Origin of the sequence: Paenibacillus sp. JGP012 (assembly GCF_014203995.1) — a bacterium.
Lineage (GTDB): Bacteria > Bacillota > Bacilli > Paenibacillales > Paenibacillaceae > Paenibacillus > Paenibacillus silvae.
Genome location: NZ_JACHKG010000005.1, coordinates 1 through 57671, shown reverse-complemented (window position 1 = coordinate 57671; position 57671 = coordinate 1). Strand labels below are relative to the sequence as shown.

Annotated in this window: 47 protein-coding genes, 1 tRNA gene, 1 rRNA gene and 2 other annotated features (1 of these 51 running past the window's edge); of the genes, 47 read left to right on the top strand and 2 right to left on the bottom strand. The window is 48.5% G+C overall.

All coding sequences use genetic code 11. The features are described 5' to 3' along the window. Positions 1-3874, top strand: partial view of a S8 family serine peptidase gene (locus HNR77_RS30235; RefSeq protein WP_260410423.1) — the 3' portion only. Its footprint begins 182 nt before the window's first position; only the last 3874 of its 4056 coding nucleotides appear in the window; the start codon falls outside the window, past its left edge; its stop codon occupies positions 3872-3874. A gap of 184 nt (positions 3875-4058) precedes the next feature. On the opposite strand, the gene HNR77_RS08455 is transcribed toward HNR77_RS30235, so the two are convergent. Both HNR77_RS08455 and HNR77_RS08450 read right to left on the bottom strand, forming a co-directional pair. After that, a complete protein-coding gene (locus HNR77_RS08455) occupies positions 4059-5318 on the bottom strand; it encodes a CynX/NimT family MFS transporter (RefSeq protein WP_184182507.1) in 1260 nt (419 codons plus the stop codon). A 1052-nt stretch (positions 5319-6370) separates the two neighbouring features. Further along, positions 6371-6444: transfer RNA gene (locus tag HNR77_RS08450), tRNA-Arg, on the bottom strand. 230 nt (positions 6445-6674) lie between these two features. Between HNR77_RS08450 and HNR77_RS08445 the strand changes: the two genes are divergently transcribed. From HNR77_RS08445 to HNR77_RS08220, 46 genes are all read left to right on the top strand, one after another. Beyond that, on the top strand, positions 6675-7625 hold the full coding sequence (locus HNR77_RS08445; protein ID WP_184183113.1) for a hypothetical protein: 951 nt from the start codon (positions 6675-6677) through the stop codon (positions 7623-7625). Between the two features lie 135 nt (positions 7626-7760). Next, positions 7761-9101 (top strand): trigger factor, encoded by a 1341-nt coding sequence (gene tig, locus HNR77_RS08440; RefSeq protein WP_184182505.1) that lies wholly within the window; start codon positions 7761-7763, stop codon positions 9099-9101. Positions 9102-9486: 385 nt separating this feature from the next. Continuing rightward, positions 9487-10077 carry an ATP-dependent Clp endopeptidase proteolytic subunit ClpP gene (gene clpP, locus HNR77_RS08435; protein ID WP_090919143.1) on the top strand — a complete coding sequence of 197 codons (591 nt, stop codon included), beginning with the start codon at positions 9487-9489 and terminating at the stop codon, positions 10075-10077. A gap of 12 nt (positions 10078-10089) precedes the next feature. Beyond that, the gene (clpX, locus tag HNR77_RS08430; RefSeq protein WP_184182503.1) at positions 10090-11343 is read left to right on the top strand and encodes an ATP-dependent protease ATP-binding subunit ClpX; all 1254 of its coding nucleotides are present in this window, start codon (positions 10090-10092) and stop codon (positions 11341-11343) included. A gap of 120 nt (positions 11344-11463) precedes the next feature. Continuing rightward, positions 11464-12561, top strand: coding sequence for a flavodoxin-dependent (E)-4-hydroxy-3-methylbut-2-enyl-diphosphate synthase (gene ispG / locus HNR77_RS08425; RefSeq protein WP_184182501.1), 1098 nt, complete (start codon positions 11464-11466; stop codon positions 12559-12561). 177 nt (positions 12562-12738) lie between these two features. After that, positions 12739-14496 carry an ATP-dependent protease LonB gene (gene lonB / locus HNR77_RS08420; RefSeq protein WP_184182499.1) on the top strand — a complete coding sequence of 586 codons (1758 nt, stop codon included), beginning with the start codon at positions 12739-12741 and terminating at the stop codon, positions 14494-14496. Between the two features lie 86 nt (positions 14497-14582). Continuing rightward, entirely contained in the window at positions 14583-16922 is a 2340-nt protein-coding gene (gene lon, locus HNR77_RS08415) for an endopeptidase La (RefSeq protein WP_184182497.1), read from the top strand. 273 nt (positions 16923-17195) lie between these two features. Further along, complete coding sequence (gene yihA, locus HNR77_RS08410) at positions 17196-17861, top strand: ribosome biogenesis GTP-binding protein YihA/YsxC (RefSeq protein ID WP_184182495.1); 666 nt, start codon at positions 17196-17198, stop codon at positions 17859-17861. Between the two features lie 356 nt (positions 17862-18217). Beyond that, entirely contained in the window at positions 18218-19603 is a 1386-nt protein-coding gene (gene hemA, locus HNR77_RS08405; RefSeq protein WP_184182493.1) for a glutamyl-tRNA reductase, read from the top strand. Between the two features lie 14 nt (positions 19604-19617). Then, complete coding sequence (gene ccsA / locus HNR77_RS08400) at positions 19618-20445, top strand: cytochrome c biogenesis protein CcsA (RefSeq protein WP_397366477.1); 828 nt, start codon at positions 19618-19620, stop codon at positions 20443-20445. A gap of 5 nt (positions 20446-20450) precedes the next feature. Next, positions 20451-21101, top strand: coding sequence for a precorrin-2 dehydrogenase/sirohydrochlorin ferrochelatase family protein (locus tag HNR77_RS08395; protein ID WP_184182491.1), 651 nt, complete (start codon positions 20451-20453; stop codon positions 21099-21101). A 2-nt stretch (positions 21102-21103) separates the two neighbouring features. Continuing rightward, positions 21104-22060: a hydroxymethylbilane synthase gene (gene hemC, locus HNR77_RS08390; protein ID WP_184182489.1), complete on the top strand. Its 957-nt coding sequence runs from the start codon at positions 21104-21106 to the stop codon at positions 22058-22060. A 4-nt stretch (positions 22061-22064) separates the two neighbouring features. After that, positions 22065-23636 (top strand): uroporphyrinogen-III C-methyltransferase, encoded by a 1572-nt coding sequence (gene cobA / locus HNR77_RS08385; RefSeq protein WP_184182487.1) that lies wholly within the window; start codon positions 22065-22067, stop codon positions 23634-23636. Positions 23637-23785: 149 nt separating this feature from the next. Continuing rightward, positions 23786-24787 carry a porphobilinogen synthase gene (gene hemB / locus HNR77_RS08380; protein ID WP_184182485.1) on the top strand — a complete coding sequence of 334 codons (1002 nt, stop codon included), beginning with the start codon at positions 23786-23788 and terminating at the stop codon, positions 24785-24787. 33 nt (positions 24788-24820) lie between these two features. Then, entirely contained in the window at positions 24821-26125 is a 1305-nt protein-coding gene (gene hemL / locus HNR77_RS08375; protein WP_145405273.1) for a glutamate-1-semialdehyde 2,1-aminomutase, read from the top strand. Then, positions 26122-27042, top strand: coding sequence for an RluA family pseudouridine synthase (locus HNR77_RS08370; protein ID WP_184182483.1), 921 nt, complete (start codon positions 26122-26124; stop codon positions 27040-27042). Before hemL ends, HNR77_RS08370 begins: the two co-directional genes overlap by 4 nt. Positions 27043-27243: 201 nt before the next feature. Further along, entirely contained in the window at positions 27244-28788 is a 1545-nt protein-coding gene (locus HNR77_RS08365; protein WP_184182481.1) for a LysM peptidoglycan-binding domain-containing protein, read from the top strand. A 165-nt stretch (positions 28789-28953) separates the two neighbouring features. After that, positions 28954-29237: a binding site (T-box leader), on the top strand. 81 nt (positions 29238-29318) lie between these two features. Further along, positions 29319-31982, top strand: coding sequence for a valine--tRNA ligase (locus tag HNR77_RS08360; protein WP_184182479.1), 2664 nt, complete (start codon positions 29319-29321; stop codon positions 31980-31982). Between the two features lie 88 nt (positions 31983-32070). Further along, positions 32071-33447 (top strand): bifunctional folylpolyglutamate synthase/dihydrofolate synthase, encoded by a 1377-nt coding sequence (locus HNR77_RS08355; protein WP_184182477.1) that lies wholly within the window; start codon positions 32071-32073, stop codon positions 33445-33447. Positions 33448-33503: 56 nt separating this feature from the next. Next, complete coding sequence (gene murC / locus HNR77_RS08350) at positions 33504-34823, top strand: UDP-N-acetylmuramate--L-alanine ligase (RefSeq protein ID WP_260410448.1); 1320 nt, start codon at positions 33504-33506, stop codon at positions 34821-34823. 174 nt (positions 34824-34997) lie between these two features. Continuing rightward, positions 34998-36197, top strand: a complete 1200-nt coding sequence (locus HNR77_RS30620) for an SPOR domain-containing protein (protein ID WP_184182473.1) — start codon at positions 34998-35000, stop codon at positions 36195-36197. 147 nt (positions 36198-36344) lie between these two features. Then, positions 36345-36587, top strand: coding sequence for a DUF4321 domain-containing protein (locus HNR77_RS08340; RefSeq protein WP_110898900.1), 243 nt, complete (start codon positions 36345-36347; stop codon positions 36585-36587). A gap of 93 nt (positions 36588-36680) precedes the next feature. Beyond that, a complete protein-coding gene (locus HNR77_RS08335) occupies positions 36681-37292 on the top strand; it encodes a Maf family protein (protein ID WP_260410422.1) in 612 nt (203 codons plus the stop codon). 32 nt (positions 37293-37324) lie between these two features. Next, complete coding sequence (gene radC / locus HNR77_RS08330) at positions 37325-38014, top strand: RadC family protein (protein WP_111268762.1); 690 nt, start codon at positions 37325-37327, stop codon at positions 38012-38014. A 189-nt stretch (positions 38015-38203) separates the two neighbouring features. Beyond that, positions 38204-39238, top strand: coding sequence for a rod shape-determining protein (locus HNR77_RS08325; protein WP_111268761.1), 1035 nt, complete (start codon positions 38204-38206; stop codon positions 39236-39238). Further along, positions 39239-39406, top strand: a complete 168-nt coding sequence (locus HNR77_RS08320; RefSeq protein WP_184182469.1) for a hypothetical protein — start codon at positions 39239-39241, stop codon at positions 39404-39406. 13 nt (positions 39407-39419) lie between these two features. Continuing rightward, the gene (gene mreC / locus HNR77_RS08315) at positions 39420-40292 is read left to right on the top strand and encodes a rod shape-determining protein MreC (RefSeq protein WP_184182467.1); all 873 of its coding nucleotides are present in this window, start codon (positions 39420-39422) and stop codon (positions 40290-40292) included. Further along, complete coding sequence (locus tag HNR77_RS08310) at positions 40292-40825, top strand: rod shape-determining protein MreD (protein WP_111268759.1); 534 nt, start codon at positions 40292-40294, stop codon at positions 40823-40825. The genes mreC and HNR77_RS08310 overlap by 1 nt, the downstream gene beginning before the upstream one ends. 74 nt (positions 40826-40899) lie before the next feature. Continuing rightward, positions 40900-41562 carry a septum site-determining protein MinC gene (gene minC, locus HNR77_RS08305; RefSeq protein WP_111268758.1) on the top strand — a complete coding sequence of 221 codons (663 nt, stop codon included), beginning with the start codon at positions 40900-40902 and terminating at the stop codon, positions 41560-41562. Positions 41563-41565: 3 nt separating this feature from the next. After that, positions 41566-42360 carry a septum site-determining protein MinD gene (minD, locus tag HNR77_RS08300; RefSeq protein ID WP_184182465.1) on the top strand — a complete coding sequence of 265 codons (795 nt, stop codon included), beginning with the start codon at positions 41566-41568 and terminating at the stop codon, positions 42358-42360. A gap of 241 nt (positions 42361-42601) precedes the next feature. Next, on the top strand, positions 42602-43453 hold the full coding sequence (locus HNR77_RS08295) for a M23 family metallopeptidase (RefSeq protein WP_184182463.1): 852 nt from the start codon (positions 42602-42604) through the stop codon (positions 43451-43453). Further along, on the top strand, positions 43446-44306 hold the full coding sequence (locus tag HNR77_RS08290; RefSeq protein ID WP_184182461.1) for a M50 family metallopeptidase: 861 nt from the start codon (positions 43446-43448) through the stop codon (positions 44304-44306). The genes HNR77_RS08295 and HNR77_RS08290 overlap by 8 nt, the downstream gene beginning before the upstream one ends. 108 nt (positions 44307-44414) lie before the next feature. Beyond that, positions 44415-45665, top strand: a complete 1251-nt coding sequence (locus HNR77_RS08285) for an Rne/Rng family ribonuclease (protein ID WP_184182460.1) — start codon at positions 44415-44417, stop codon at positions 45663-45665. Between the two features lie 56 nt (positions 45666-45721). After that, positions 45722-45805: a sequence feature (ribosomal protein L21 leader region), on the top strand. A gap of 14 nt (positions 45806-45819) precedes the next feature. Then, entirely contained in the window at positions 45820-46131 is a 312-nt protein-coding gene (gene rplU, locus HNR77_RS08280) for a 50S ribosomal protein L21 (RefSeq protein WP_090919085.1), read from the top strand. A 13-nt stretch (positions 46132-46144) separates the two neighbouring features. After that, positions 46145-46474 (top strand): ribosomal-processing cysteine protease Prp, encoded by a 330-nt coding sequence (locus HNR77_RS08275; RefSeq protein ID WP_145405252.1) that lies wholly within the window; start codon positions 46145-46147, stop codon positions 46472-46474. 23 nt (positions 46475-46497) lie between these two features. After that, positions 46498-46809: a 50S ribosomal protein L27 gene (gene rpmA / locus HNR77_RS08270; protein ID WP_110898889.1), complete on the top strand. Its 312-nt coding sequence runs from the start codon at positions 46498-46500 to the stop codon at positions 46807-46809. 150 nt (positions 46810-46959) lie between these two features. After that, positions 46960-47697 (top strand): Spo0B domain-containing protein, encoded by a 738-nt coding sequence (locus HNR77_RS08265; RefSeq protein WP_111268753.1) that lies wholly within the window; start codon positions 46960-46962, stop codon positions 47695-47697. Between the two features lie 16 nt (positions 47698-47713). Next, a complete protein-coding gene (obgE, locus tag HNR77_RS08260; protein WP_184182458.1) occupies positions 47714-49024 on the top strand; it encodes a GTPase ObgE in 1311 nt (436 codons plus the stop codon). 195 nt (positions 49025-49219) lie between these two features. Then, positions 49220-49657, top strand: coding sequence for an ACT domain-containing protein (locus HNR77_RS08255; protein WP_110898886.1), 438 nt, complete (start codon positions 49220-49222; stop codon positions 49655-49657). A gap of 95 nt (positions 49658-49752) precedes the next feature. After that, positions 49753-51039, top strand: a complete 1287-nt coding sequence (locus tag HNR77_RS08250) for a homoserine dehydrogenase (protein ID WP_184182456.1) — start codon at positions 49753-49755, stop codon at positions 51037-51039. 119 nt (positions 51040-51158) lie between these two features. Next, a complete protein-coding gene (gene thrC / locus HNR77_RS08245; RefSeq protein ID WP_184182454.1) occupies positions 51159-52229 on the top strand; it encodes a threonine synthase in 1071 nt (356 codons plus the stop codon). Next, positions 52226-53194 (top strand): homoserine kinase, encoded by a 969-nt coding sequence (gene thrB, locus HNR77_RS08240; RefSeq protein WP_184182452.1) that lies wholly within the window; start codon positions 52226-52228, stop codon positions 53192-53194. The genes thrC and thrB overlap by 4 nt, the downstream gene beginning before the upstream one ends. Further along, on the top strand, positions 53191-54066 hold the full coding sequence (gene pheA / locus HNR77_RS08235; protein ID WP_184182450.1) for a prephenate dehydratase: 876 nt from the start codon (positions 53191-53193) through the stop codon (positions 54064-54066). The genes thrB and pheA overlap by 4 nt, the downstream gene beginning before the upstream one ends. Positions 54067-54212: 146 nt before the next feature. Next, entirely contained in the window at positions 54213-55094 is an 882-nt protein-coding gene (ilvE, locus tag HNR77_RS08230) for a branched-chain-amino-acid transaminase (protein ID WP_184182448.1), read from the top strand. Positions 55095-55293: 199 nt separating this feature from the next. Beyond that, a complete protein-coding gene (locus HNR77_RS08225) occupies positions 55294-56916 on the top strand; it encodes a LysM peptidoglycan-binding domain-containing protein (RefSeq protein ID WP_184182446.1) in 1623 nt (540 codons plus the stop codon). 477 nt (positions 56917-57393) lie between these two features. After that, positions 57394-57671 (top strand): 16S ribosomal RNA (locus HNR77_RS08220); the annotation flags it as partial.

Genomic DNA, 57671 nt, shown 5'->3' with positions numbered 1-57671 from the left:
ATTTTTGGATAAAAGTCTGGAAGGTCTCGGCGGAGAGAATACTCGTGTCATCGTTGAGCTGTCCAATAAACCTGTTGCTGTAGCACAAGGTGAAACAACCCTCTCTGGAAGATCATTTACCTCCTCTATGGAAACAAAGGCTGTGACTCAAGTTGAAGAGCAACAACAGTCATTTGTACATAGCCTCACTCAGAAAAAAATCAAACACGAAGTGCTGGACAATTATGCATATGCCCTTAATGGTGTAGCCCTTGAAGTGAAGGGGAATCAATTGGGACAATTGCTTCAAATACCAGGAGTGGTCAGCGTATATCCTGACCTTGAAGTAACCCTGGCACCAGACACTGGTGAAGTCAACCCGTATATGAAGGATACCGCACCTTTTATCGGAGCGCCTGAAGTATGGGAATTGGGATATAAAGGTAAAGGTGTGAAAGTGGGTGTCATTGATACCGGGATTGACTATACTCACCCGAATCTGCGTGATGCCTATAAAGGCGGATGGGATTTTGTAGATAACGATAATGATCCATATGAAACGACTTATCAGGAGTGGAAAGCATCGGGTCAGCCCGAACTTAATGAAAGAGGAAGCTCTTACTATACATCTCACGGCACACACGTCTCAGGTACAGTGGCTGCACGTGAAGCAGGAGACTACGGTATCGTTGGTATCGCTCCTGAAGCGGATGTCTATGCTTATCGAGTTCTTGGACCATACGGCAATGGGCAGACATCATGGGTACTTGGCGGTATTGACCGTTCGGTATCTGACGGCATGGATGTCATCAACCTGTCGCTTGGGGCCGAGAACAATGATCCAAGCTACGTGACATCGGTTGCATTGAATAACGCTATGTTGTCTGGTGTAACCGCGGTGGTATCCAGCGGTAATAGCGGCCCTAACCGCTATACACTTGGTTCACCGGGTGCATCCGCGATGGCGATTACGGTGGGGAACTCGACAGGTCCCAGCCAGTTGATTACGGCTAATACACATTTCTGGATTGGCGAAGAGGGCGAGGAAGAAACACCTGAGCAGCAACCAGTTCCAGAGAACGAGCAAACACCTGAACTGGGCAGTGCTCCCGAAACACAAACTCCTGAATCGGCACCAGTAAACGCACCGGAAGGTGGAACTGGAGTGACTGCGCCGGAAGGCGATACAGGAGAAACGGCTGCACCTGCACAAAATGGCGGAAATGCTGCCAATGAAGCAGTCTCTGATGAGGCACAGCAAGCTTCCCAGCCTGATCAGACTGAACCTGCACAAACCGCAGACACGGCAGCGACTAATGAAGGAACATCAGAAGTACCTGCTCCTGCGGCAGAAGGAACAGACGGGGTTTTACCATCCGACGCTCAGGATGAAACTGTGACAACACCTGCACCAGCACAGTCGGAGCAAACGCCACGGGCTGTTACCGAATCGGTCTATCGTTTGGAAGTGATGGGCTGGAGTCTCGCGGCTGATCCTGAATCTGTTTTGACCGACAAGTATGCTGTTGAATTTGCAGCTTTGGGTAAACCGGCTGATTTTGAAGGTAAGGATTTCACAGGTAAGGTGGCTTTGATTCAGCGTGGTGAGCTTGCATTTGTAGAGAAAATTGCGAATGCCAAAGCCGCTGGAGCTGTAGGTGTTATCGTATTTAACAATATTCCGGGGCCAATCGGCGTTTATCTTGGTGACAGCTTCGATCTGATCCCGACACTGAGCATGTCCAAGGAAGACGGCGAAGTGATCAAGGCTGAGCTGGATGCAGGCCAACCCGTTGAAGTGAGCTTCAGTGATTTTGAGCGCAGTCAGACACCAGGGGACGAAATGAGTTCTTCCAGTTCCCGCGGGCCTGCCAAAGTAACGCTTGATATCAAACCGGATGTCGTTGCACCGGGCTCCAACATTCTTTCAACAGTTCCTGCCTATGGCAAAGATGAACCAGATGCTGATTATTCGCAAGCGTATGATCGCAAAAGTGGAACAAGTATGGCTGCTCCTCACGTAGCGGGTTTGGCTGCACTGCTGCTTGAAAAGCACCCGGACTGGACGCCTTTTGATGTCAAGGCTGCTCTGATGAATAACGCTAAAATCTTGGATACAGCGAAATATGATGTATTTGATCAAGGTGCAGGCCGCATTCAGGCGGTAAAATCCATTGATCCTGCTGCCTTTGTCAAAGTCATGGATGTAACCCGGTATACCGAGAACGGCTCGGTTGTTGAAAAAGAAAACATCACGGGCAGCATCAACTATGGCAACTTTATGAGCACGGATGAAAAAACAGTGACCAAAACGATCAAGGTTCAGGCTTTGAACGGAAATGGTGGCGAGTATACGGTCAATGTGAATCCGACACGAACGGTGCCAGGGGTGTCTGTTGCCGTAGATAAAACTTCATTCACTTTGAATGGGGAGGAAGAATTGGCAGTAACCGTTACCGTACCTCGCGGGGTTACAGCGGTAACAGAGGCACAGGGGTATATTGAAATTACGAATGGAACAAATACATTTACAGTGCCGTATGTGGCTCACTTTAATGTGACCTCCAGTGGAGTGAAATACATTGAGACAGTCAAAGGAACTGCGAAAAATCCGTTCTACTATCCGTTGAAGGCAGACGGTTCTCTGGATACATTGAACGTTGCAATGGAGTTCCATAATCCAATGACGTTTGCGCTTATCGAAATCTATAACGGCCTTGATCCGGACGGTGGTTATTATCAAGACGGATACATTGGCTCGATTTTCGGCAATTATTATAATTTTAATGCGAATACCCGATACAACCTGGCCTGGGATGGTCAGTATGCTGATTATACGACAGATGAAGTCGCTGAACTGCCGGATGGCTTGTACACGGTCGATATTACAACCATTGGCGCGGACAGCAAAACCTATAAGGAGGATACACCTCCGTTTCTGGTTAAAAAGACAGCACCAGCAGTAACAGCTCCGCAAAATCTGGAGTTTAAAGCTGAAGATGCCGTTGTGATTAACGGTTCGGTAGATGATCTGTATTTCCGTGCAGCTCCTGCACTGGCCAAAGGCTGGAGTATTCAATTTGATCCAACCGCCGCGCTGGAAGCATCCTACGTGGTGAAAAAAGAAGATGGATCAACGTTGAAAGAAGGCACATTTACGGTTCAGACGGATGGCAGCTTCAATTATGCGTTGGAGGGTATTGAGGGTGGTACGTACACTGTAGAAACAACAGTGAAAGATGAACAGGGTCTTGCCGGCACAACGAGCACTACCATCAAGGTGGAGTCTGTACAGACGGAGCCGGAAACACCAGCGACCAAAGCGCCCGGAACGCCATCTTTGTCCCATAATAACGGATTTGTAAATGGTCTGTTAGGGGGCGACTATACCGTGACGATGAACATGTGGTGGGGTGAAAATGCGACCAGCTACAAGCTGTATGAGGATGGCGTGCTGGTGGATTCGCAAAAGCTGACTTATAATGCGCCTTGGGCACAGTTTGCTCATACGAAAATTACAGGCAAAACCAATGGCACCTACACTTATGTTGCCGAGCTTGCTAATGACAAAGGAGTCACACGCAGTCAGACACTGACAGTAAGGGTAACCGATGCACTGCCTGGCAAAGCGACCCTCTCTCATGACAACTGGGATGTGGACGGCAACTACAAAGTGATGATGAACCTTTGGTGGGGAACCAATGCAACCGAGTATCGTCTTTACGAGAATGATGAGCTAATTGATACACAGTCGCTCAAAGCTACAACCCCGCTGCCGCAATTCGCCGTGACTTCGGTGAAAGGCAAGGCATCCGGCACGTATACGTACCGGGCCGAGCTGATTAATGCTGCGGGAGCAACAAGCACCAATACCATTCAGGTAAAGGTGAAGTAAACGCGTAAGAGCATGTTGTCTGGAAAAGTAAAGCTCTCGTCCTCCCGGCATAAAGCCGGTGACAGAGACGAAAGCGAGATATGAGAAACGGCCTCCCCTGTTGAGTGTACAGGGCGAGGCCGTTTCTTGTTGTTTGCTTACAGGGAAGGCTCGAAATCCTGTCCCTGATGGTTTTTTTACCAAACTAAGAAATGGTTCGATCTTTGCTTGCCTGAATCCCGGTCATAAGAAGCACAATCGCAACAATGATTTGAATAAGCAGCGGCAGTGTCCAGCCATGGGTCCAGTCATGCAGCAGGCCAAAGAGCAAGGGTCCGCCCGCCGCAAGCAGATATCCGAAGGATTGAGCCATTCCCGACAAACGTGCAGCCTCCCGCGCATGAGTGGTGCGAAGCACAAAAAACATGGTGACCAGACCAAAGGAAGCTCCTGCACCAACACCGGCTAACGCAACTCCGATAGTAACAAGCACAGGCACACCGGTAAATAACAAGGCATATCCCAAGATAAGTGATGTACATGTGATGGTGGTCAGCAGTCGTTGATCTTTTGTTCTTCCAGCAAGGATTGGCACAACGAAAGTTACGGGAACACTCACCAGCTGCATCAGTGAAAGCATCCAGCCTGCCGAGGAGGCACTGAAGCCTTGGTCCGTTAGAATTTCGGGAAGCCAGGTGATGGTGGTATAGAAGATTAGCGACTGTAACCCCATAAACAGTGTCACAAACCAGGCCAGGGAAGATGTCCGCAGTCGAGTGGGTGTGCCTTCATTCAGGGAGGTCACATATAACATCTGTTGTCGGCCTTTCCATGCTTGGGGCAGCCATAACAAAACGGCCAGTATAGAGAAGATGACCCACATTCCCAATGAGGCCCTCCATCCAAATGAAGCGGCTTCTGCCACGGGTACACTGATGCCTGACGAGATCGAGGAAAACATATTCATGGAAACCGAGTACAGCCCTGTGACCATGCCGACACGTAACGGGAAATCACGTTTAATTAAACTTGGCAAGAGTACGTTGCTGAAGGCAATCCCGCATCCCAGAAGAGCTGTCCCTGCATACAAAGCGACAACAGAGGGAAGAAGGCGTAAAGTTATACCTCCAGTAACAATGATTACTGCAAGCAGGAGAGCGGTCTCCAGCCCAAAACGTCTGGCAAGGCGCGGAGCAAAAGGTGAGACAGCTGCAAAAGCAATCAAAGGCAGTGATGTCAGTAATCCAGCCATCGTATGGCCGATGCCAGTGTCTGAACGAATCAATTCCACCACGGGACCAGTGGCAGTAATGGGGGAACGCATCGTAGCGGCAAGCACGATAATTCCGGCAAGCAGCAACGCATAATTTCTGGATGTGTGCTGTGGTTGTTCAGTCCCGCGTTGGGACTGTTCTTTTTCCGTCAAAGGAAGGGAGTGCTGATGATGTTGGGTATGTGATGACATAATTAATCTCCTGTTTATCGTAGATCTAATTAAACAAGCATAACATTCCATGTCAACATGGGGCAATGTAATGAAAAACTTTACAGCAAACGTGTGTATGGTTATTGCATGCATCGCTTGGTACGCTTAGCCTGGTGTCGTGACAAGGATGGTTAACAATTTCTGGTGGTGTTTATGCTGTTTGTTATGGCACGTACCAAGAACATGTCTATTTTCAAAAAGTATAAGGGTAGGGAGTTGGAGTATGAGAGTAAGTGTAGGGAGCTGGGCTCCTTTAAAATAAAGCGTTGTCTACATGATGACAGGTAAATTGGACAGGGTTACTTGGATACAAGTAAGAGCAAAGGGAAAGGGTTATAGGCGTATGATGATATAGAATATAGAATGAGAAAGATTCATTTGTTAAACCCAACTCCATACGCTCAAACTTGATTCAACCCAACCCAACCCAACCCAACCCAACCCAACCCAACCCAACCCAACCCAACCCCAAACCATCCCAACTCCGTTCAATTCATCCTACCCATTCAACTCTTCAAACGCTAACGATTCTGAGAAACCTTATTTAGCGTATATAGGGGCTTTTCAAACTCTAACGATCCCCACAAACGCTATTTAGTCAAATTGGCACGGAAAAGTGCATTAAACACGCGAATGCGAATAAATAAGGTCTGTGGGAATCGTTACGTTTGTGAAAAGCCCAAAACAAAGCAAATAGCGTCTCCTGGATTCGTTAGAAGTTTTGATGTGCGGGTAAGGAGTGAGAAACTCTGTGGTACGGCCTTTCAATCGCCTCGGGCATCCATTTTGATTAACGTTGCAGTGAATGCTCCTGAAGCAAATGCTCCGACGAGCCCGTGAGGTTCTCATCCCCAGAACGCAAAAAGAAGCTTCCCGAAGGAAGCTTCTTTTTATGACGTCCCAGGAGGGATACTCTCCTTGCAGTCGAGACTGCGAAGTATAAGCTCCCGAAGCAAATGCTCCGACGAACCCATGGGGTTCTCATCCCCAGAACGCAAAAAAAGCTTCCCGAAGGAAGCTTCTTTTTATGACGTCCCAGGAGGGATTCGAACCCCCGACCGACGGCTTAGAAGGCCGTTGCTCTATCCTGCTGAGCTACTGAGACATGAATTTTTTCAAGCAAAAATGATTTTATCATAAATAAAATATAATATCAAATGTTTTATTTTCGATCCAATTTCGTATATGATATTTGGCGGCCGCAACGTTTTTTTCATTCTAATTAAGGTTATGTTAAAATATCAGAAGAATGCGGGAAATAGATCAATATTCGTTAATATATATCTATTCACGGTTGATTCCAAATGCAGATTCAGGAACAGAGGAGGTGCTCCCATCAAGGAATCTACAACCCCGGAAACCTCGCACAATAACAAGATCGTGCTGTTTCCAAAAACGCTGGACTACTATCAGATACAACTGACGGTAATGCTTGAAAATGAACGATATGGTGAAGCGATGGAATTGCTTCGCTTTTTGCTGCAATGCCAGGGACAGGAAGAGCGTCATTACGATGAATGGCGTGCCCTGCTGGAGTGGCTCCAGGCAGCCTTTCCTCAATATGAAGCGATGGAAACGCCAGCGAGTCGCACAGTCGAGCCAGAGCAGGATGACGAGGAAGAGGTCAGCGAGGAAGAGATGGCTCGGCAGCATGCCAAGTTAAAGCTTGCACAGGATGACGGTTACGCCGACAAGCTTCTTCGTACAGTTATGGAAGGGCCGTTGTCTGAACAGACGATGCTGGCGCTGGAGCAGCTGGCCTTTCTGGACGTTTCCAAGGTAGATGAGGAACTTGTTCACTGGCTGCAAACGAAGCCGCTTCATCCACTGTTGCAGTTCAGAGTGCTGCAAACCTTGCGCCGTAGAGGGCTGCAGGAGATCATTCAATTTACCAGGGGCGAAGAACAGGTAGAAATTGATGTGGCAGCCGTACCGCTCAAGCCGGAAGAGTTTCCGCTGCAGATCGTGCAGATTCTGGAACGGGTGGCGGATCAGACGGAGGTTCATGAGCCTACGCTCTTTTATTTTGCCCAGGAACTGTGGATACAATATGTAATGGCAGTCTACGGAACGCGGGATTACCAGTCCATGCTTGAGGATAATGATGCGATGGCAGACATATGGGCCGCTGCACTACATATGACGGTGGCGGACAGTCTCGGCGGTTCGCATGATGAAGAGAATACGCGCTCAATGTACGCTGTAACTGGTGCAATGAGGTTCCGGCTGGAGCAGGCATATCGCTCTATGAAACAGTTTGTTTCTGCCGGTTTGGATAGCAAATAAAGGACGGAAACGTTTACCTTAAACCGTATCAAGGGATTCCCCTTGAAAAAGAATGTAAACTTGTTTATACTAAAATGGTTATTTTGTGCGTGATCGCCTACGTGAACATGTGAATTTTGGAGGGGAAAGTATACAATGAAAGCAACTTGGGAAAAGATAGAGAAGAACCTTGGGGTTCTTGAGGTTGAAGTCGGTGCAGATCGTGTAACTGCAGCACTTGACAAAGCTTTTAATAAAGTAGTTAAACAAGCAAACGTGCCTGGATTCCGTAAAGGTAAAGTGCCACGTTCCATCTTCGAAGCTCGTTTCGGGGTAGAGAGCCTTTATCAAGACGCAATCGACATTTTGCTTCCTGAAGCTTACACAGAAGCGATTGACCAAACGGATATCTTCCCGGTAGATCGTCCTGATGTTGACATCGAGCAATTTGCCAAAGGGCAATCTTTCAAATTTAAAGCTAAAGTAACCGTGAAACCTGAAGTTACTCTGGGTGACTACAAAGGAATCGAAGTTGCTGTAGCTAAATCTGAAGTAACCGATGCAGAAGTAACAGAAGAGCTGGAGCGTCTGCAACAGCGTCATGCCGAACTGGTTGTAGTTGACGAAGGCGCTGCAGCGAACGGCGATGTTGCTGTAATCGACTTCGACGGTTCTGTTGATGGTGTACCTTTCGAAGGTGGTAAAGCAGAGCGTTACTCCCTGGAACTGGGTTCCAACACATTCATTCCTGGCTTTGAAGAGCAAGTCGTGGGTCTGTCCACTGGCGACTTCAAAGACGTGGAAGTAACTTTCCCGGAGAGCTACCATGCAGCTGAACTGGCTGGCAAACAAGCGGTATTCAAAGTGAAAGTTCATGAAATCAAACGCAAACAGCTTCCAGAACTGGATGATGAGTTTGCTAAAGATGTTAGTGAATTTGATACTCTTGAAGAGTACAAAGCTGACCTCAAAACACAACTGGAATCCCGTAAAGCTGATGAGTTCAAAGCTGCACAGGAAAATGCAGTTGTAGAAAAAGTAGCTGAGAATGCTGAAGTGGATATCCCTTCTGCAATGGTTGAGAGCGAAGTACAGAACATGATGCGTGATTTCGACAACCGTCTTCGCAACCAAGGTATGAACCTTGAAATGTTCCTGAGCTTCTCCGGTCAAACTCAAGCTGATCTGAGAGCACAAATGCAAGATGATGCTGCGAAGCGTGTACGCAACAACCTGGTGCTTGAAGCAGTAGGCAAAGCGGAAAACATCGAAGTATCCGACGAAGAAGTGAACCAAGAGCTCGAGAAAATGGCTGAATCCTACAAGCGTCCTGCTGAAGAGATTCGTGGCATCCTCGAAGGCAACGGTTCTCTGGAGAGCCTTCGCGATGAAGTTAAACTGCGCAAAACAATCGACGTTCTCGTAGAGAACAGCAAAGTTGTTGAGCCGGTTGAAGCTCCAGCCGAAGAAGCTGCTGCAGAAGCTGGCGAAAAATAAGACAAGCTGTCTGAGTATGGCGGCTTTATAAATGATAAGGCACGTGAGTTCATTACGTGCCTTATTTTTAAATTAGAGCATCCATTTTATAGCAATATGAGTGATGATTTGGATGTTATTAACTTTTGTTGCACTGTGCCCTTTCCCCATAAATTTTACTCCTTTGCACTTCAGGTGAAATAAAAAAAGGCAAGGCGGCATAGGATGGTTGTAATTTGCACATACATAGAAAACATGGTTAAATATGATCAGGCTAAATCGTAAACAACCGCAAGATGACATGATTCCTGAAAAATGACATTGTCACAGGAACATGTTAAAATGATTTTGGGTTTGCTTTACAGTCAGCCTATGTCTAATTACATGTAGAAAAGAGGTTGGTCTCATGAGTCTGGTGCCAATGGTTGTTGAACAAACCAATCGAGGCGAGCGTTCTTACGATATATATTCACGTTTGCTGAAGGATCGCATTATTTTTCTAACCAGTGCGATTGATGACGATGTAGCCAATCTTGTCATAGCTCAGCTTTTGTTTTTGGCAGCCGATGATCCGGAGAAGGATATCAGCTTGTACATTAATTCACCTGGTGGTTCTGTTACTGCAGGGATGGGTATATACGATACGATGCAATTTATCAAGCCTGATGTATCGACCATTTGCGTAGGCATGGCAGCAAGCATGGGTTCTCTATTGCTGACGGCAGGTGCTCCTGGCAAAAGATACGCGCTTACGAACAGTGAAGTCATGATTCACCAGCCGCTTGGCGGCGTACAGGGACAGGCTGCGGATATTAAAATTCACGCCGAATGGATCATTAAAACTCGTCAGAAACTGAATCAAATATATGTTGATCGTACAGGTCAGCCCCTTGATAAAATTGAGCGGGATACAGACCGTGACTTTTTCATGAGCGCTGAAGAAGCGAAAACGTACGGCATTATTGACCAGGTGCTCAGCAGACCGATCAATTCCTAAAGGGGTGGTTTCATGTTTAAATTTAACGACGAGAAAGGGCAGCTGAAATGCTCTTTTTGCGGTAAATCTCAAGAACAGGTACGTAAACTGGTTGCAGGACCAGGCGTGTACATCTGTGATGAATGTATTGAACTTTGCACCGAGATTGTAGAGGAAGAACTTGGTCATGATGAAGAATTGGACCTGAAAGATATTCCGAAACCAAAAGAAATTCGTGATATTCTGGATCAATATGTTATTGGCCAGGAACAAGCGAAAAAATCCTTGTCTGTTGCAGTGTACAACCACTACAAGCGGATTAATACACAAAGCAAAATTGAGGATGTCGAGCTGTCCAAAAGTAACATTTTGCTGTTAGGGCCTACGGGTTCCGGTAAAACGCTGCTTGCACAAACGATGGCAAAAATTTTGAACGTTCCTTTTGCTATTGCGGACGCAACTTCATTGACAGAAGCGGGGTACGTGGGTGAGGATGTTGAGAACATTCTGCTCAAGCTCATCCAGGCGGCTGACTATGATGTGGAAAAAGCAGAGCGCGGCATTATCTATATTGATGAGATTGATAAAGTGGCACGTAAATCGGAGAATCCGTCCATTACACGTGACGTATCCGGTGAAGGTGTGCAGCAAGCATTGCTGAAAATTCTTGAAGGCACCGTTGCTTCTGTACCGCCGCAGGGCGGCCGTAAGCATCCGCATCAGGAATTCATTCAGATTGATACAACAAACATTCTGTTTATCTGCGGTGGTGCTTTTGACGGCCTCGAGCAGATGATCAAACGCCGGATCGGTAAAAAAGTCATTGGCTTTAATGCCGCTACGGAGCAAAAAGATTTGAAACCGGGTGAATACCTGGGCTTGGTATTGCCGGAAGACTTGCTGAAATTCGGTCTGATCCCTGAATTTGTAGGTCGTCTGCCAGTGATCTCTACTTTGGAGCCGCTGGATGAGGATACGTTGGTGCGGATTTTGTCCGAACCGAAAAATGCCTTGACGAAGCAATATCAAAAACTGCTTGAGCTGGACAATGTAAACCTGGTGTTTGAACCGGGTGCGTTGCTGGCGATCGCCAAAGAAGCGATCAAGCGTAACACGGGTGCACGTGGTTTGCGTGCAATCATTGAAAGCATCATGCTGGATATCATGTATGAAGTGCCTTCACGTGAAGATGTGACCAGCTGTGTCATCACCGAAGAAGTCGTTGAGAAGAAAGTTGTGCCTGAACTTGGCCAATCGAAGGACGATAAGCAGGAGGAAAGTGCCTAAGCGGCACTTCTTCGGCTGAGCTCTGAAATATAGACTTGTCAGTTCTCCACTTGGGCAGAAGGCGTTTATTTAGTCTTTTGTCAGAGTGGAGCTTTGACGTTGTGGGGAGAGAAATCACTCATGTATTTAAGACAGGATACCCGTCCCGTGAAAGTAGGGAATTTGACGATTGGCGGCAGCAACGAGGTTATTATCCAGAGTATGTGTACGACCAAAACAGCAGATGTGGAGGCCACAGTCGCAGAGATTTTGCGCTTGGAGGAAGCGGGATGCCAGGTGGTGCGTGTAACCGTTAATAACGAAGAAGCTGCGGCAGCGATTAAAGAAATCAAAAAGCGGATTCACATTCCGCTGGTTGCTGATATTCATTTTAACTATAAGCTCGCTCTGTTAGCCATCGAGAACGGCATTGATAAAGTACGGATTAATCCGGGTAACATCGGTAAACGTGCCAAGGTTGAAGAGGTTGTGAAGGCTTGTAAAGATAAAGGCATCCCGATTCGCATCGGGGTGAATGCAGGTTCACTGGAGAACCATTTACTCGAAAAATACGGTTATCCTACAGCTGATGCCATGGTTGAAAGTGCTTTGTATCACATCGGTATTCTCGAAGAGCTTGATTTCCATGATATTATCGTATCTCTCAAGGCATCGGATGTCCCAATGGCGATTGAAGCATATACGAAAGCGGCTCAGATTATTCCGTATCCACTGCACCTCGGAATTACCGAGGCAGGTACACTATTCTCGGGTACGATCAAAAGTTCAGCAGGTATGGGGGCCTTACTCTCTATGGGTATCGGTTCTACGATGCGGATCTCGCTGAGCGCTGATCCTGTCGAGGAGATCAAGGTTGCACGCGATTTGCTCAAAACGTTTGGGCTGATTTCCAATGCAGCTACACTGATTTCTTGTCCGACCTGCGGGCGTTTGGATATTGATCTGTTCTCCATTGCTAACGAGGTGGAAGAGTATATTTCCAAGCTGAAGGTGCCGATCAAAGTGTCCGTGCTAGGTTGTGCAGTAAATGGTCCGGGTGAAGCCAAAGAAGCGGATATCGGTATTGCAGGTGCCCGTGGAGAAGGTCTCTTGTTCCGTCATGGTAAAATGATTCGTAAAGTGCCGGAAGAGATTATGGTCGAGGAACTGAAAAAAGAAATCGACAAAATCGTTGAAGCGTATGAAGAGACAGGGGTTATCCCTGGACGTTCGCACTAATTTTCGTTAACATTTATTGAAGGCTCGCCATTCCTGGCGGGCTTTTTACGTATTCTTCGAATAAATTCTCAGTACAAATTCAGCTTCTCCCGTTTACGTCTCGGTGAAAAGGCTATACTACCAAGTATTAGCATGATCACAGATGAGAAGAAGTACAGAACAGGAGGATGTTGAAATATGGGTGAGCTTGGCATGGTATTCATGTTGATACAGTTATTTTTTGGAGTGGTAATCGGGTTATACTTCTGGAATTTGCTTCGCGGCCAGAAAACAAACCGTACGGCCGTTGAGCGTGAATCCCGCAAGGAGCTTGAGAAGCTGCGCAAGCTGCGTTCCATCTCGCTCACCAAGCCGCTCGCGGAGAAGACACGTCCGGCAACCATTAACGATATCGTCGGGCAAAAAGACGGTCTGCGTGCGCTCAAGGCAGCTCTATGCAGTGCCAATCCGCAGCACGTTATTATTTATGGACCGCCGGGAGTTGGCAAAACTGCCGCAGCCAGAGTCGTGCTGGAAGAAGCAAAGAAAAATCCGTCATCTCCTTTCAAGGCAGATGCAAAATTCACGGAACTGGATGCAACAACAGCACGTTTCGATGAGCGCGGAATCGCTGATCCATTGATTGGTTCCGTTCATGATCCCATCTATCAGGGCGCAGGAGCGATGGGTGTTGCCGGTATTCCTCAACCGAAGCCGGGGGCGGTGACCAAAGCACATGGCGGCATGCTTTTTATTGATGAAATTGGAGAATTACATTCCATTCAGATGAATAAGCTGCTCAAAGTGCTGGAGGATCGCAAGGTCTTTTTGGAAAGTGCGTACTATAACTCGGAGGATACGCATACTCCTGCTTATATCCACGATATTTTTCAAAATGGTCTGCCTGCGGATTTTCGCCTTGTCGGTGCAACGACCCGTTCCCCGCACGAGCTCCCGCCTGCCCTGCGTTCGCGGTGTATGGAGGTCTATTTCCGTCCACTGCTGCCGGAGGAGATTGGCAGAATTGCAGAAGATGCTGTGCAGAAAATCGGATTCAGTCCTTGTCCGGAAGCGGTTGATGTGGTCAAGCGTTATGCGACCAACGGTCGCGAGGCGGTCAACATTATACAGCTGGCCGCGGGCCTTGCGCTCACGGAGAAGCGCGAGACACTTCAGGCTTCTGATGTAGAGTGGGTTGCAGGCAGCAGTCAGATTCAGCCAAGGCCGGATCGCAAAGTGCCGTCACAGCCTCAGGTCGGTTTTGTTAACGGGCTTGCTGTGTATGGGCCCAATATGGGCACGATTCTGGAGATCGAGGTATCCGCTGTTCCTGCACCCAAAGAGCAAGGACGTATCAACATTACGGGTGTTGTGGATGAGGAAGAGATTGGAGGCGGTTCTCGTACACTCCGGCGGAAAAGTATGGCGAAAGGCTCGGTTGAGAATGTGTTAACCGTTTTGAAAGCGATGGGGATTCGCACGAGCGATTACGATTTGCATGTGAATTTCCCGGGTGGTACGCCGATTGATGGCCCATCAGCGGGCATTGCCATGGCGACAGCGATTGCTTCGGCCATTCAAGGGCGCCCTGTAGATCATGAGATAGCGATGACGGGTGAGATCAGTATCCACGGGCGCGTGAAGCCGATAGGCGGCGTGCTGGCAAAGGTGGAGGCGGCTTTTCAGGCTGGGGCGAAGACGGTCATTATACCGGCGGAGAACTGGCAGTCCATTTTTGACAATCTGGATGGCTTGCGGGTAATCCCGGTAGATACGGTTCAGGATGTATTTCGTGAAGTGTTTGGCGTGGAGCCGGGAGTGCAGCAAGTGGAGCAGCAGGTGGTGGCAGAGGAGACGACGGCACCGAAAACGGACATTTTTCCTCCGGCATCCGCTTCTTATTTACGGGCAGAGTTACCTCGCCCGGGACGTGTTACAGATTCGGGAAGCTGCTAAGCGCTTCCCTTCATTGGTTTTTTATGTGAACATTTGATAGAATAATGGATGACTACAACCTGAGAGCCATTGGAGGTGCGAAAGCGATGGGACCGAGCAAAGTGAAAGGTCGTCGTTTTCCTTTACTGCCTTTAAGAGGACTTCTCGTCTACCCGAGTATGGTGCTGCATCTCGATGTGGGCCGGGAGAAATCGGTCAAGGCTTTAGAAAAAGCGATGGTAGAAGAACATTTGATTCTCCTATGTTCCCAAGCCGAGGTAAATATTGAGGAACCCACACGAGAGGATATTTTCCGTATTGGAACCGTAGCCAAGGTAAGACAGATGCTGAAGCTGCCCAATGGAACCATTCGAGTACTTGTGGAAGGCTTGGAACGGGCTGAAATTATTGAATATACGGACAATGAGGACTATTACGAGGTGCTGGCGCAAGAGCTGCCTGAGGAAGAGAATAGTCATCCGGAGACGGACGCTCTGATGCGTACCGTTCTGAATCAGTTCGAGAATTATATTAATCTGTCCAAAAAAGTAACTCCCGAGACGCTGGCCGCCGTATCCGACATCGAAGAGCCAGGACGACTCGCTGATGTCATTACCAGCCATTTGTCCTTGAAGATCAAGGACAAACAGGAAATTCTGGAGACTATCGACGTGCGTGAACGTCTGGAGAAACTGCTCGACATCCTGAACAACGAGCGCGAAGTGCTTGAGCTTGAACGCAAGATCAGCCAACGTGTGAAGAAGCAGATGGAGAAAACGCAGAAGGAATATTATTTGCGTGAGCAGATGAAGGCAATCCAGAAGGAGCTTGGTGAAAAAGAAGGCAGAGCGGGCGAAGTTGAGGAACTTCGCAACCAGATGGAAAGTCTTGGCCTGCCGGACAAGGTGAAAGAGAAAGTCGAGAAGGAAATTGATCGACTGGAGAAAATGCCGGCAAGCTCTGCAGAGGGGGGCGTCATCCGCAATTATGTGGATTGGCTGCTTGCTTTGCCTTGGAGTCAGCTGACCGAGGACGATCTGGATATCCAGAAGGCCGAGGACGTGCTTAATGCCGATCACTACGGGCTGGAGAAACCGAAAGAGCGTGTGCTGGAATATCTGGCTGTGCAGAAGCTTGTCAAAAAGCTCAAAGGACCGATCCTCTGTCTGGTAGGACCGCCAGGGGTAGGTAAAACCTCCCTTGCCCGTTCCATTGCGAGATCGCTGGGCCGGGAGTTTGTACGCATCTCTCTGGGCGGCGTTCGGGACGAAGCAGAGATTCGTGGACACCGCCGTACGTATGTAGGAGCGATGCCAGGCCGCATCATTCAGGGCATGAAAACGGCAGGCTCACTCAACCCTGTATTTTTACTGGATGAGATCGACAAGATGGCTTCTGATTTCCGTGGAGACCCTTCGGCTGCATTGCTGGAGGTGCTTGACCCGGAGCAGAACAATACGTTTAGTGATCACTTCGTAGAGCTGCCTTTTGACTTATCCAACGTTATGTTCATCACTACAGCGAACACCGTGCATAACATTCCGCGTCCGCTGCTTGACCGGATGGAAATGCTGAATATTCCGGGGTATACCGAGCTGGAAAAGCTGCAAATTTCCAAAAACTATTTGCTTCCAAAACAGAAAAAGGACCACGGTCTGGAAGAAGATCAGCTGCAAGTGCCAGATGACAGTCTGCTGAAGGTTATTCGTGAGTATACGCGTGAATCGGGTGTGCGGAATCTGGAACAGCAAATGGCATCACTATGCCGGAAAGCGGCTAAGAATGTTGTGTCGGGCACCGAAGGTCAGATTGTCATCTCGCCGGATGATGTTAAAGACTATCTTGGTCCGGGTAAATTCCGTTATGGCATGGCAGAGCTGGAAGATCAGATTGGCACAGTAACAGGGCTGGCGTGGACGGAAGTGGGCGGAGACACGCTCGTTATTGAAGTCACCGTAGTGCCAGGAACAGGCAAGCTGACCCTTACGGGTAAACTGGGAGATGTCATGAAGGAATCAGCTCAGGCTGCATTCAGCTATACACGTTCGAAAGCAGCGCAGCTTGGGATTGCATCTGATTTCCATGAGAAAAACGACATTCACATTCACGTGCCGGAAGGTGCAATTCCGAAAGATGGTCCATCTGCAGGCATAACGATGGCAACAGCGCTGATCTCGGCTCTGACCAACAAACATGTGTCGAAGGATATCGCCATGACAGGTGAAATTACGCTGCGCGGACGGGTACTGCCGATAGGCGGTCTGAAAGAGAAGTCACTGGCGGCCCACCGTGCGGGATACAAAAAAATATTACTGCCTAAGGATAATGAACGGGATCTGCGTGACATTCCGGACAGCATCAAGGAAGATGTGGAATTTGTGCCCGTAGCTCATATGGATCAGGTGTTGCAGCATGCGCTTGTTGAACAGGCAGGCATTCATCTATAATGGGTGTATCGGTTTCGGCAGCATAATATGAATATGGACCGTTCTTTGGAGGCTTCGGTGTTCAATGGAACGGTCTTTTTCTCGCGAAAATCTGATGTTTTTCGGGTAAAAGAGTTATTTTTTTGCGTTCAAACAATGTTTTTTTGGTACATAATTGCGTTTTTTTTGGTACATGATACGTTTTTTTGATATGATAGAAAGAATGATGGCATAATACGAGCAGGAAATGTAGGCATGTTATGCTGCTGGAGTTCAAGAGAGGAAAGATGCAATTTGAAAGTCAATCAGTCTGAGTTTATTATCAGTGCCGTTCGGCCTGAACAATATCCAGATGATGGTCTGCCGGAGATTGCCCTGGCGGGGCGCTCGAATGTGGGTAAATCATCGCTGATCAATCGCATGATCAATCGTAAAAATCTGGCGCGTACAAGCGCCACGCCGGGTAAAACCCAACAACTGAACTATTACAAGATTAACCAGGACCTGTATTTCGTCGATTTCCCGGGATACGGGTATGCGAAGGTATCCAAGGAGCAGCGTTTTGCCTGGGGTAAAATGATGGAGAAGTATTTGCTGCAGCGGGACGAACTGAAGCTGGTCATGCAGATGGTTGACATGAGACATGAGCCGTCCAAGGATGACAAAATGATGAACGAATGGCTTCGTCATCACGGACTGCCGCTTGTTGTTGTGGCAACCAAGATGGACAAGATTCCAAAGACTCGCAGAGCCAAACATATCAAAGTCATCAAGGAAGCGCTCGGTCTGCGCTCAGGTGATCTGTTTGTACCTTTTTCATCCGAGGAAGGTCTGGGCAAGGAAGAGCTGTGGGATATCATTACTCGTCATGCCCAAATAGACAAATATGCACCGGTTGAATCGGATGCTGACCATGAGACTGAAGCAGACGAAGCACCTGAAGATGAAAATCTCCAATAGCTAAAAAAATAAGTTCCCTCATCCTAACAAACACATCATGTTCTCGCATCTTAGAATAGTCATGGAATCATTCCATGACTATTTGCTATAAACAGTCTTGTATTGGCTTTCAAACTACTTCGCAGTAATCAAATACGCATCATTTGTTTGATTTGACGCATAACGGTGAACATTGGTGAGACACTACAATAAATGACAATGCATATGATAATCATCATGGTGATTTCATAAACATTTCATAAAAATGGGCGGGTTGTGGACTTGATGTGTGATATAATTAACTATGTCAATCTTAACTGGATAGACATATACAGTAAGCACTTTGATTGGAAATTTATTAGGCAGGTGAACTTGCAATGCACATCGTTGTTGTTGGTTTGAATTATCGCACGGCGCCTGTAGAGGTCAGAGAACGATTCACATTTGCAGAAAAGGACTTGTCTGAAGCGCTGCAGAAGCTCAAGCTGACCAAGAGTGTATTGGAAGGTGTAATCGTAGCCACTTGTAATCGTACTGAATTGTACGTTGTGGTTGACCGTCTTCACATGTGCGGTTATTTTATTCGAACATTTATGGAGCAATGGTTTAACGTTCCACGCGAAGAATTTACGCAACACTTATATATATATGAAGATGATCAAGCCATGCGCCATCTGTTCCGGGTGATTTGCGGACTGGATTCAATGGTCATTGGAGAGACTCAGATTCTGGGCCAGGTGAAACAGGCTTTTTTCAAAGCGCAGGAGGAAAAGGCAACGGGCACTTGGTTTAACAAGCTGTTTAAACAGGCCGTTACACTGGGCAAGCGGGCTCACTCGGAGACTTCCATCGGGGAAAGTGCCGTTTCGGTCAGCTATGCTGCGGTGGAGCTGGGCAAGCGTATTTTTGGTATGTTCACAGACAAGAAGGTGCTGATTCTGGGTGCCGGGAAGATGAGTGAACTTACCGTAAAACATCTGTACGCCAACGGGGCATCCGAAGTTATTGTAGCCAATCGCACCCTGGCAAGAGCCGAGGAGCTTGCAAGCAAATTCCGCGGAACACCTTGTACCATGGAGCAGGCGCTTGAGAGACTGAGTGAGGTTGACATCGTCATCAGCTCTACTGGAGCAGAGCGTTACATTCTCGATGCAGGTATTGTTCGGGAAAGCATGAAGCGCCGCCAATCACGTCCGCTGTTCCTGATTGACATTGCTGTACCGCGTGACATTGATCCGGCGATTGGCGAAATCTCGAACGTATTCCTCTACGATATTGACGATCTGGAAGGCATTGTAGAGAGTAATCTGGAGATGCGCAAGGTAGAAGCGGCGAAGATTGAGAGAATGATTGAGCTGGAGATGGAGGATTATTATCAATGGCTCAGAACGCTTGGCGTTCGTCCGGTCATTCGGGCTTTACAGGAGAAGGGTGTGTCCATTCATGAAGAGACGATGGATAGCCTGTTCAACAAGCTGCCAGAGCTGGATGAGCATCAGCGTAAAGTGATTCGTCGTTTGACGAAAAGCATTGTGAATCAAATGACTACCGATCCGATTAACCGGATCAAGGAAATGGCAGGTACGAAGCAAGGCGACGAGGCGCTGCGCATGTTTACGCAGATTTTCGCGCTGGAGGATGCAGTTGAGATGGCTGCTGAAAAAGTAAATCAGAGTGACGCAACAGCTCTGCGCAAGCCAGCGGTTCAGTTTAACGAAAACCGGCAAGACCCCGTGCCGGCATATGTCCCGGCAGGCGTATAAGGCAGGTGGGCAGCTTGACCCTTGCTGAGCAAGTCTATGAAGCTTTAATTTATATGTATGCCCTGAGCCTACTGTTCTATTTCTCGGACTGCATTCGACGCAATGCGGGGGCGAAGCGGACAGGCACAGGGTTTCTTGTTGTTGTTTTGGGGCTACAGGTGACTCATGTTATGATGCGGATGTGGATTGAAGGCCACTTCCCTATATATACAACGTTTGACTTTTTGTTTATCTTTTCGTTCAGCATTGTGCTGATGTCGCTGATTATGACCCGGGTCCAGCGGTCAGAGTTTGTTATTCTACTGCTTAACATTGTAGGATTTTCAGTGACCGTGCTCAATCGCTTATGGTTTACAGCGGGTGAAATATCATTGCACAATTGGCAGACTGTTCATGGTTTGTTAATTATGCATATTACGCTGGCCAATCTGGGGTTTGCAGCTTTGACGGTGGCGTCCGTCTTTGCACTGTTATATCTGTTCCTGCATCACAGATTGAAAAACAAAAAGTGGAATGAAACGGTACGACGTTTGCCCAGCCTTGAAGTCATTGGCAAATACATGGATGGTGCAACCTTGATTGGCACGCCGCTTTTGGGTGTATCCATAGTGCTGGCGGTTTTGTCCATCGTGGCAGAACGTCGCTGGCATCTGCTGCTCGACCTGAAAGTCATTGCGACCGGTCTGGCTATCGCTATTTATGTTGGTTATTTTGTAGTGAAGCGGAGAAAGCAGTTTTCCATGATGGTCATGTCCAGATGGACATTAATCGGATATGCATTTGTCATTATCAGCTTTATATCCAACGCGTATTCAGCGTTTCATCGCTGGACGGGAGAGTGAGAGGTATGAAACACTACACGCCGATTTATGTGAATACTTCAGGCAAGCCCGTCCTGGTGATTGGTGGCGGTCGTGTCGCCGAGCGTAAAGTGAAGGGGTTGTTGCAGGGGGAGGCCCGAATTACGGTAGTCAGCCCGCAGCTTACGCCTGCTCTCGAACAACTGCATCAGGAATCCCGATTCGAGTGGATAGCCCGGTCCTACCGCAATGGAGATTTGCGGGGGGCCTTTCTCGTATATGCAGCAACAGATGATTTGCAAGTGAACACTGCTGTAGTAGAGGAGGCTGAAGCCGCCTCCATCCTGGTGAATGATGCCATCTCTTCCGGCAACAGCAGTTTTATTACGCCGAGTGTGGTAAGACGAGGGCGGTTAAGCATTGCGATCTCGACTGCGGGCGCAGGACCTGCGGCGGCGGCCGAGATTCGTGCCTTGCTGGAACAGCAGTTTGGAGATGAATACGAGACGTATCTTGATTTTTTGCACCAGATGAGAATGGAGATTAAATCTCGGGCATTGTCCCCGGTGATAAGAAGCAAGCTGCTGCGTCGTCTGACGGAGATGGATATACTTGATCAGATACGCACAGGTCAGTTTCAATGGTGGACTGCAGAAGAAATCGGGGACTGGATATCCCGTAATCAGGAGGAAATGTAGATATGCGTACAATTAAAGTGGGCAGCAGACAGAGCGCTCTGGCGTTAACCCAGACCGGATACGTTATTCAGGATTTACGAGACATCTGTGAGCGAGAAGGCTTAGCTTTTGATTTTGAGGTACATAAAATTGTGACCAAAGGTGACCTCATATTGGATGTCACATTGTCGAAAGTGGGCGGCAAAGGGCTGTTTGTTAAGGAAATTGAACAGGCGATGCTGGATCGTACGATTGATATGGCTGTGCACAGTATGAAGGATATGCCTTCGGAATTGCCGGAGGGTTTAATCAATGGTGCAGTTCCCCGGCGAGCAGACCCACGGGATGCGCTAGTATCACGCGAAGGACTCACGCTCGATCAGCTGCCAGAGGGAGCACGGGTTGGTACAAGCAGTCTGCGCAGGTCAAGTCAATTGAAGGCTTACCGCCCCGACCTCCAGTTAGAATCGATTCGTGGCAACATTGACTCTCGTTTGCGTAAGCTGGAAACGGAAGGACTGGATGCGATTATTTTGGCGGCGGCCGGCTTGTATCGAATGGGCTGGCAGGATCGGATTACGGAGTATTTGTCCGAGGAGGCCTGTCTTCCGGCTGTAGGCCAAGGCGCACTGGGCATTGAGTGCAGGGAGGATGATGAGGAGCTGCTGCATCTTCTATCCTTGTATAATGACCCGGCAACCGCTTCACCAGTTATGGCAGAACGCCGTTTTCTCAGTGTGTTGAACGGAGGCTGTCAGGTGCCTATCGGCGCACATGCGGTATGGGTGCCAGGTCAAGATGCAGATTCCCTGAACGGTGAAAACAAGTTACAATTAACAGGTATGGTCGGTTCACCAGATGGTGGATTGATTCTCAAGGAAACATTGAGCGGCAAAGATCCGGCCCGTTTGGGAGAAGAAGTGGCCTGGAGATTAATTGATCGCGGAGCGGAACAGATACTGGCTGAAGTTAGGGGATGAAGGCATGGCGGGCAAGGTCTTTTTGGTAGGTGCAGGTCCTGGGGATGCAAGACTGATTACGGTCAAAGGATGGGAGACCATCGGCAAGGCAGATGCGGTCGTATATGATCGTTTGGCAAGTCCACGATTGTTAAAATTGATGAAACCCGGTGCAGTCAAGATTTATGTGGGGAAACGGCCGGATCGACATACGATGAAGCAGGAAGAGATTAACCAGCTGCTTGTGGATCTGGCTCTTGAAGGAAAAGTCGTTGTACGCCTTAAAGGCGGAGACCCGACCATATTTGGAAGAGTAGGTGAGGAAGCGGAGCTGCTGCACAAAAACGGCATTCCGTTTGAGATTGTACCCGGTGTTACGGCAGCGATCAGCGTACCAGCCTACGCAGGTATTCCGGTGACGCATCGTGATTATGCTTCCTCCATCTCGATTATTACCGGGCATGAAAGCCCGGACAAGCTGGATCGCAGCATCCACTGGGATAAAGTGACGAATGCTACGGGCACACTGGTATTTATGATGGGTGTTGCCAAAATTGGCTACATCAGTGAACAGCTTATTCGTCACGGTCGTCCAGCCAGTACCCCTGTTGCGCTTGTTCGCTGGGGAACACGAGCGGAGCAGGATACGATTACGGGAACCCTGGAGGATATTGAAGCTAAAGTGATTGCAGCAAATTTTCAGCCACCAGCCGTGATTGTGGTTGGAGATGTGGTCAATCAGCGAGAGCAGTTGAAATGGGCTGAGGCCATGCCGCTGTTTGGCAAACGGATTCTCGTTACTCGTGCTCGCAGTCAGGCAAGTGAACTGGTGAATCGTATTGAGGAACTTGGCGGTGAACCGTATGAGTTCCCGGTGATCGAGACGGTCATGCCGTCCAGCGAATCCGCCAGACAAAGTGTCAAAGATGCACTGCAAGCGTTAAGTACGTTTGATTGGGTCTTTTTCACAAGTGTAAATGGCGTGGAGTTCTTCTTCCGTCATCTCGAAAACGAAGGCAAGGATATTCGCTCGCTTCATCAGGCGAGAATTGCAGCAGTAGGTCCTTCTACAGCAGAAGCACTGCGCAAGCACGGAATTGCGCCTGAGGTTGTGAAAGGTCCTTTTCAGGCAGAGGGCATGTTGGAGGCATTTGAGAGTGAGCTGAAGGCAGGTCAGAACGTACTCATTCCACATGGAGATCTTGCCCGCTCCTGGCTGCCAGAGCAGTTGAGAGAACGGGGATTGAACGTTACCGAGGCCATCATCTACGATACGATTCTTGCAGGTGAGGATGACGATGAATTGCTAAAGCTGCTTGAAGAGGGCGGTATTCATGCAGTGACCTTTACCAGCTCATCCACTGTGAAGAACTTTTTAAAGATGCTTGAGCGTATGGGCATACAGGACCCACTCCCGCTGCTGAAGGGAATAGAGGTGGCATGCATTGGTCCGGTTACGGCGCAAACCGCTGAGGCTGCCGGGTTAAAGGTCACGTTGATGGCTGAGGAAGCAACGATGACCAGTCTGATTGATGCTTTGTGTGAGTGGAAACGTGAGGATTCGCGGGAGCATGCTAGTGAATCCGTGAGTCAGTAAATCAGATACACCGATAAGAGGTTATGACAGGCTTCGGCTGAACATATGAAGCGTGCTGAATTCGTGAAGAAGCGGCGCGCTTCCCTTTTTGCTGGTAATCGTCCTCAGTCGCTCGACTATAAAATGAAATTTCAGGAGGTAGAGTGTACATGGGTTTTCCAATCGTACGTCATCGCCGGTTACGTCAATCGGCAGGCATTCGTAATATGGTGAGAGAGACACATCTGACGGTGGATGATTTCATTCAACCGATCTACGTGACATATGGTAAAGACGTGAAGTCCGAGATCAAGTCCATGCCAGGCGTATTCCGTTTCTCGCTGGATCGTCTGCAGGAAGAAGTGAAGGAAATTGCTGAACTGGGTATTCCGGCTGTGCTGCTGTTCGGGATTCCGGAAACGAAGGACAGCGTGGGCTCGTCCGGGTTTGCAGAGGATGGCATTGTACAGGAAGCTACGAGATTGATCAAATCCTGGTATCCTGAGCTGCTGGTTATTGCCGATACTTGTCTTTGCGAATTTACAGACCATGGGCACTGCGGAATGGTGCACACAACCGAGGTTGACGGACACATCTGTGGTGATGTGCTGAATGACGAGTCGCTGGAGTTACTTGTGAAAACGGCGGTATCGCAAGCCAAGGCCGGTGCAGATATTATTGCCCCTTCGAACATGATGGATGGTTTTGTACACGCCATTCGTGCAGGGCTTGATGAGCATGGATTCAACCATATTCCAATCATGTCCTATTCCGTCAAATATGCTTCGGCATTTTACGGCCCATTCCGTGAAGCGGCGGATTCCACTCCGCAATTCGGAGATCGGAAGTCATATCAGATGGACCCGGCCAATGCTCGGGAAGCGTTGCGAGAGGCTGAGACGGATGTGCTTGAGGGAGCGGACATGCTGATGGTGAAACCTTCCCTGTCCTATCTGGATATTATGCGTACGATCAAGGATCAGTTTGATCTCCCTCTTGTTGCTTACAACGTAAGCGGTGAATATGCCATGGTGAAGGCTGCCGCAATCCAGGGATGGATTGATGAGAAAAAGGTAGCTATGGAAATTTTGCTGAGTATGAAACGCGCAGGGGCAGATATGATTATTACCTATTACGCCAAAGATGCATCCCGCTGGCTGGCTGAAAAATAAATCGATGTCTACTCTACATTAAGGAGGATGTTCATGACTGCACAACAAAGCAATCGCCGCAATGATGAGCGCTCACGCAGCGCATTTGAAGAAGCCAAGCAGTACATACCCGGAGGGGTCAACAGCCCGGTTCGTGCATTCAAATCGGTAGGACTTACGCCGATCTATGCTGAGCGTGGAGAAGGTTCCAAAATTTATGATATTGATGGCAATGTGTTCATTGACTATGTAGGTTCATGGGGACCGCTGATTATGGGACATGCCCATCCCGAGGTTGTTGAGGCACTGCGCGAGACTGCTCTGAAAGGCACAAGCTTTGGTGCACCAACGCTGCTTGAGACGGAAATGGCCAAGCTTGTGTGTGAGCGTGTACCATCCATTGATATTGTACGCATGGTGAATTCAGGTACAGAAGCAACGATGAGTGCCATTCGACTGGCACGTGGTGTAACCGGACGCAGCAAAATTTTGAAATTTGAAGGCTCCTATCATGGTCATGCTGACAGCTTGTTGATCAAGGCTGGATCGGGTGTGGCAACACTCGGATTGCCGGACAGCCCTGGAGTACCAGAAGGAGTAGCCCTGAATACGATCACGGTTCCTTATAATGATCTGCAATCCGTGCGCCTTGCTTTTGAACGATTCGGAGAAGAGATTGCCGCTGTAATCGTGGAGCCAGTTGCAGGGAATATGGGTGTAGTACCTCCGGCTGCCGGTTTTCTGGAAGGCTTGCGCAGCGTAACTACCGAGTATGGCAGTTTGCTGATCTTTGACGAAGTTATGACCGGATTCCGTGTAGGTTTGAACTGCGCCCAAGGACGATTCGGCGTGACACCGGATCTGACGTGTCTGGGTAAAGTGATTGGCGGCGGGCTTCCGGTAGGTGCTTATGGCGGACGCAGGGATCTGATGGAGCAGATTGCACCGACCGGGCCGATCTATCAGGCCGGAACATTAAGCGGTAATCCGCTCGCGATGGCAGCGGGTTATACCACGTTGAAACTTTTGACACCGGAAGTATACGATCGTCTGGAAATGTTGTCTGCACGTTTGCAGGCCGGATTCGAGAAAAATGCAGCAGAAGCAGGCGTTGCGGTAACGATTAACCGTGTCGGTTCAATGGTATGTCCATTTTTCAGTGCTGTTCCAGTAACAAACTATGATATTGCGAAGGAAAGCAACCTGGATCAGTTCCGCCGTTATTTTGCAGCCATGATCGATCAGGGCGTCAGTGTTGCTCCTTCCCAGTATGAGGGGATGTTTGTATCTGGTGTGCATACAGAGCAGGATATCGAAGATACCATTGAGGCGAACCGCAAGGCTTTGCAATCATTATGAGCATCAAAAGCTGGAAACGCCGCGGACAATGGCTTGAGCTGATGCCGGGCAAGGCGGTCACTGGAAAAGAAGACAGGCAGGCTGCCGCCGACCAGTGGCTTCTGTCCGAGCTTCAATTCCCGGAGAAGCTGCTTCGCCAGCTCAAGGCAGAGCAGGGCATACAGCTAGCAGGGGACCGGCTTCGGCTGGCCCTTTTTGCTGTTCAGCCGCTGGGTGTGGAGCCGCGCTGGGCTGATCTGAATGTATTGTACGAGGATGATTTCTGTCTCGTTGTGCATAAACCGGCTGGCATGAAGCTTCACCCGGATGGAACCCGTGAGGATCAGGCCATTACACTGGATCATGCTGTAGCCTCATATTACGAGATGAACGGCATTGAAACGAGTGTACGTCATGTTCATCGTTTGGATGAAGATACGACAGGCCCTGTTTTATATGCCAAAAATGCATTTGCACTCGCCATACTGGACGAAGCGATGCGTCGTAAAACCATTGATCGCCAGTATGTTGCCATCGCTGACGGCCACGTTTCCCCTGAACTTCGCACAATTGATGCGCCCATCGGCAAGGACAGGCATCATAAGCAGCGCAGACGTGTTTCCGATGGAGGCCAGAATGCTGTTACTCATGTAAGCATTGTACATGTATGGGAGAGAGCAACACTCGTACGCTTGAAGTTGGAGACGGGACGTACACATCAAATCCGTGTGCATCTTAGTTATGTCGGACATCCGCTTGTAGGGGACAAACTGTACGGAGGGCGTTCGGATGTTATTGGCAGGCAGGCACTGCATGGTGAAAAGCTGAGCTTTAATCATCCTTTAACGGGGGCATTAATTGAAGTACAAGACCCGTGGCCAGCGGATTTTGAACATTTGGCTGCCAAGGAAAGCAACACGCGCGGAGAGCGGACCTGAGTAAAGGGTCCGTTTTTTTTGTTTTCAACGTTCACTTAAACTCTCATCATGAAATGAGGATTGAAATCTGAGCAGGCTTTTCACAAAAGGTGGCATGCCCATCCCATTTAAGGCATATAGATGGGTAACGAAGGATTGGACCATGGATCAGTCCCATGAGAAGGATCATGGTGAACATATGCCGAAAGGAGGACGCCACCTTTGTTGAATCAACCTTATGGTTTGCGGTTCGATATTTATGAGCGCGTTCATTTGTCTGAGGGAGTGCCTGCCATTGAGGAACTGGAGGAAATTGAGCTGTATCCACGCATTCAGGTCATTGGACAGGACGACCATGCCACCTTGCGGGGGCATCTGCTGCTTACAGGAGCGTACCGGGGGGGAAGCGAAGAATCGGAGGAATTAAAGCATTTTATTCCTGTTGAAATTACGGTCCCGCTTAACAGGGTTAGATCCATTGAAGATATTTCCATCGAGATTGAAAATTTTGATGTGGATCTGTTGTCCAGCCGAAGCTTGAACATCACGGGAGTATTGTCTCTGCGAGGCATTGAAGGTTTTCCGGTAGAGGAGCCGCAGGTGTGGACAGCAGATGAATTCACAGTGGTGCATTCGCCTGAAGCTCAGCCGGACAGCCGGGCAGACGAGCTCGGACAGACCGAGGTATCAGAACAATCGGAGCAGTACGAGCAACCGGGGCAATACGATTCGTTAGAGCAGTACCAGCAGCTTGGCAGAACGGATCAAGCTTATGAACAGCAGGTGCAGGTTCAGCGGGGGGAGGACGAAGAGCTGGCGAATGCGGCAGAGCTTGCTGCGTACGGTTCCCCTGAATCCGCTGATTTGTCCTTGAGAGTACAGACAGAACCGAATCAGGAAGAACGGTTACAGTCTGATTGGAGTCCGGCAGCTGATCAAAACGACGAAACCCCTACGCCAATTTCGTCATTCCTGGCGGAGACAGCAGACAGACTTGCTTCGTATCCTGAATCTGAACCGCTGCTTCCGATTGAAGGCGAAGCCACGGCAGCCTGGTCTGAACCTTCAGTTGGAAGCAGTTTAGAGAATGCAACGTCATCCAGTACGGAATCTGCTGTGCTGCCCCGTTCAGAAGAGGAACGGAAACCATTGGAGGCGCATGCGCCCGAGGTATGGCACTTTGAGGAAGCAAGGTCAGGCAGTCAGCAAGGAGAGCAGGATGCTGGCAGTGCTCCAGCTCAGGTGCAGACAGAGAACTGGCAGGGTGTTTTTGCCTCTTCTGAAGCAGTTAACGTAGAAGTGGAGCGGATTGTACCGGAAACCGCCGAAGAAGAGGCTTTGCTGCAGAATGAAGAATCTATTCCTGAACCAATCGCCGAGGCGGAAGACAAGCCGGAACTGAAGGTTGCTTTTGGCAGTAAAAAAGAATCGTCAACAAGATCTGAAGAAGGAGTGGGTATTTCCTCACTGTTAGCCTCGTCTGGCCGCAGTGCTCGCGAAGCTGATGGAGAGCGTACGGAAGAGGCTCCTGCTGGAGTGGTTTCTGAAGATGAGAGCCAGACCGAAGAGGTTGAGTGGAAAAACCTGTTCCTCGGCACCATTGTAGATCAGAATCCGTTCCGCAAAGTGAAGCTCTGCATTGTACAGCGTGAGGATACACTTGACGCTATTGCTGATCGTTATCAACTTAGTACCCGAGAGCTGCAGCTCTATAATCGTTTGACCGAACAGGTTGTGGAAGAAGGGCAAATCCTGTATATACCTTGAATCTACTTGCCGCCGATATTAGCAGCTAGAACGCCCGTAATCCTTTGCAAGGGATTGCGGGTTTTGTATGTTTTATAATGATTTCTTTTCTCTGCATTCAGGTTCCGCTGCTGCCAGGTTGACTATCGTGCATGAGCAAGGTATGATGTGTTTAGGTTTTTTTGAATAATGACGTGGATCGGGAGTAGTAGACAGTATGACCTTTCAGAGAGTGGGATCGATGCGCTGTGAGATTCCGCAGGAGCCAACTGATCGAAGTCGCCCGGGAGTTGCCTGTTTGAGCACTTGAGGTGCAAGCTATTTATGGTTTTTAACCTCGGAAGTAGGATGGGCCGGTCGCAGCCGTTATCTGCTTGAAGTGTCACGCCTGAATCAGAGGATGATTTGTTTGTCCTGCTGTCTGCGTGAAACAAAGGTGGTACCGCGAAAGCTAACCTTTCGTCCTTTGATGGATGAAAGGTTTTTTTGTTTTTTTTGGCCCTAATGATGATTTTAGGAGCCATGATGATGAAGTAACGGAGGAATGACACATGTCTGAACAAAAAAAAGCAACAACAGAAATGCCAACCACATATGATCCGAAAGCGGCAGAAGACAAATGGTACTCCGCATGGACGGAGCGTGGTTATTTTCAAGCGGGCAAACGCAAGGATGCTGAGCCGTACACGATCGTAATCCCACCCCCGAACGTAACGGGTATGCTTCATATCGGGCATGCACTCGACTTCACACTGCAGGATATCCTCATTCGTACGAAGCGCATGCAGGGTTACGACGCTCTGTGGCTGCCGGGCTCTGACCATGCGGGGATTGCTACTCAAACGAAGGTGGAGCAGAAGCTTCGTGAAGAGGGTTTGACACGTTATGACCTGGGACGCGAGAAGTTTCTGGAGAAAGTATGGGACTGGAAAGACCAGTATGCCACAACCATTCGACAGCAATGGGGTAAAATGGGGCTTTCGCTGGATTATTCACGTGAACGCTTCACGCTGGATGAAGGTCTGTCCAAAGCTGTTCGCAAAGTCTTCGTACAGTTATACGAGAAAGGTCTCATTTATCGCGGTAAACGCATTATTAACTGGGACCCGGTAAACCGTACGGCACTTTCGGACATTGAAGTTGAATATAAAGAAGTTCAAGGACATCTCTACCACCTGCGTTATCCCCTCAGTGACGGAAGTGGTCACATTACCGTGGCAACGACTCGTCCGGAGACGATGCTTGGTGATACCGCTGTTGCTGTTCACCCTAAGGATGAGCGCTATGCAGACATGATTGGCAAAACGCTTGTGCTGCCGATCCTCGGGCGCGAGATTCCGGTGATTGCGGATGACTATGTAGACAAAGAGTTCGGTAGCGGTGCGGTTAAGATTACACCGGCACATGATCCGAACGACTTTGAAGTAGGTTTGCGTCATGACCTGCCTCAGATTACAGTCATGGACGAAAGCGGCACGATGAACGCCGAAGCAGGCAAATATCAGGGACTGGATCGCAGTGAATGCCGCAAGCAGATCGTTGCAGATCTCAAAGAACAGGGTGTACTGATCAACATCGAAGATCATATGCATCAGGTAGGGCACAGTGAGCGTACCGGAGCTGTAGTTGAGCCGTACCTTTCCACACAATGGTTCGTGGAGATGAAACCACTTGCGGAGAGAGCAATCAAGAAACAGCAAAGCGGCGAAGGTGTTAACTTTGTACCGGATCGTTTTGAGAAAACATACCTGAACTGGATCGAGAACGTTCGGGACTGGTGTATTTCCCGTCAACTGTGGTGGGGACACCGCATTCCGGCCTGGTACGATGAAGAGACTGGCGAAGTGATTGTATTGGCCGAAGATCCAACAACGCTGCCTGAGTATGCAGGACGAAAGCTGAAGCAGGATGAAGATGTTCTGGATACATGGTTCAGCTCTGCGCTGTGGCCGTTTTCCACATTGGGCTGGCCTGAAAATACGGAAGACCTCAAGCGTTATTATCCAACCAACGTACTTGTTACCGGATATGACATCATCTATTTCTGGGTAGCTCGTATGATTTTCACGGCTTTGGAATTCACGGATGAGATTCCGTTCAAGGATGTGTTGATGCACGGTCTTGTACGTGATGCCGATGGACGAAAAATGTCCAAATCTCTGGGGAACGGTGTAGACCCGCTGGATGTCATCGAGAAGTATGGTGCAGATGCGATGCGTTACATGATCTCGACCAGCAGCACACCTGGACAGGACTTGCGTTTCCGCTGGGAGCGGGTTGAACAGGCACGTAACTTTGCCAACAAAATCTGGAACGCTTCTCGCTTCGCGCTGATGAATCTGGAAGGATTTACTTTCGAAGATCGTGATATCAGCGGCGAGCTCGGAACAGCGGATTATTGGATTTTGCATCGCCTGAACGAAACTTCCCGCGATATTACGCGTCTAATCGATGCATACGAGTTTGGGGAAACAGGCCGCGTCCTGTACAACTTCATCTGGGATGATCTGTGTGACTGGTACATCGAATTCGCCAAGCTGTCCTTCTACGGAGAAGATCCGGTGGCGAAGAAGAAAACACAATCGGTGCTGGCTTATGTGCTGGATCAGACGATGCGCCTGATTCATCCGTTCATGCCGTATATCTCGGAAGAAATCTGGCAGCATCTGCCTCATGAAGGGGAAACAATTACACTTGCTTCATGGCCGGTATATGACCCTGCACTGGAGAATCCGGGAGCTGTTGCCGAGATGAACCTGCTGATGGATACGATTCGCGCTGTCCGGAATATTCGTGCAGAAGTGAACGTACCTATGAGCAAAAAAATTGAATTGATGGTTAAAGCGAATAATGATGAAACATCGAGCATCATTGAGCGCAACAGCCATTATATCAAGCGATTCTGTAACACTTCCGAATTTGAGAGCGGACTGGATCTGAGTTCTCCGGATAAAGCGATGACCGCAATCATTACAGGAGCAGAACTGTATTTGCCGCTGGCGGGTCTGATTGATATTGAGCAGGAAGTGGCCAGACTGGAGAAGGAACTGCAGAACCTCGAAAGTGAAGTGCTCCGTGTAGAGAAAAAACTGGCAAATGAAGGCTTCGTAGCCAAGGCTCCGGCTAAGGTGATCGAGGAGGAACGTGCCAAACAAGCAGATTATTCCGATAAACGGGATAAAGTCATTGCACGGATTAAAGAGCTGAAAGGGTAATATCCAAAGGGTCGGATGGAGTGCTTGCTTGCGCCATCCGGCTGCTTTTTTCAATCATTAATCAAACAGGGAACCGAAGGTGAATCAGATGACGGAATTAAACGCGAGAGATACAGCAACTCCTTTACGAACGTATGACGAGGCCGTGGACTGGATCAATGGCCTTATTCCTTTTGGCATCCGGCCTGGGCTCGAACGAATTGAGAGCCTGATGGTACAGCTTGGCAATCCGCATCAACGACTCAAATTCATTCATGTCGCGGGAACGAACGGCAAAGGTTCGACTTGCGCTTTTTTGACGTCAGTGCTGCTGCAGGCGGGATATGACGTGGGTACATTTACGTCGCCTTATATCACCAAGTTTACTAATCGCTTTCAATACAACGGTGAGGACATCCCAGAAGAGGTTCTGCTGAAACTGTCGAATCGCTTGCGTCCGCTTGTAGTGGAGATGGCCTCCACACCGCTAGGTTCACCGACGATGTTCGAAGTATCCACAGCTCTGGCACTGCTGTACTATGCGGAAGAGTGTTACCCTGATATTGTAGTATGGGAGACTGGGCTGGGGGGAAGGATGGACGTAACGAACATTGTTACGCCTGTTGTATCCGTGATTACCAACATCGGTATGGATCATACGGATGTGCTTGGAGATACCATCGAGCAGATTGCATATGAAAAAGCGGGCATCATCAAGCCGGGTGTTCCCGTCGTGACCTGTGTCTCACAGCCTGAGGCTGTCAAGGTAATTCAAGAGAGAGCGCAGCAGCTGCGATCTACGGTGTATTTGGCAGGGGATCAGTTCTCTTACCGCAGGCTGGAGAGCAGCAAGGAAGGACAAAGCTTCCAGTTTACGGGACCATTCCGTGATATGCAGATTCACATTCGAATGCAAGGTGTATATCAGTGTGACAATGCTGCGGCTGCATTTATGGCTCTTGAGGTGCTTCGGCAGTATATGGCGTTCATGCTGGATGAAGACGATATTAAGCTTGGCTTCGAGAATGCCTTCTGGGCAGGCAGATTTGAGCAAATCAGCGGCAATCCCTTGATTGTGCTGGATGGAGCTCATAATCCTGAAGGGGCGGAATCATTAGCGAAGAGCATTATCGACGTATATCCCCAAAAAAAGTTAATTTTGATGATGGGTATGCTGGCGAATAAGCATCACGAAGCGTATTTGCAGCATATACTGCCACTAGTGGATACGCTGATCCTGACCGAGCCAGATTTCCGACGCAAAATGGCTGCAGCTGAACTGCTGCAGATTGTAGAGCGGGTACGTCCCGCCACTGCGAAAAAGGAACTGGAAATCATCGTCGAGCCCGATTGGGCTAAGGCACTTGATCTATTGAAGTCACGGACGGAAGCGGAGGATCTGGGGGTGGTTTCCGGCACGCTTTATCTGATTGCAGACGTGCGGGCAGCCCTTTTGCATCAAACCGATTCTGAAAAAGGTTGGTGAAAGTTTTGTTAAACACATCGGAACACGTTCATTTTATAGGGATTGGCGGTTATGGCATGAGTGCCATCGCCCGGGTTATGCTGGAGATGGGATACACCGTTACCGGATCGGATGTCGCTTCACAGGAATTGACGGAGAAGCTGGCAGCCAAAGGGGCGAAAATATATATTGGACATACCGCAGAGCATGTGAACGGAGCGGATCTGGTAGTCTACTCGACAGCGGCTCCTGCGGATAATGTGGAACGTGTAGCTGCTCAGCAGCTTAACATTCCTATTCTTCATCGCGCACAGATGCTTGCGCGTTTGTTGAACGAGCGCAAGGGTGTAGCGGTTGCAGGGGCGCATGGTAAAACAACAACGTCTTCCATGATTGCACTTGTCATGGAGCAATGTGATACCGATCCGACCTATATTATTGGCGGAGAGATTATGAATCTCGGTACGAATGCCAAAGCAGGTCAAGGCGAGTGGGTTGTAGCCGAAGCGGATGAGAGCGACGGCTCCTTTTTGCAGTACCATCCGTGGCTTGGCATCGTTACGAACATTGAAGCGGATCATCTGGAGAATTACAACAGTGACTTTGAGGAACTCAAGAAAGCATATGTGCAATTCCTCAGTCAGATTCGTCCAGAGGGTACCGCGATCGTATGTGCGGACGATGAGAATGTGCAGGCGATTTTGCCGCATCTTCAATCCCGCATAACAACCTATGGTATTGATCAGGCCGCAGACTACACAGCAACAGATATCATGCTTGGGGATCGCCGGATATCCTTCACGATGAACCATCAGGGTACTGCTATGGGAACGGTGGAGTTATCCGTACCAGGCAAGCATAACGTCTATAATGCGATGGCTACTGTAATTACTTGTCTTGAAGCAGGCATACCTTTTGAACAGATTACAGCAGCGATTGTACAATTTCATGGGGCTAAACGCAGATTCCAGGTGCTGGGTGAGGCACGTGATATGCTGATTATTGACGATTATGCTCACCACCCTACGGAGATCGAAGCTACGATCAGTGCAGCCAAGGCAACGGGCAAACGCATCATCGCGGTATTCCAGCCGCAGCGTTATACACGTACATTTTTCCTGCTGGATGCCTTCAGCCGGGCATTTGCCGAAGCAGATGAGGTACTGATTACCGACATCTACTCTCCTGCGGGCGAAAAGCAGATTGAAGGTGTGCATTCCGCCAGATTGGTGGAACTGATTGTACAGAACAGCAACGCATCGGCAAGATATCTTCCGACGAAAGAAGAGGTTGTCGCTGATCTTCAGCCACGGCTGCAGCCGGGAGATCTTGTGCTTACGATGGGTGCGGGGGATATCTGGAAGGTGGGCGATGCACTCGCCAAAGGGTTGAAATAAACATCGGATTTTGCAGGTTCGTCATGTCAAACGTCTGTCTTCTTTATGAAGTCAGGCGTTTTTGGTTTGGAGCAGTTCATTTTCAAGCAAACAAGGGTTACCGTAAATTCTATAGAATATCGTGCGCAATGCTTGCATATAGCTGGTACAAAGGGGACAAAGGAGAGGGTACGGGTGAGCAATGCCAGAATGACGTTTCGCTTCGGGAATCAAGAGTCGGACAAGCATCAGAGTAAGGAGATGCATGCTTCCAGTCCACTGTTGACAAATCACGAAGACGTGCCATTTGTAGTAGAAGAACAACCGAAACCTGAATCGGAAATGAGCAGTGTAAAAAGAAGCAGCACAGGACCGACATGGCCAGCAGAGGACATGCCTGTTGACTGGGGAGGAACGATTCTGGCAGATGCCTCCCGTGCTGAATTGCATCATCTCGAATCCGTGCGAGCCAAAGAGGATAACCATTTGCTGGACCACCGCAATGATGATTATGAATTTGATCTGGATCAGGGTCATAACTGGATAGCAGAATCCGATCATTATTCCTATAAACGTAATCGCCCGCCCAGAGGCTGGAAGATGATCGGATCAATTTCAGGTGCATTGGTGACCGGAGCGCTGTTCGGCATGGTTATTCTGTCCTTTTTTAACAAGGAAGGTATGACAAAACCGGATGAGATGCTGCCCGTGAATCAAACGACATCTGCTGTAACAGGTCAGGAGGAAACGGCTGCGACCACGGGGCAACTTGTAACGTCTTCTGCAGGCGGCACCTACTATGCTCTTCAATACGGGGTGTTCAGCTCCCCGGAACGGGCGGAGCAGGCCAAGCTTGAGCTTACCCAGGCGGGAATAGCTGCGGGTACGGACCCTGATGACGGTAATCGTGTTTACGCAGGTATCTCAGCTGATCGGGAAGAAGCCAAGCTGCTCAGTACGAGATTGAAGTCACAGGGGGTCGAATTGTATGTCAAGGAAATCGTTAACCCTGAAGTGAATCCGGCCATATTTGGAAGCAAGCAGGAGGATGCCTCTCTTTTTTTCAAAAACAGCTCGGCTCTCGTGGATCAGTTATCCACATTATCGATCCAGCAGCTGGGTCAATCTGTTCAGGCGGCTATAGCACCAGAAACGATGCAGGTATTGTCGAATCAGCACCAAACGTGGTTGGACGGTCTGAAGAGCCTTTCCCCTGGAATGACGTCAGAGGTACAGCCGGTTGTTTCGAGTATGGAAAAATCAATGAACAGTGCGATAACGGCCATTGCCGAATACAATAAAAATCCGGCTGCTGTTCATATGTGGGCAGTTCAGTCCGATTTGATGCAGTATGTGCTTCAGCAGAAAAAGTGGCTCGAGGCAATCAAGCAGTAAGCGGAACTGTTCTCATAACAAGGTCCTAAAATCCCTCTCCGGCAAGGAACTGGAAATAGTTCCCCCTGCCGGATTTGTGTTTGTATTGACGTACAAAACCCCGTATAATAATGTGGGTGTCAAAAAATGGCGAGGGAAGATTAACCGATGAAAAAAAACTTCGGCGTATTATTATTGTTTCTGCTGCTTGGCTGGATGGCTGGAGCGTGGATCGCCAAGGCACTGCAGCCTGTAAAGGCGGTAGCCTTTTTAACCAAGGTCACAACGATCCGATGGTCACCTCAGGCTGATCTGGATATTTTCAGTTATGACCTTTCATTTCAATTTCAAATGAGTCTTCTGAGTCTGATCGGCATTATCGCGGCCATATGGCTGTATCGCAGACTGTAGGAGAATGACGAATGTTGACAAAAAAATAAACCAGTGACATCTATTATCCAGTGATTAAGACAGGTGTTGCCGTAGTATAAGGAGCCGTTAATGTTGAATAACACAGAGCAGCGCCCGATTATTCTGGCCTCCACATCGCCGCGGCGTAAAGAACTGATCGCATCACTCCATCTAGCGTTTGAAGTTATACCAAGTCATGCAGACGAGCATACACCTTCGGACTGGACACCGGAGCAGACGGTACAGGAACTTGCAATGCGCAAGGCGCTTGCTGTGTATCGCGGACTCGAGGGGAACCGGAAGGAAGCGATTATCGTTGGCAGTGACACGATTGTTGTGCTGGACAATGAAATTCTGGGCAAACCGGTTGATGCTGCTGATGCCGAACGTATGCTTTCTCGGCTGCAAGGGCGGGAGCACCGTGTGTTCACGGGCGTTGCATGCATTGATGCAGGCACTGGACATTCGGTCGTGCACTATCGCCAGACCAATGTAACGATGAAGGAGCTTTCGGAAGCGAAGATCCGTGCGTATGTACAAACGTGGGAGCCTTCCGACAAAGCAGGATCATACGCTATTCAAGGTATCGGCGCTTCACTGATCGACCACATTGAGGGATGTTATTTTAATGTGGTAGGCTTGCCGTTATCTTTACTTAGCGATATGCTTGAAGGCTTCGGAGTATACGTGCTGCCAAGGCAGTAAACCCAATCGAATACTGTGAAAAGAGGGAACATATGGAGTCGGCTCAATATATGATGCGCGACATCCCCCAGGAAGAACGCCCGAGAGAACGCATGATGGAATATGGGGCGGGCGCCTTGAGCCATGCCGAACTGCTGGCTATTTTACTTCGAACGGGAACAAGACAGGAATCTGCGGTGCATATGGCCCAGCGGATATTGAATGATGCGGGTGGGGTTCGCTCGCTGATGGATCTGAGTCTTGAAGAATTGACGGCTATGAGGGGCATAGGACAAGCCAAGGCTGTGCAGCTCAAAGCAGGTATTGAACTGGGACATCGCATTGCCAAGAGCCGGCTGGCACCTTCAACGTGCATTCGAACTCCACGTGATGCTGCGGATATTTTGATGGAACAGCTGCGTTATTTGCAAAAAGAACATTTTGTATGTCTTTTTCTCAACAGTAAAAATCATATTATTGCTCAGGAAACACTCTCCATGGGCAGCCTTAATGCTTCGATTGTACATCCGCGTGAAGTATTTCGGGCCGCCATCAAATGTAGCAGTGCCTCAATTGTTTGTGCACATAACCATCCAAGCGGTGATCCAACGCCCAGCCCGGAAGATATTCAGATAACGAAGAGACTGATTGAAGCTGGTGCTATCGTGGGTATTGACGTGCTGGACCACCTTGTTATCGGTGATGGAACCTATGTAAGTTTGAAGGAGAAGGGCTTGGTATAATATAATGGTTGGCGTTGATGTTTTTTCCTATGAATGATCACGGATATGTCCGTCATAGATAGGTTCACTTTATTTAAGATTCAACAATGAAAAAATGCGAATATTAGCTCCACGGTTCCGTGGAAATAACAATTACGCTCTGCGAATGAAGCAGGAGCGGCAATATGAGGCAGAAAAGGAGAATACGTTATGTTTGGTGGTTTTACGAAAGACTTGGGTATTGACTTGGGGACAGCGAATACGCTGGTTTATGTACGGGGTAAAGGAATTGTGGTGCGTGAACCTTCGGTGGTTGCTCTTCGTACAGATACCAAAAGCATTGAGGCAGTGGGTGAGTCAGCCAAAAAAATGATCGGACGTACACCTGGCAACATCCGTGCCATTCGCCCAATGAAAGATGGCGTTATCGCTGACTTCGATACAACTGCAACGATGATCAAATATTTTATTCGTCAGGCACAGAAGCAGCGCTCCATGTTCCAGCGCCATCCAAACGTGATGGTCTGTGTACCATCCGGTATTACGGCGGTAGAACAGCGTGCGGTTGAAGATGCTACCAAGCAAGCCGGTGCACGTGAGGCTTATACGATTGAAGAGCCGTTTGCGGCGGCAATTGGTGCGGACCTGCCAGTATGGGAGCCAACAGGCAGCATGGTTGTTGATATTGGCGGCGGTACGACGGAAGTGGCCGTTATCTCCCTTGGCGGGATTGTAACCAGCCGTTCTGTACGTGTTGCAGGTGATGAAATGGATGAATCTGTCATCCAGTATATCAAGCGTCAATATAATTTGATGATCGGTGAGCGTACTTCCGAGCAGCTCAAAATGGACATTGGATCAGCTATGCCATTGGAGCAGGTAGAAACGATGGAGATTCGTGGACGTGACCTCGTGACGGGTCTGCCTAAGACCATTACCATTACTTCTGACGAGATCAGTGAAGCGCTGGCGGATACGGTGAATGCAATTATTGAAGCGGTAAAAGTAACGCTGGAGAAATGCCCTCCTGAGCTTGCTGCCGATATTATGGACCGCGGAATCGTGCTGACTGGCGGCGGAGCATTGCTGCGTAATCTGGACAAGCTGCTCGCTGGAGAGACAGGCATGCCTGTCATTGTTGCAGAAAATCCGCTTGATTGCGTTGCGATTGGAACCGGTAAAGCACTGGAAAATATTCATATGTTCAAAAGCAGAAGCAGTTCAGCAGTTCGTTCCAAGCGTTAATTGGCAGCTTGTCTGCCTGACTTCGGATCAGGCAGTGGCGTATTAATGCAGAGTGCCCGGTTATCCCGGGAGAGCTATAACCCGCTTAACAGGGGAGGGTCAGTGGATATTCTCGCAGGGACTGCAGATCTGATGTCTCCCCGCCGGGCCAAGCTCGGAAGAGAATAATGGATGTTAGAGGGTGTTGGAACTGTTTAAACTGCTAGGCAACAAAAGACTTTTTGTTTTGCTGGTGGGCCTTGTTACATTTATCGCGTTGATGGGCTTTACGCTTAGTCCGCGTGCCACTTTATCCTGGCCGGAGAAATTCCTGAAGGATTCCGTTGGATTTGTACAATACGTATTTTACAAGCCCGCTTCCTATGTAGCGGGCTTTTTCAAAGATGTAGCGAACATGCGTGCGGTATATCAGGAAAATGAAGAGCTCCGCATTGCCATGGGACACTATACGCGTGATCGGTTGAAGTACAATGAATTGGAGCAGAAAAACAAGCAGCTGGAGAAAGCGCTCAATTTTACTAAAGAGCAGGAAAATCGATACAACTATGGTTCCCGAATTGCGCAGGTAATCAGTGCCAATTCGGACCCGAACAGCAGAACGATTAACGTTGATATCGGGGAAAATGCAGGTATCAAGCCAGGCATGGCCGTTACTTCACAGGAAGGTCTGGTCGGAGTAATTAGCCATGTTAGCACTTATACGTCAACAGTAAATCTCTTAACTTCAATGGATGCGAATGATCCAACGTCGAATGCAATCGCGGCTACTGCAGTTGGCAAAGAGAAAGTGTTTGGTATGATCGAGAGTTATGATCCGAAGAGCGGCATGCTTAAGATGACCAAAATTGCGGAGGACTCCAACATAGCAGTGGGAGATGAGATTATCTCATCCGGTATCATCAACAATTTTCCGAAGTATATGCGTATCGGTGAAGTGAAAAGTGTGGAGAAAAGCGAATATGGCTTAACGAAGACGGCTACAATTAAGCCTTATGCCAGCTTCCTGGACTGGAAAGAGCTGATTGTTATTATTCCGCCTGAGGTTAAAGAGTAATGGTGACACGCAAACAGGTTCTGTTTCTGTTACTGTTCGTTCTGTTTATTGCTGAAGGCACGATCCTGCCGCAGATTATTCCTTCGGCATGGCAGATGCGTATTTCAGCTAATCTGGTCTATGTCGTTATTTTGTTTTTTGCTGTGTACCATCATCGGCATACAGCTCTTGTGCTGGGTATCTTGTTCGGGCTTCTGCACGACGTTGTCTTCTACGGAGAGATGATCGGTCCTTACGGCTTCTCCATGGGGTTATCGGCTTATGTGATGGGACTCATTTTTCAAGCACCCCGTGCACCGATGCCCATTATGGTTTCGGTTGTCCTTCTGGGGAGCCTGCTGAATGATACGATGTTATTTTTTCTGTACAAACTGTTTCAGCTCAATCACGTGACGTTTGACTGGGCACTGATTGAATACATGATCCCTAATCTGTTTGTTCACTTTGTGTTTGCCCTGATTATCTATGTACCGCTGCGCAAACAGCTGGAGAAGATCGGCAAGCCGAGAAGCAAGACTGACGAACCTGTCTGATGACATTTGTGGAGCAGGAAGCAGGAACTTGGGAACCGGGGCACGAAATGTAATGAGATGGGAGGGACAGGCTTATGACGGTAAAATCGAATCACGTAACGATTAAAGGCATCCGAGACGGCTTGGTTTTCCTGTTGGACGATCAATGTGAATTCGAGGAATTGCTCTATGAGCTCCGCTATAAGCTGGAACACAGCCATCAAAATATTTTGACCGGACCGATTGTTCATGTGGATATCAAGCTGGGAGCGCGAGAAGTTACGGAAGAGCAGAAGGAAGAAATTCTCGATATTTTGAAGCAAAAAGGAAATCTGCTGATTCGCTCCATCGACTCGCCTGCTCTAATCCAAGAGGTCAAAGGTCCCCCGCCGATTATGACGATGTGCGGCATGGTACGATCGGGCCAGGTGCTTCATCATGAGGGTAATCTCCTGTTTCTTGGAGATATCAATCCAGGGGGCACGGTGACGTGTACCGGGGATATATATGTTTTGGGTTCACTCAGAGGTATGGCTCATGCCGGAATCACCGGGGACGAGGAAGCCATCATTGCAGCATCGGTCTTTGCACCGACACAGCTGCGTATTGCAGATGTCATCAGTCGCCCTCCGGATGAATGGGAGAGTCGTGAAACCGGGATGGAATTTGCTTATTTGCAGGACAATCAGATGCAGATCGACAAGATGAGCAATATCGTTCGGTTGCGCCGAGATTTTAATGTGTTTAAAGGAGTGTAGCTCATGGGAGAGGCGATCGTGATCACTTCGGGTAAAGGCGGCGTGGGTAAAACAACCACCTCGGCAAACATCGGGACAGCGCTGGCGCTGCTCGGCAAAAAGGTATGTCTGGTCGATACGGATATCGGCCTGCGTAATCTGGATGTCGTGATGGGACTCGAGAACCGTATTATTTACGATCTGTGCGATGTTGCGGACGGCCGCTGCCGTCTGAACCAGGCTTTGGTGAAAGACAAGCGTTTCGAGGAATTATACATGCTGCCTGCAGCGCAGACGAGAGACAAAAACTCTGTATCGCCAGAACAGGTGAAGGATATCATCCTTGAACTGAAAAAAGATTTTGAATACGTTATTATTGATTGCCCGGCTGGCATAGAGCAGGGATTCAAAAATGCAGTAGCAGGAGCAGATCAGGCCATCGTTGTCACTACACCGGAAAATGCAGCAGTGCGTGATGCAGACCGTGTGATCGGATTGCTTGAAAGTTCACACATCCAGTCACCGAAGCTGGTAGTGAACCGGATTCGCAATAACATGGTGAAATCAGGCGATATGCTGGATATCGATGGAATTTTACAAGTACTTAATATTGACTTGATTGGTATTGTGCCGGATGATGAACTTGTTATCAAGGCTGCCAATTCAGGTGAACCAACCGTAATGAACCCAGATTCACTTGCGGCGATTGCATATCGCAACATTGCAAGACGTATTCTCGGTGATACCGTACCGTTAATGCAGCTGGAGCAGAAGAAGGGTGCATTTGCCCGGTTCAAGAAGTTTTTTGGAATGGGCTAACATAAGCAGTGCATTGAAACACAGAAGAGACATTATTGCTATGAATTAAACAGCTTTTAATTACTTTGTACAAACCGAATTTATATGTAATGTGTTGCAGCCGAGGCCGTGTGCCCGGCTTTTTTTGTTTTTAACTCTGTTAACCTGCGATTTATTTAGGGGGGGCGGATACAGGCTTGTTCATATTCTGTGTTCTTGTCTCATAGGATGTAGTAAACAAGCCTCAGTGGGAGGATATTTCATGAATACGAAACGCAGAATCAAGCAGAGAAGAGAAGAGCGAATTCGGCGGCTGATGGATGGGGCAGTGCATGAAATCATGCAGGAACAGAAGTCTGCTCCTCGCAGCGAACGAACTGAAAGCTTCCGGCAGAAGCCGTTTGTTGTTGTAGAGGAACCTCAGGAAAGAGATCCGGAGTGGCTGTGGAAAAAGGAAAATTCACATTATGGCTCACCAGGGCGCTCCGGCTTTCATATTCTTCGTTCGCTGCTTCGGCGAACGATGGTGAGTGCAATCATTTTTGCTGGTGTCTGGGGATTGTTCCAGTTAGATGCATCATGGACGATAACACCCAAAACGGTTATTGCCGATGCACTTCATAATGATATGGATTTTGCTGCGGCCGCGGCGTGGTATGAGCGAAACTTTGGTGGGCCCCCGTCCTTCCTTCCTGTGCTGGGCCATACAACGGATGCGGTGAACGGCTCGGGAATCAGGCAACTGCTGGGAAAACCGGTTTCGGGAACAGTCGTTCAGCCGTTTGCTCTGAGCATGAAGGGCATCGAGATTGTTCCTGATGCTGCGGCTGCGGGAGGACTTGTGCAGGTAGTCAGCTCAGGTGCTGGTCGAGTGCTGGAGGTGCTCGGAGATGTCGAGAGCGGATACACCGTGGTAATACAGCATACGGGCAAGGTGACGGCAATTTATGGGCGATTAAACGAGAGTGAGCTTCAAAAGAACGACTGGGTCGAAGCGGGGAACACCGTAGGCACTCTCAAGGCTGGAAGCAGTGAACAGCCAGCTACGCTTTATTTTGCGATAAAAGAAGGAGAAGAGTACGTGGACCCTGCGGAAGTCGTCGCCCTTGATTAGGGTATGGGGGGTGCGCATCTCGCTTCACCCTTTTTTTGTAATCATCATGCTGACCTCGCTGTTAACTGGACATTTTATGGAGTTGATTACGCTGTTTGCGATTGTATTTATTCATGAATGCGGACATGCTGCTGCGGCAGCCCTTCTGGGCTGTCGTGTGCAATCCATACAGATGCTTCCTTTCGGGGGAGTGGCAGTCATTGAAGATGGGGGAAAGCTGACAGCGTATCGCGAGATCATAATCGCCTTGGCGGGCCCGCTGCAAAATCTGCTGATGGTTGGCATGGTTTTACTGCTGCGTTATCTTCAGTTGGGTGATCCGGTATTTCTGGACTATGTCATTCAAGCCAACATGCTCATTGCTTTGTTTAACCTGCTGCCAGTGCTGCCTCTGGATGGTGGGAAAATTGTACAAGCCCTTGTCAGCCTGTGGGCTCCATATTATACAACACTCATGTGGACATACCGCATCAGCATCCTGTGTAGCGCAGGGGTTATTTTGGTTGCAGTCAGCAGGTGGTTTGCCGGGGATTACGGGCTCCCGTTAAACATTTTATTAATCGGTCTTTTTTTATTTTATTCCAATGTGACGGATTATCGGAACGTGCCTTATCGTTTTATCCGTTTTCTTATGAATCGTGAGGCTGTCTTTGTGCGGCATGCTTCTGCGGGCAGTCTGGCTCAGCCAATAATCTCGTTTCCAGCGAAACCTTTGGACACTATTTTGCGTCTATTAAAAAGAGAGAGATACCATATGGTATACGTTATGAATAAACAGGGACGTGTGATGGCTGTTTTGCCTGAGCAGCGTGTGATCGGGTCCTATTTTCAACAAAATATGGATAAACGCTAACGTCTGCTGATAAGACGGTTCGGAAAAGGGGTAATACCTATATGACAGGTAGGGCCTATAATAGGAAATGGATGTGGATGAATTGAAGTGTCTTCTAGAGGTGAAGCCATGAAACAAATGATCGTACATAATGAACATAACCTCATGCAAATGGCGCTTCTGGAAGAAGGCAAGGCTGTGGAATTCACGGCAGAGCGTACACGAGAGCGCGGGCTGCTGGGTTCCTTTTTCAAGGGACGGGTAGTTAATGTGCTGCCAGGTATGCAGGCTGCCTTTGTAGATATCGGTCAGAAAAAAAATGCATTTCTGTATGTTGACGATGTGCTCCATCCTCACCTGGAGAAACAGCCCAAGATAAAACCCTCGATCTCGGAGCTGCTGCGGCCGGGTCAGGAAATCATCGTGCAGGTTCTCAAGGAGCCGGTAGGAAGCAAAGGAGCCCGGGTGACTACACACTATTCACTTCCGGGCCGCTGGCTTGTTTACATGCCGGTAGCAGGTTATGTTGCAGTCTCGAAGAAAATCGCCAGAGAGAGTGATCGTTCACGCCTCAAAGCGCTAGGTGAGAAGCTGTGCCGGGATGAAGAAGGGCTGATTATTCGTACCGTCTCTGCAGAGGAGCAGCACGAAGCGATTCAGACTGATTTGGAAACCTTGCGCTCACAGTGGCTGCTGATTCGGGAAAAAGCCGATAGTCTGCCTTCTCCAAGCCTTTTGCATCGTGATCAAAGCATGATTCAGCGGGTCATTCGTGATGTGTATACACCTGGAAGTGACGAGGTGATCACGGATAGTGAAGCACAAGCTCAGGTGATTCGCACGCTGCTGGAGGAAATCTGTCCGGGAGTTGAACCGAGAGTTCGGGTACATTCGGGAACGGAATCCATCTTCGACGCTTATGGCGTACAGGAACAGCTGAACAAGGACTTTGCCCGCAAGGTCTGGCTGCCGGGTGGCGGTTATATTGTCATTGATCATACTGAAGCGTTGACAGTCATCGATGTGAACACGGGGAAATATACAGGGTCAGGCGGAGACAGTCTGGAAGAGACGGTCACGGAAACCAATATGCAGGCCGCCGTTGAGATTGCCCGGTTAATGCGACTGCGGGATATCGGCGGTATGATTATTGTTGATTTCATTGATATGGAAGAGGCAGCGAATCGGCATGAAGTGGCAGCCGCACTCGAACAGGAGCTGCGCAAGGACCGAACGAAGGCATTTGTTCTGGGATGGACCAAGCTCGGACTGCTTGAATTAACACGCAAAAAGGTAAGAGAAGAGAGCACACTGCCTTATGTTGAGGCTTGTTCCTCCTGTCATGGGACGGGGAAAAGATATATTTCACCTTTGCATTGATTTTTGATATGCTGCGTGATATAATCATCAAGTATGTGTTTAGCCAATAGGTCTTGCACATGCTGTAACCGCACTGGCCGGGTACAAGAACAGCTCCGCAAGGCGCTGTCACCTGAGACCGGGCGAGTCTGAGACATGAGGAGGTGCAAGGCAAATGTACGCAATTATTGAAACAGGCGGCAAACAGTACAAAGTCCAAGAGGGCGATGTTCTGTTCATCGAGAAATTGAATGCGAACGACGGCGAAAGCGTAACGTTCGACCGTGTCCTGGCTGTATCTAACGATCAAGGTTTGACAGCAGGTACACCATTGGTTTCCGGAGCTACTGTAACGGCTAAAGTGGAGAAACATGGCAAAGGTCAAAAGGTTGTTGTATACAAATACAAACCGAAAAAGAACTACCATGTGAAGCAAGGTCACCGTCAACCGTACACTAAAGTAACTATCGAAAAAATCAAAGCGTAAGAAGGTGCGATAAGTGATTATCGTTCAAATCTTTCGTGATGAGGACGGGAACATCGAACGCTTTTCCATCGAAGGGCATGCCAATTTTGCCAAACGGGGAGAAGATATCGTATGTGCCGGGGTATCTGCTGTTACAGTAGGTACAGTGAACTCGATTGAGGCATTGACTGGTGTCGAGATGCATGCCAAGATGAAGAATGGCTTTCTGAGTGGTTCTTTACCAATGCTGGCAAAAGGGGAAACGTATTCTCAGGTACAGCTGTTGCTCGAATCCATGGTAGTTATGCTCTCTAATATTGAAGAGTCATACGGGAAGTATATTCAAATACAGCAGCACCAATAAATAAAGAAGGAGGAAAACCAATCATGTTGAAATTAAATCTTCAGTTGTTCGCATCGAAAAAAGGTGTAGGTTCCACGAAGAACGGACGTGACAGTAATGCACAACGTCTGGGTGTTAAACGTGCAGATGGCCAAACTGTAACTGGTGGCAGCATTCTCGTTCGCCAACGCGGAACGAAAATTCACCCAGGAACAAACGTGGGTATCGGTAAAGATGACACTTTGTTCGCGAAAATCGACGGCGTTGTTAAATTCGAACGTTGGGGTCGCGATCGCAAAAAAGTAAGCATCTACCCTGTAGACGTTGCTCCTGTAGCAGCTGCAGTAGAAGCGTAATATCGGCATTCCGCCTAAGGAGCCTTCGGCATTTTTGCCGGAGGTTTTTTGCATTCGGCGGCTATTCGTTAATGAACTGGCAGAAAAGACATGTTATACTGGGTTACGGTGGGTTTAGACCAACCGAGTTTTGTAGAACGGGGAGAAGCCATGAAATCCTGGAAAAGAGTGCCGTGGATTGCGGCATGTTCGCTTGTGATTCCTTTGGTTTTTGTTATGCTGTATCCGGCACCCTTCGCGAGTGTTGTGTGTGCGTTGTGGTCGGTTGTGGCAATGTTCATTTCTGCATATGCGCTGAAGAAACAGGCGGAGGCGGTACGCAAAAGCATTATACAATCCATGGAAAAAACTGCAATTGCCTCATTAAATCATCATCGGCATGACTGGATGAACGATCTTCAGGTGTTATATGGATATCTCAGACTGGGCAAGCTTGATAAATCCCTGCAATGTGTGGAAAGAATAAAGGAGAGGGTTAATGAGGAAAGCCGGATATCCAAACTCGGTATTCCTTCTCTCGTATTTTATTTGCAGTCTTTCCGGGCCAGTGGAGTTGCGCTGGAATTGCATGTGGAAGTGGAGGAAGAGCTGCAGCTCAGTGCTCTGGTCTCTCCCGAGGATGGCGAGTCGCTTACGGGGGCGATTGCGGATGCAATTCGGGCCTATCAATATGGCGGCGGCCGGTCGTCTTGGGGAGAGGTTCGCAAACTGACCTTGAACTTCGGGCAGGATCATGGAGATGTAGTCGTTCGGCTGGAAGGGGATCAAACTCCTGATCCAGAAACGCTGCGGCAGCTTGCTGCCGTACTCAAAGGGAAAAAAGTCAGAACGGAGCACATTCCGTCTGGGGATACGTTTATACAATTCAGAATGCCTTGTGGAATATAGGAAGAAGGGGTAACCAATGTTTGTTGATAAAGCGAAGATTTATGTAAAAGCCGGAGATGGAGGAGACGGAATCGTCTCGTTCCGTCGTGAGAAGTATGTACCGGAAGGTGGTCCGGCAGGCGGCGATGGCGGCCGTGGAGCTGATATTATTTTCCGGGTAGATGAAGGTCTGCGCACGCTGATGGACTTTCGTTACCAGCGTCACTTTAAAGCCCCGCGCGGGGAAAAGGGACGGAACAAAAGCCAACATGGTGCAAATGCGGAAAATATGATTGTGCGCATCCCGCCAGGTACAGTTATCATTGATGAGGACAGTGGAGAAGTGCTGGCTGATCTCACACGTCATGGTCAGCAGGTTGTTGTTGCCAAAGGCGGCCGGGGCGGTCGGGGGAACATCCGGTTTGCAACCCCGAGAAACCCTGCACCCGAGCTTGCAGAGAATGGTGAAGAAGGCGAAGAGCGTTATATCGTGCTTGAGCTTAAAGTTATGGCGGATGTGGGTCTGGTCGGTTTCCCGAGTGTAGGGAAATCTACGCTGCTATCCGTGGTGTCGGCAGCCAAGCCGAAGATCGGAGCGTACCATTTTACGACGATTACACCGAACCTGGGTGTCGTTGACGTGGGTGAAGGTCGCAGCTTTGTGATGGCCGATTTGCCAGGTCTGATTGAAGGTGCCCATGAAGGTGTAGGGCTAGGACATGAATTTCTGCGGCACGTTGAACGGACACGGGTTATCATTCACGTTGTGGATATGTCCGGTTCAGAAGGCCGTGATCCTTTCGAGGATTGGCAGAAAATCAATGATGAGCTGAGATTGTACAACCCTGTGCTCGCCGAGAGACCGCAGGTCGTTGCCGCGAACAAGATGGATATGCCGGAATCCGAAGCCAATCTGGAGCAATTTTTGCAGCAGGTGCGTGAAGTGAAGCCGGATATTGAAGTGATGCCTATATCGTCGTTGACACGTCAGGGTATTCAGGAGCTGCTCTACCGTGCAGCTGATCTGCTTGACCAGATTCCGGATGAGCCTGAGGTGGAGGAAGTTGCGGAGCTGTCAGAACGCAAAGTGTACAGCCTGGAGAAAAAAGAAGACGAAGGCTTCCGTATTGTGCGTGAGAACGATACCTTCATCGTGGAAAGTGCCAAGATTGATCGCATGATGAAACGGATGCAGTTGAACTCGCATGAAGCTATTCTGAAGCTGGCGCGCACACTCCGGTATATGGGTGTGGATGATGAGCTTCGTAAACGTGGCGCTGTTGAAGGCACTATTGTGCGTATTGGCGATTTCGAGTTTGAGTTTGTGGAAGGCAGCAGTTACTACTAGGAAGAACGCAGTGAAGCGGGGATTTACCCGTGACGCTGCGTTTTTTTGCTTTTTTCACACATGAGAGAGACAGAAGCCTGTATACTGTGAGAAACAGTTTTCGAAAAATAGTCATGTCACGTATTGCCCTTTTGTGATTCATCCTATATAATGTCCACTATATGAAAACATGAGTCTTTGAGGAGAGGACGTTCTGTGAATGAACGCTATTACTTAGTACGGGAAGATATTTTGCCGGAGGCTGTAGTTAAAACGATGCAGGTGAAAGAACTGCTTGCTTCCGGTGATGTCAAAACAGTACATGAGGCTGTGGAGCAGGTTGGATTGAGCCGGAGCGCCTTCTATAAGTACAAGGATGGAATCCATCTGATCAATCAGCTGGAGCGTGAACGAATCGTAACCATCTCGATTGACCTGGAGCATCAGTCCGGTATTCTGTCCAGGGTGCTTGGACATTTTGCAGGGTATGGAGCTAACGTACTTACGATTAATCAAAGTATTCCGCTTCAAGGAAGAGCCAATGTTGTCATCTCGGTGGAAACGACACATCTGCACGGAGAGATTGGAGAAATGCTGGATCGAATGCAGGATATGCCTGGAGTGAAGCGCACACGTATCGTAGGCCAAGGTTAATCAGGCTTTCAGATCGTTGGAGATAATATGTGGAACCAGGAGTGAAGTGTTGCAAGATGGACAGACGTGATTAGAGACTAGGGGGTAGGTCGTTAGTGAAACCGGTAAAAATCGGATTGTTAGGCCTTGGAACGGTTGGAACGGGTGTTGTTCGTATCGTTGAGGGGAATCAGGAGGATCTGAGCAGTCAGGTTGGATCACCGATTATCATTGAGAAAATCGCAGTGAAAAATACGGAGAAAGATCGTGTTATTCCGATTGAGCGCACAAAGCTGACTGAGGACCCTTGGGAAGTTATTCGTCATCCCGACATCGATATTATCGTTGAGGTAATGGGCGGCATTGACCAGACAAAGGAATATATCCTAGAGGCGCTGGAGCGGGGAAAACATATTGTGACTGCAAACAAGGACCTTATGGCCTTGCATGGCTCGGAGATTCTGGCTAAAGCGCAGGAAAAGCAATGTGACGTATTTTATGAGGCCAGTGTGGCAGGCGGTATCCCGATTATCCGCACATTGATTGAAGGTTTCTCCTCTGACCGGATCACCCGGATTATGGGGATTGTGAACGGCACAACGAACTATATTTTAACGAAAATGAGCCAGGAAGGTGCCTCTTATGAAGAGGTGCTGGCAGAAGCACAGGCTCTGGGGTATGCAGAAGCAGACCCGACGTCCGATGTTGAAGGGCTTGATGCCGCCCGGAAAATGGCAATCTTGAGCACCCTTGGTTTCCGTACCAATGTGGAGCTGAAGGATGTTACAGTGAAAGGCATATCCGCTGTCACACGTGAGGATATCACTTATGCCAAAAGGCTAGGATATGAACTGAAGCTGCTCGGTATCGCGGATCGCAGTGATGATGAGATTACGATTAGCGTACAGCCGACGATGGTAAGACAGAACCATCCCATAGCCTCCGTCAACGGTGTGTTCAACGCTGTATATGTGCATGGTGAGGCTGTAGGCGAAACGATGTTCTACGGTGCCGGTGCAGGAGAGCTGCCAACAGCAACTTCTGTAGTCGCTGATATCGTAGCGGTGACCAAAAACCTCAAAATCGGTGTCAACGGGGTAAAGGCAATCGTGCCTTATAAACAGAAGAGACTGCAGAGCGATGAACAAATTTTTTCGAAAAATTTCATACTGCTGCACGTGGATGACAAAGCTGGGGTGCTGGCGCAGATTACACAGATTTTCGCGGAATACGAAGTCAGTCTGGCTTCGGTTGTTCAACAGCCGAATGAGCACAACCCGGATGCCGAGATCATTATCGTTACGCATAATGCAAGCAAAGCGAGCATGGACAAAGTGCTCAAGCATTTTGAATCACTGAATGTCATTCGACGGATCAAAAGTGTTTACCGCGTAGAAGGATAGTTCCTTTTGAGCAGTATTATAAAATAAATGGATTATCAAATTTGTGTTTTGCAATATATTGCAAGCCACCCATCATTCGATATTATAGAATAATTAATCATAAAAGGAGTTTACCCACAATGAGATATCAAGGATTATTGCAAACGTACAAAGAGCACCTTCCAGTCAATGAAAATACTCCGCAGCTTACACTTCAGGAAGGGAATACACCGCTTATTCACGCAGAGAATCTGTCGAAGGAGCTCGGTTTGAATCTGTATTTCAAATATGAAGGTTTGAACCCGACTGGTTCCTTCAAAGACCGTGGAATGGTGATGGCCGTTGCCAAAGCGATGGAGGAAGGCAGCCGTACAATTATGTGTGCATCTACAGGAAATACTTCCGCAGCAGCAGCAGCTTATGCCGCACGTGGCGGGCTTAACTGTATCGTGCTGATTCCGAATAACAATATCGCACTGGGTAAACTCGCTCAAGCGATGATTTACGGTGCCAAGGTCATTGCCATTAATGGTAACTTTGACCGTGCGCTTGAGATCGTTCGTGAAATTACTGCCAAACATCCGATTACACTTGTAAACTCTGTCAACCCATATCGGATTGAAGGACAGAAAACTGCCGCTTTTGAAGTGGTTGAGCAACTGGGAGATGCACCAGATGTTCTGGCTATTCCGGTTGGTAATGCGGGTAACATCTCAGCATACTGGAAAGGCTTTAAAGAGTATAAAGAGGCAGGCAAATCGAGCACGCTGCCGCGCATGGTTGGATTCGAGGCTGAAGGAGCTATGGCTATCGTAAAAGGAGAGCCGATTCTTGAGCCGGAAACAATTGCTACAGCGATCCGAATCGGTAACCCGGCGAGCTGGAAAACAGCGGTTGCTGCAGCAGAAGAGTCTGGCGGGCAGATCAACTATGTTACCGATGAAGAAATTTTGGCGGCTTACCGTACAATTGCTGCACGTGAAGGGGTATTTGCCGAGCCTGCATCTGCGGCTTCCGTAGCTGGTGTGTACAAGCTGAAAAGCGAAGGGTACTTCAAAGGCGGAGAAACGGTTGTATGTGTACTGACTGGTAACGGCCTGAAAGACCCGAATGTAGCGATCCAAACGGCTGCTGTGGAGCCGCTGGTCGTTGAAGATACAGAAGAGGCGGTTATGGCAGCTATTGCCCAACTGGAGCAGCAGTCTGTATGAGCTTGCGTGAAAAGGTAACCGTAAAAATCCCGGCAAGCACAGCCAATCTCGGTCCAGGGTTTGATACCCTGGGCATGGCCTTGTCTTTGTATGCCTGGCTTGAGATTAAACCGGCAGCACAGACAGCTTTTCATTTGTATGGTGATCATCTGACGGGGCTTCCTTTGGATAAATCCAATCTCATTTATGAAGTGGCACAGATGGTATTTGATGAAGCGGGGGTTTCCGTACCTGAGCTTGAAATTTCAATGTATTCGGATATTCCCCTTACCCGGGGACTTGGCAGCAGTGCATCAGCAATTGTTGGCGCGCTTGCTGGGGCAAATGCATTGATCGGGAGTCCGTTATCGAACGATAAACTGCTGGATATGGCGACATCACTGGAGAAACACCCGGATAATGTCGGCGCTTCCTTATGCGGCGGTATCATTACAGCAGCCTGGGATGGTCAACGTGTCGATTATATTCGAATCGAGCCTCATCAGGATCTGCAGGCCCTGGTTATCGTTCCGGACTTTCAGCTATCCACTTCCAAAGCGCGGGATGTTGTTCCTAAGCAGTTCGAGAAGGCCGATGTAGTGCACAATGTGAGCCGATCTTCATTGCTCGTTGCTGCCTTAGCGAGTGGTAGACTGGATATGATTCAAAAGGCGATGTCGGATCGGATTCATCAGCCGTATCGTGCATCGCTGGTACCGGGTATGGCGGAAATTCTGGAGCATGCATCGAAGCATGGTGCTTTGGGAGCAGCTTTAAGCGGGGCCGGACCAACCTTGCTGACGCTGGTGGATCGTCACGACACTCGCAAAGCTGAATTAGAGCAATATTTGACGGGCACCATGAAGCAGGAGGGTATTCAGGCCACTGCGATGTGGCTGGACCCGGATCTGGATGGCGTAGTTGTTCTTCCGGATCAAGATGAACGTCCTTTTCTGGAGCGAATCAAAGGGGAAATTAACGAATGAAACGAATTGCAGTTTTACCTGAGGGATCAGTCTCTCACGAAGCGATCGAGTTTCTTTTTGACGGCGAACCGCTCGAGCTCAATCATTTCAAGCTCATTTCAGACGTATTTCGTGCAGTCGATAGTGGAAGTGTGCAGTATAGTGTGATTCCGTTTGAAAATACAATTGAGGGCTCCGTCAGCCTTCATATGGACTGGCTTGTGAATGAGGTGGACATTCCGATACAAGCGGAGTGGGTCTATCCGTCCATTCAAAATATCATCGGACATGGGAACGAATTTCGAATGCACGATGGTTCGTATGATTTTAGTAAAATTACGAAAATTATGTCTCACCCTGTGGCGATCCCGCAGTGCCAGAATTTTATTCGTCAGCATTCGCCAGATGCAAATCTCGAAGGTGTAAACAGCACGGCTGAAGCGGTAGAAATTGTGAAAAAAAATCCGGGAAAAGGCTGGGTGGGAATCGGTACAAAGCTTGCTGCCCGAAAGCATGGCTTGGACATTATGGCTGAAAGGGTGACGGATCATGATAACAATTACACCCGTTTTGTGCTGATTGGTCATGAACCTGTCAGCATTCCGCGTAAAGCGGACCATGTGAAGACAAGTCTGATTGTAACGCTGCCTGAGGATGCTCCGGGTGCGCTGCATCAAGTGCTGTCGGCTTTTGCCTGGAGAAAGCTGAACCTGACCCGTCTTGAATCGAGACCAACCAAGAAACGTCTGGGCAGTTACTATTTTTACATCGATGTGGTTGAAACGGTTGATTCCGTATTGCTCACAGCAGCAATAGCCGAGATTGAGGCACTGAATTGTCAGGTGCGTGTGCTTGGCAGCTATCCATGTTATACATACCCCTCACCGAGCTAACAGGAGTGTGGTTGGAGCAAGCTGAAGAATCATGCGTCATCTGTGTGAAATAAGCGAGTTATTTCTTTATTTTTGATGTACAATGGACAGGTTCATTATGTTTCGGCAAGTTTGGACATGTATATTTAACGGAGGTGCAGTTCGTCGTGGCAGAACAGTGGATTTACTTGGATGGTCAGTATGTGACCAAGGAAAATGCAAAAGTTTCGGTCTATGATCATGGATTTTTGTATGGAGACGGTATTTTCGAAGGGATTCGGATATACAATGGCAATATTTTCAGATGTAAGGCCCACTTGGATCGTCTGTATGATTCGGCAAAATCGATCAGTCTGAACATTCCGTTGTCCTACGACGAGATGCTCGAAGTGATGGCTGAAACGGTACGCCGCAATGATATGCGCAACGGTTATATTCGACTAATTGTGTCACGTGGTCCGGGAAACCTGGGTCTTGACCCGCTGCGTTGCCCTAAAGCTTCGGTGATCATTATTGTGGAGCAGCTGGCAATCTACCCAGAAGAAGCATATCTTACAGGGTTGAAGGCTGTATCCGTATCTCAGCGTCGTAACATCCCGGATGCGCTTAATCCAAAAATCAAATCACTCAACTACCTGAATAACATTCTTGTCAAGCTGCAATCGAACTATTCAGGTGCTGGTGAGGCTATTATGCTTAACTCGCAAGGTTATGTAACCGAGGGTTCTAGCGATAACATTTTCATCATCAAAAACGGTGTTGTCTACACTCCTCCTTGTTATCTCGGAGCACTTGAAGGCATTACACGTCAAGCAATTATTGATCTGTGCGGCGAGCTTGGCATTGAATTAAAAGAAGTGCCTTTCACGCTTCATGATGTGTATATTGCAGATGAGGTGTTCTTCACAGGAACGGCTGCTGAGGTTATTGCGGCTTGTGAAGTTGATGGCAGAACGATTGGCTCTGGCGTAGCGGGTCCGGTTACCTTGAAATTGCTTGAAGCTTTCCGTCAAATTGTTGACAAAGACGGTTATAAAGTGTGGGAATAAGTCACTAACGTCTAACAGAATGAATACAAAAGTTCTCCTTGTCCGATAAAATGCGGCATGCGTAATGTATGCGGGATTTTCGGATTAAGGAGGATTTTTTTTGTTCAGGTGATGTCATTAGCCCAGTTGCTGCATAGGATGTAGTAACGGTATGGGCGAATGTACAGCCCAAGTATGACGTTTAGGAGGTTAGTTCCCTGTGAAAATACACATGGTAAAAAAGGGCGATACACTATATCTGCTGTCTCAAAAATATAACGTAGCGCTGGACACATTAATTGCTGCTAATCCGCAGATTGCAGATCCCGACAAACTGAATATCGGCATGAAGGTTAAAATTCCTGCACAGCCAGTAACACCGAAGCCAGAGGGTGTGCTGCACAGTCACAAGGTTGTACAAGGGGATTCGTTATGGAAGCTGTCACAAGCCTGGGGAGTGCCTTTAAAAGACATGATTAATGCCAATCCGCAGTTGAAAAATCCTAATGCACTGTTAGTAGGAGAAACGGTCTACATTCCTTCCATGCACACACAAGGAAATTCTAATGCCAATACGGAAATTGGCAATATGGGTATGCAGGAAAAACTGTCGCCCGAAGGCAAAGCGTATACAGGAGTAAAAGAAGAACCGGCGCCTGTCGTGCCAACGCCTCCACCTCCTGTGGCTGAAAATCCGGTTCCTGCTCCGGTTGTGCAGGCTGAGCCTAACGTTATGCCTGAGTTGGAGGCATTACCACAATTACCTGAATTGCCTGAGGTGAAACCGGAGAAGAAGATGGACAAAAAAGAGCAGAAACAGCCAGAAGTTCAAGTTGAACCTGCAGCTGAAGCCGAGAAACCTCAAACGCCTAATCCTTCTCCGAATATGATGCCTTTGCCCGTTATGCCTGAAACCCAGTCTCCTGTGGATGTAGCGCCGATTGCCAAGGCTCCTTGCGGATGCGGTTCGAAAATGCTTCATGCTCCAATGGAGCATCCGTATGCCCAGGTTCCCGTACCTGCACAAGAGGTATACAGTGTTCAGCAAAACAACATGTATACGGCAGGCGTGAGCAATAACTCTCCTTTCCCTGGAATTCAGGATGTGGGCTCTTATAGCATAGGAAATATGCCAAACAGTCCATGGAGCGGAGATGAGCAGACCTATAATCACAACAATGTAATGCCTAATTTGTCGGAAGGGGCGTCAAATGCAAACAACGCATTCCCGATTTCGCCAGCAAGTCAGGTAAATAGTCCATTCAATAATTTTGCAGCTGCAAACCATCAGATGAACCATCAACCGCCATTTATATCTCCATACTCCATGCTTCCATACCCTCCATGCGGATGCGGCTCACACACACATGCCCCTCAATATACTTATCCTGCGTATGGTTATCAGGAGCCCGCCTGGGGCATGTACGGTCATGTAAATGGAATGCCGCCTGAAATGTCCACATCCGTAATGCCAAATCAGCCGATGGAGTATGCTTATCAAAATCCATATCCTGCACAAAATATGGTGCCGCCTTCTCCACTTGGTGCTTTTGGAGAGATGTATCCTTCACAAGTACATGGTGCCAAGAGTGGGAAGAAGGGTGGACGTGACGATGCGAGCTTAAGCCAGGCTGCATTTGAAGAGTCAGATTCAGAAACAGAGTCCAAGCCAAAATCGTCCTCAGGTAAGTCCGGGGCAGTGAAGCGAAAATCGACAAAGGCTGTGTCCAAAAATAAACCCAAGGTATCTGTATCGGGCAACGCGTTCAGAGAAAGATCAGCAGCATCGTCAAATCAGCGAAAAGTAGTTAAAAAACGTCGTAATCCATGGATTCAAAACTGAGTGGTTATAGTCAGCAGTTATTGAAGAGAGCAGCTCATGATGGAAAGGCCAGTTCTGCAGATGCAGAGCTGGCTTTTTCGTTTATTAATGTACCTGATTGTATATAAAGAGCGGAAGGAAGGGTTAGAACGATTGATTTGTAGAATATATAAAAAGATTGTGGATTAATGTTTGAAAGCCTATTCATAGATATGTTACAATAAATACAGGCTTTATTTTGCTGATTGATATGCAAGCTTTAGTTGAAGTTTTCGGTGTGATTTATTGATAGTTAAAACTATTAATAAAAAAACTCTTGCATTAGATTTGAGTGTGTGGTACATTATTTAAGTCGCCGCTGAAACACAGCGCTGATGTGAAACAAGTTTGATCTTTGAAAACTGAACAACGAGTGAGTAATGATCTTGCTTGCAAGATCAACAATGAGATTAACAATCTCGTCAGATTCAAAATGAGCTAATCGCTCTTTTCAATACTTTATTGGAGAGTTTGATCCTGGCTCAGGACGAACGCTGGCGGCATGCCTAATACATGCAAGTCGAGCGGAGTTGATAGGAAGCTTGCTTCCTTGAGACTTAGCGGCGGACGGGTGAGTAACACGTAGGCAACCTGCCCTCAAGCTTGGGACAACTACCGGAAACGGTAGCTAATACCGAATACTTGTTTTCTTCGCCTGAAGGGAACTGGAAAGACGGAGCAATCTGTCACTTGAGGATGGGCCTGCGGCGCATTAGCTAGTTGGTGAGGTAACGGCT

Bases quoted from the DNA above. Each gene is read 5' to 3' on its own strand.
- HNR77_RS08455 (WP_184182507.1), bottom strand. From the start codon at position 5,318: ATGTCATCACATACCCAACATCATCAGCACTCCCTTCCTTTGACGGAA.
- tig (WP_184182505.1), top strand. From the start codon at position 7,761: ATGAAAGCAACTTGGGAAAAGATAGAGAAGAACCTTGGGGTTCTTGAG.
- clpP (WP_090919143.1), top strand. From the start codon at position 9,487: ATGAGTCTGGTGCCAATGGTTGTTGAACAAACCAATCGAGGCGAGCGT.
- clpX (WP_184182503.1), top strand. From the start codon at position 10,090: ATGTTTAAATTTAACGACGAGAAAGGGCAGCTGAAATGCTCTTTTTGC.
- ispG (WP_184182501.1), top strand. From the start codon at position 11,464: ATGTATTTAAGACAGGATACCCGTCCCGTGAAAGTAGGGAATTTGACG.
- lonB (WP_184182499.1), top strand. From the start codon at position 12,739: ATGGGTGAGCTTGGCATGGTATTCATGTTGATACAGTTATTTTTTGGA.
- lon (WP_184182497.1), top strand. From the start codon at position 14,583: ATGGGACCGAGCAAAGTGAAAGGTCGTCGTTTTCCTTTACTGCCTTTA.
- hemA (WP_184182493.1), top strand. From the start codon at position 18,218: ATGCACATCGTTGTTGTTGGTTTGAATTATCGCACGGCGCCTGTAGAG.
- HNR77_RS08395 (WP_184182491.1), top strand. From the start codon at position 20,451: ATGAAACACTACACGCCGATTTATGTGAATACTTCAGGCAAGCCCGTC.
- hemC (WP_184182489.1), top strand. From the start codon at position 21,104: ATGCGTACAATTAAAGTGGGCAGCAGACAGAGCGCTCTGGCGTTAACC.
- cobA (WP_184182487.1), top strand. From the start codon at position 22,065: ATGGCGGGCAAGGTCTTTTTGGTAGGTGCAGGTCCTGGGGATGCAAGA.
- hemB (WP_184182485.1), top strand. From the start codon at position 23,786: ATGGGTTTTCCAATCGTACGTCATCGCCGGTTACGTCAATCGGCAGGC.
- hemL (WP_145405273.1), top strand. From the start codon at position 24,821: ATGACTGCACAACAAAGCAATCGCCGCAATGATGAGCGCTCACGCAGC.
- HNR77_RS08370 (WP_184182483.1), top strand. From the start codon at position 26,122: ATGAGCATCAAAAGCTGGAAACGCCGCGGACAATGGCTTGAGCTGATG.
- HNR77_RS08360 (WP_184182479.1), top strand. From the start codon at position 29,319: ATGTCTGAACAAAAAAAAGCAACAACAGAAATGCCAACCACATATGAT.
- HNR77_RS08355 (WP_184182477.1), top strand. From the start codon at position 32,071: ATGACGGAATTAAACGCGAGAGATACAGCAACTCCTTTACGAACGTAT.
- murC (WP_260410448.1), top strand. From the start codon at position 33,504: ATGAGTGCCATCGCCCGGGTTATGCTGGAGATGGGATACACCGTTACC.
- HNR77_RS08340 (WP_110898900.1), top strand. From the start codon at position 36,345: ATGAAAAAAAACTTCGGCGTATTATTATTGTTTCTGCTGCTTGGCTGG.
- radC (WP_111268762.1), top strand. From the start codon at position 37,325: ATGGAGTCGGCTCAATATATGATGCGCGACATCCCCCAGGAAGAACGC.
- HNR77_RS08325 (WP_111268761.1), top strand. From the start codon at position 38,204: ATGTTTGGTGGTTTTACGAAAGACTTGGGTATTGACTTGGGGACAGCG.
- HNR77_RS08310 (WP_111268759.1), top strand. From the start codon at position 40,292: ATGGTGACACGCAAACAGGTTCTGTTTCTGTTACTGTTCGTTCTGTTT.
- minC (WP_111268758.1), top strand. From the start codon at position 40,900: ATGACGGTAAAATCGAATCACGTAACGATTAAAGGCATCCGAGACGGC.
- minD (WP_184182465.1), top strand. From the start codon at position 41,566: ATGGGAGAGGCGATCGTGATCACTTCGGGTAAAGGCGGCGTGGGTAAA.
- HNR77_RS08295 (WP_184182463.1), top strand. From the start codon at position 42,602: ATGAATACGAAACGCAGAATCAAGCAGAGAAGAGAAGAGCGAATTCGG.
- HNR77_RS08285 (WP_184182460.1), top strand. From the start codon at position 44,415: ATGAAACAAATGATCGTACATAATGAACATAACCTCATGCAAATGGCG.
- rplU (WP_090919085.1), top strand. From the start codon at position 45,820: ATGTACGCAATTATTGAAACAGGCGGCAAACAGTACAAAGTCCAAGAG.
- rpmA (WP_110898889.1), top strand. From the start codon at position 46,498: ATGTTGAAATTAAATCTTCAGTTGTTCGCATCGAAAAAAGGTGTAGGT.
- HNR77_RS08265 (WP_111268753.1), top strand. From the start codon at position 46,960: ATGAAATCCTGGAAAAGAGTGCCGTGGATTGCGGCATGTTCGCTTGTG.
- obgE (WP_184182458.1), top strand. From the start codon at position 47,714: ATGTTTGTTGATAAAGCGAAGATTTATGTAAAAGCCGGAGATGGAGGA.
- thrC (WP_184182454.1), top strand. From the start codon at position 51,159: ATGAGATATCAAGGATTATTGCAAACGTACAAAGAGCACCTTCCAGTC.
- thrB (WP_184182452.1), top strand. From the start codon at position 52,226: ATGAGCTTGCGTGAAAAGGTAACCGTAAAAATCCCGGCAAGCACAGCC.
- pheA (WP_184182450.1), top strand. From the start codon at position 53,191: ATGAAACGAATTGCAGTTTTACCTGAGGGATCAGTCTCTCACGAAGCG.